The 55647-nt window shown below is 60.6% G+C and carries 55 protein-coding genes (2 of these 55 only partly in view); 23 read left to right on the top strand and 32 right to left on the bottom strand.

The annotated features are described in order from the left end of the window. Nucleotides 1–237 carry the 3' end of a biotin-dependent carboxyltransferase family protein gene (locus CAF74_RS18090; protein WP_085747197.1) on the top strand. It extends 681 nt beyond the left edge of the window, so the window shows 237 of its 918 coding nt (coding positions 682–918); its start codon lies off the left edge, out of view; the stop codon is at nucleotides 235–237. 78 nt (nucleotides 238–315) lie between these two features. On the opposite strand, the gene CAF74_RS18085 is transcribed toward CAF74_RS18090, so the two are convergent. The 3 genes from CAF74_RS18085 to CAF74_RS18075 all read right to left on the bottom strand — a co-directional run bounded on the left by CAF74_RS18085 (nucleotide 316) and on the right by CAF74_RS18075 (nucleotide 3605). Next, nucleotides 316–1494 carry a VWA domain-containing protein gene (locus CAF74_RS18085; protein WP_016771218.1) on the bottom strand — a complete coding sequence of 393 codons (1179 nt, stop codon included), beginning with the start codon at nucleotides 1492–1494 and terminating at the stop codon, nucleotides 316–318. A gap of 12 nt (nucleotides 1495–1506) precedes the next feature. Then, complete coding sequence (locus tag CAF74_RS18080) at nucleotides 1507–2352, bottom strand: MoxR family ATPase (protein ID WP_007911294.1); 846 nt, start codon at nucleotides 2350–2352, stop codon at nucleotides 1507–1509. 176 nt (nucleotides 2353–2528) lie between these two features. Continuing rightward, nucleotides 2529–3605: a DUF748 domain-containing protein gene (locus CAF74_RS18075; RefSeq protein ID WP_085747196.1), complete on the bottom strand. Its 1077-nt coding sequence runs from the start codon at nucleotides 3603–3605 to the stop codon at nucleotides 2529–2531. Nucleotides 3606–3733: 128 nt separating this feature from the next. Here CAF74_RS18075 and cysK point away from each other — a divergent pair, with 128 nt between their 5' ends. After that, nucleotides 3734–4708 (top strand): cysteine synthase A, encoded by a 975-nt coding sequence (gene cysK / locus CAF74_RS18070; protein ID WP_085747195.1) that lies wholly within the window; start codon nucleotides 3734–3736, stop codon nucleotides 4706–4708. A 186-nt stretch (nucleotides 4709–4894) separates the two neighbouring features. Further along, a complete protein-coding gene (locus tag CAF74_RS18065; RefSeq protein ID WP_085747194.1) occupies nucleotides 4895–5833 on the top strand; it encodes an aspartyl/asparaginyl beta-hydroxylase domain-containing protein in 939 nt (312 codons plus the stop codon). A gap of 56 nt (nucleotides 5834–5889) precedes the next feature. Here CAF74_RS18065 and CAF74_RS29425 read toward each other — a convergent pair whose 3' ends face one another. Continuing rightward, nucleotides 5890–6423 carry a hypothetical protein gene (locus CAF74_RS29425; protein WP_236189480.1) on the bottom strand — a complete coding sequence of 178 codons (534 nt, stop codon included), beginning with the start codon at nucleotides 6421–6423 and terminating at the stop codon, nucleotides 5890–5892. Nucleotides 6424–6972: 549 nt separating this feature from the next. On the opposite strand from CAF74_RS29425, the gene CAF74_RS18055 reads away from it, so the two are divergent. Next, nucleotides 6973–7836, top strand: a complete 864-nt coding sequence (locus tag CAF74_RS18055; protein WP_007956520.1) for a DMT family transporter — start codon at nucleotides 6973–6975, stop codon at nucleotides 7834–7836. A 57-nt stretch (nucleotides 7837–7893) separates the two neighbouring features. On the opposite strand, the gene CAF74_RS18050 is transcribed toward CAF74_RS18055, so the two are convergent. Then, nucleotides 7894–8802, bottom strand: coding sequence for a DMT family transporter (locus CAF74_RS18050; RefSeq protein ID WP_085747193.1), 909 nt, complete (start codon nucleotides 8800–8802; stop codon nucleotides 7894–7896). An 84-nt stretch (nucleotides 8803–8886) separates the two neighbouring features. Continuing rightward, entirely contained in the window at nucleotides 8887–10512 is a 1626-nt protein-coding gene (locus tag CAF74_RS18045) for a methyl-accepting chemotaxis protein (protein ID WP_085747192.1), read from the bottom strand. A 410-nt stretch (nucleotides 10513–10922) separates the two neighbouring features. Here CAF74_RS18045 and aceK point away from each other — a divergent pair, with 410 nt between their 5' ends. From aceK to CAF74_RS18020, 5 genes are all read left to right on the top strand, one after another. Then, entirely contained in the window at nucleotides 10923–12644 is a 1722-nt protein-coding gene (gene aceK / locus CAF74_RS18040) for a bifunctional isocitrate dehydrogenase kinase/phosphatase (RefSeq protein ID WP_085747191.1), read from the top strand. A 135-nt stretch (nucleotides 12645–12779) separates the two neighbouring features. Next, entirely contained in the window at nucleotides 12780–16691 is a 3912-nt protein-coding gene (hrpA, locus tag CAF74_RS18035) for an ATP-dependent RNA helicase HrpA (RefSeq protein ID WP_085747190.1), read from the top strand. Nucleotides 16692–17027: 336 nt separating this feature from the next. Next, the gene (locus CAF74_RS18030) at nucleotides 17028–18149 is read left to right on the top strand and encodes a beta-ketoacyl-ACP synthase III (protein ID WP_064594196.1); all 1122 of its coding nucleotides are present in this window, start codon (nucleotides 17028–17030) and stop codon (nucleotides 18147–18149) included. Nucleotides 18150–18284: 135 nt separating this feature from the next. Then, nucleotides 18285–18896 (top strand): RNA polymerase sigma factor, encoded by a 612-nt coding sequence (locus CAF74_RS18025; RefSeq protein ID WP_085747189.1) that lies wholly within the window; start codon nucleotides 18285–18287, stop codon nucleotides 18894–18896. Further along, entirely contained in the window at nucleotides 18890–19126 is a 237-nt protein-coding gene (locus CAF74_RS18020) for an anti-sigma factor (protein WP_085747188.1), read from the top strand. The genes CAF74_RS18025 and CAF74_RS18020 overlap by 7 nt, the downstream gene beginning before the upstream one ends. A gap of 128 nt (nucleotides 19127–19254) precedes the next feature. On the opposite strand, the gene CAF74_RS18015 is transcribed toward CAF74_RS18020, so the two are convergent. Then, a complete protein-coding gene (locus CAF74_RS18015) occupies nucleotides 19255–20577 on the bottom strand; it encodes a putative porin (RefSeq protein WP_011332954.1) in 1323 nt (440 codons plus the stop codon). A gap of 281 nt (nucleotides 20578–20858) precedes the next feature. Between CAF74_RS18015 and CAF74_RS18010 the strand changes: the two genes are divergently transcribed. Further along, nucleotides 20859–21983, top strand: a complete 1125-nt coding sequence (locus tag CAF74_RS18010; protein WP_085747187.1) for a GNAT family N-acetyltransferase — start codon at nucleotides 20859–20861, stop codon at nucleotides 21981–21983. 15 nt (nucleotides 21984–21998) lie between these two features. On the opposite strand, the gene aqpZ is transcribed toward CAF74_RS18010, so the two are convergent. From aqpZ to CAF74_RS17985, 5 genes are all read right to left on the bottom strand, one after another. Beyond that, a complete protein-coding gene (aqpZ, locus tag CAF74_RS18005) occupies nucleotides 21999–22694 on the bottom strand; it encodes an aquaporin Z (RefSeq protein WP_085747186.1) in 696 nt (231 codons plus the stop codon). A 238-nt stretch (nucleotides 22695–22932) separates the two neighbouring features. Further along, complete coding sequence (locus tag CAF74_RS18000; protein WP_085747185.1) at nucleotides 22933–24765, bottom strand: ABC transporter ATP-binding protein; 1833 nt, start codon at nucleotides 24763–24765, stop codon at nucleotides 22933–22935. An 88-nt stretch (nucleotides 24766–24853) separates the two neighbouring features. Beyond that, nucleotides 24854–25417, bottom strand: a complete 564-nt coding sequence (locus CAF74_RS17995; protein WP_007956541.1) for a peptidylprolyl isomerase A — start codon at nucleotides 25415–25417, stop codon at nucleotides 24854–24856. A 3-nt stretch (nucleotides 25418–25420) separates the two neighbouring features. Then, complete coding sequence (locus CAF74_RS17990; protein ID WP_085747184.1) at nucleotides 25421–26224, bottom strand: alpha/beta fold hydrolase; 804 nt, start codon at nucleotides 26222–26224, stop codon at nucleotides 25421–25423. Nucleotides 26225–26238: 14 nt separating this feature from the next. After that, nucleotides 26239–27162, bottom strand: a complete 924-nt coding sequence (locus tag CAF74_RS17985) for a LysR family transcriptional regulator (RefSeq protein WP_011332960.1) — start codon at nucleotides 27160–27162, stop codon at nucleotides 26239–26241. Between the two features lie 49 nt (nucleotides 27163–27211). Between CAF74_RS17985 and CAF74_RS17980 the strand changes: the two genes are divergently transcribed. From CAF74_RS17980 to CAF74_RS17970, 3 genes are all read left to right on the top strand, one after another. Further along, entirely contained in the window at nucleotides 27212–27526 is a 315-nt protein-coding gene (locus CAF74_RS17980; RefSeq protein ID WP_011332961.1) for a hypothetical protein, read from the top strand. 161 nt (nucleotides 27527–27687) lie between these two features. Next, entirely contained in the window at nucleotides 27688–28287 is a 600-nt protein-coding gene (locus tag CAF74_RS17975; RefSeq protein ID WP_085747183.1) for an FMN-dependent NADH-azoreductase, read from the top strand. A gap of 212 nt (nucleotides 28288–28499) precedes the next feature. After that, on the top strand, nucleotides 28500–29381 hold the full coding sequence (locus CAF74_RS17970; protein WP_085611579.1) for a carboxylate/amino acid/amine transporter: 882 nt from the start codon (nucleotides 28500–28502) through the stop codon (nucleotides 29379–29381). Here the strand turns inward: CAF74_RS17970 and CAF74_RS17965 are convergent. After that, nucleotides 29326–30231, bottom strand: coding sequence for a LysR family transcriptional regulator (locus CAF74_RS17965; RefSeq protein ID WP_007956547.1), 906 nt, complete (start codon nucleotides 30229–30231; stop codon nucleotides 29326–29328). The genes CAF74_RS17970 and CAF74_RS17965 overlap by 56 nt on opposite strands. Nucleotides 30232–30400: 169 nt before the next feature. On the opposite strand from CAF74_RS17965, the gene CAF74_RS17960 reads away from it, so the two are divergent. Further along, on the top strand, nucleotides 30401–31042 hold the full coding sequence (locus CAF74_RS17960) for a hydrolase (protein WP_007956548.1): 642 nt from the start codon (nucleotides 30401–30403) through the stop codon (nucleotides 31040–31042). Between the two features lie 65 nt (nucleotides 31043–31107). On the opposite strand, the gene CAF74_RS17955 is transcribed toward CAF74_RS17960, so the two are convergent. Continuing rightward, complete coding sequence (locus CAF74_RS17955) at nucleotides 31108–32406, bottom strand: mechanosensitive ion channel family protein (RefSeq protein WP_085747182.1); 1299 nt, start codon at nucleotides 32404–32406, stop codon at nucleotides 31108–31110. Nucleotides 32407–32597: 191 nt separating this feature from the next. On the opposite strand from CAF74_RS17955, the gene CAF74_RS17950 reads away from it, so the two are divergent. Continuing rightward, nucleotides 32598–33938: a DEAD/DEAH box helicase gene (locus CAF74_RS17950; protein WP_085747181.1), complete on the top strand. Its 1341-nt coding sequence runs from the start codon at nucleotides 32598–32600 to the stop codon at nucleotides 33936–33938. Between the two features lie 63 nt (nucleotides 33939–34001). Here CAF74_RS17950 and CAF74_RS17945 read toward each other — a convergent pair whose 3' ends face one another. The 6 genes from CAF74_RS17945 to CAF74_RS17920 form a co-directional block, all read right to left on the bottom strand. Then, complete coding sequence (locus CAF74_RS17945; protein WP_085747180.1) at nucleotides 34002–34601, bottom strand: hypothetical protein; 600 nt, start codon at nucleotides 34599–34601, stop codon at nucleotides 34002–34004. A 12-nt stretch (nucleotides 34602–34613) separates the two neighbouring features. Further along, entirely contained in the window at nucleotides 34614–35198 is a 585-nt protein-coding gene (locus CAF74_RS17940; RefSeq protein ID WP_085747179.1) for a papain-like cysteine protease family protein, read from the bottom strand. 248 nt (nucleotides 35199–35446) lie between these two features. Next, complete coding sequence (locus tag CAF74_RS17935) at nucleotides 35447–35722, bottom strand: hypothetical protein (protein ID WP_007956561.1); 276 nt, start codon at nucleotides 35720–35722, stop codon at nucleotides 35447–35449. Between the two features lie 96 nt (nucleotides 35723–35818). Next, complete coding sequence (locus CAF74_RS17930) at nucleotides 35819–36430, bottom strand: Fic family protein (protein ID WP_085747178.1); 612 nt, start codon at nucleotides 36428–36430, stop codon at nucleotides 35819–35821. Next, nucleotides 36427–36597: a YhfG family protein gene (locus tag CAF74_RS17925; protein WP_007956564.1), complete on the bottom strand. Its 171-nt coding sequence runs from the start codon at nucleotides 36595–36597 to the stop codon at nucleotides 36427–36429. The genes CAF74_RS17930 and CAF74_RS17925 overlap by 4 nt, the downstream gene beginning before the upstream one ends. 113 nt (nucleotides 36598–36710) lie before the next feature. After that, nucleotides 36711–37445, bottom strand: a complete 735-nt coding sequence (locus CAF74_RS17920) for a thioredoxin family protein (protein WP_085747177.1) — start codon at nucleotides 37443–37445, stop codon at nucleotides 36711–36713. Between the two features lie 177 nt (nucleotides 37446–37622). Between CAF74_RS17920 and CAF74_RS17915 the strand changes: the two genes are divergently transcribed. Continuing rightward, nucleotides 37623–38015 (top strand): hypothetical protein, encoded by a 393-nt coding sequence (locus tag CAF74_RS17915; protein WP_007956567.1) that lies wholly within the window; start codon nucleotides 37623–37625, stop codon nucleotides 38013–38015. A gap of 61 nt (nucleotides 38016–38076) precedes the next feature. Here CAF74_RS17915 and CAF74_RS17910 read toward each other — a convergent pair whose 3' ends face one another. From CAF74_RS17910 to CAF74_RS17900, 3 genes are all read right to left on the bottom strand, one after another. Next, nucleotides 38077–38946, bottom strand: a complete 870-nt coding sequence (locus CAF74_RS17910) for a DUF6279 family lipoprotein (RefSeq protein ID WP_085747176.1) — start codon at nucleotides 38944–38946, stop codon at nucleotides 38077–38079. A gap of 77 nt (nucleotides 38947–39023) precedes the next feature. After that, nucleotides 39024–39740, bottom strand: a complete 717-nt coding sequence (locus CAF74_RS17905) for a TorF family putative porin (RefSeq protein ID WP_085747175.1) — start codon at nucleotides 39738–39740, stop codon at nucleotides 39024–39026. A 216-nt stretch (nucleotides 39741–39956) separates the two neighbouring features. Then, nucleotides 39957–40145, bottom strand: coding sequence for a hypothetical protein (locus tag CAF74_RS17900; RefSeq protein WP_016985943.1), 189 nt, complete (start codon nucleotides 40143–40145; stop codon nucleotides 39957–39959). 351 nt (nucleotides 40146–40496) lie between these two features. Here CAF74_RS17900 and CAF74_RS17895 point away from each other — a divergent pair, with 351 nt between their 5' ends. The 3 genes from CAF74_RS17895 to CAF74_RS17885 all read left to right on the top strand — a co-directional run bounded on the left by CAF74_RS17895 (nucleotide 40497) and on the right by CAF74_RS17885 (nucleotide 42941). Continuing rightward, nucleotides 40497–41333, top strand: a complete 837-nt coding sequence (locus CAF74_RS17895; RefSeq protein WP_085747174.1) for a S1 RNA-binding domain-containing protein — start codon at nucleotides 40497–40499, stop codon at nucleotides 41331–41333. Between the two features lie 45 nt (nucleotides 41334–41378). After that, nucleotides 41379–41783: a DUF2177 family protein gene (locus CAF74_RS17890; protein ID WP_085747173.1), complete on the top strand. Its 405-nt coding sequence runs from the start codon at nucleotides 41379–41381 to the stop codon at nucleotides 41781–41783. A 225-nt stretch (nucleotides 41784–42008) separates the two neighbouring features. After that, nucleotides 42009–42941 carry a DMT family transporter gene (locus CAF74_RS17885; RefSeq protein WP_085747172.1) on the top strand — a complete coding sequence of 311 codons (933 nt, stop codon included), beginning with the start codon at nucleotides 42009–42011 and terminating at the stop codon, nucleotides 42939–42941. Here the strand turns inward: CAF74_RS17885 and CAF74_RS17880 are convergent. Further along, nucleotides 42886–44067, bottom strand: coding sequence for an MFS transporter (locus CAF74_RS17880; protein ID WP_085747171.1), 1182 nt, complete (start codon nucleotides 44065–44067; stop codon nucleotides 42886–42888). The two genes, CAF74_RS17885 and CAF74_RS17880, sit on opposite strands and share 56 nt — an antisense overlap. Nucleotides 44068–44171: 104 nt before the next feature. On the opposite strand from CAF74_RS17880, the gene CAF74_RS17875 reads away from it, so the two are divergent. Together CAF74_RS17875 and CAF74_RS29420 are read left to right on the top strand one after the other, a co-directional pair. Continuing rightward, the gene (locus CAF74_RS17875) at nucleotides 44172–45065 is read left to right on the top strand and encodes a LysR family transcriptional regulator (RefSeq protein ID WP_007956575.1); all 894 of its coding nucleotides are present in this window, start codon (nucleotides 44172–44174) and stop codon (nucleotides 45063–45065) included. 142 nt (nucleotides 45066–45207) lie between these two features. Beyond that, nucleotides 45208–45336, top strand: coding sequence for a PA1414 family protein (locus CAF74_RS29420; protein ID WP_003184145.1), 129 nt, complete (start codon nucleotides 45208–45210; stop codon nucleotides 45334–45336). A gap of 94 nt (nucleotides 45337–45430) precedes the next feature. Here CAF74_RS29420 and CAF74_RS17870 read toward each other — a convergent pair whose 3' ends face one another. The 6 genes from CAF74_RS17870 to speB form a co-directional block, all read right to left on the bottom strand. After that, entirely contained in the window at nucleotides 45431–45679 is a 249-nt protein-coding gene (locus tag CAF74_RS17870) for a hypothetical protein (protein WP_007956577.1), read from the bottom strand. 43 nt (nucleotides 45680–45722) lie between these two features. Continuing rightward, entirely contained in the window at nucleotides 45723–46448 is a 726-nt protein-coding gene (locus CAF74_RS17865; RefSeq protein WP_085747170.1) for an MBL fold metallo-hydrolase, read from the bottom strand. 84 nt (nucleotides 46449–46532) lie between these two features. After that, entirely contained in the window at nucleotides 46533–47912 is a 1380-nt protein-coding gene (locus tag CAF74_RS17860; RefSeq protein ID WP_085747169.1) for a sodium:solute symporter, read from the bottom strand. A gap of 79 nt (nucleotides 47913–47991) precedes the next feature. After that, complete coding sequence (locus tag CAF74_RS17855; protein WP_085747168.1) at nucleotides 47992–49503, bottom strand: cytosine permease; 1512 nt, start codon at nucleotides 49501–49503, stop codon at nucleotides 47992–47994. Nucleotides 49504–49558: 55 nt separating this feature from the next. Further along, nucleotides 49559–49981 carry a nuclear transport factor 2 family protein gene (locus tag CAF74_RS17850; protein ID WP_011332982.1) on the bottom strand — a complete coding sequence of 141 codons (423 nt, stop codon included), beginning with the start codon at nucleotides 49979–49981 and terminating at the stop codon, nucleotides 49559–49561. 10 nt (nucleotides 49982–49991) lie between these two features. Further along, entirely contained in the window at nucleotides 49992–50942 is a 951-nt protein-coding gene (gene speB, locus CAF74_RS17845) for an agmatinase (RefSeq protein WP_007956591.1), read from the bottom strand. A 294-nt stretch (nucleotides 50943–51236) separates the two neighbouring features. Between speB and CAF74_RS17840 the strand changes: the two genes are divergently transcribed. Both CAF74_RS17840 and CAF74_RS17835 read left to right on the top strand, forming a co-directional pair. Next, the gene (locus CAF74_RS17840; RefSeq protein ID WP_085747167.1) at nucleotides 51237–52130 is read left to right on the top strand and encodes a LysR family transcriptional regulator; all 894 of its coding nucleotides are present in this window, start codon (nucleotides 51237–51239) and stop codon (nucleotides 52128–52130) included. A gap of 4 nt (nucleotides 52131–52134) precedes the next feature. Continuing rightward, nucleotides 52135–52728, top strand: coding sequence for a tRNA-uridine aminocarboxypropyltransferase (locus CAF74_RS17835; RefSeq protein ID WP_085747166.1), 594 nt, complete (start codon nucleotides 52135–52137; stop codon nucleotides 52726–52728). Nucleotides 52729–52800: 72 nt separating this feature from the next. Here CAF74_RS17835 and CAF74_RS17830 read toward each other — a convergent pair whose 3' ends face one another. Together CAF74_RS17830 and CAF74_RS17825 are read right to left on the bottom strand one after the other, a co-directional pair. Next, nucleotides 52801–54162 carry an HlyD family type I secretion periplasmic adaptor subunit gene (locus tag CAF74_RS17830; protein WP_085747165.1) on the bottom strand — a complete coding sequence of 454 codons (1362 nt, stop codon included), beginning with the start codon at nucleotides 54160–54162 and terminating at the stop codon, nucleotides 52801–52803. A gap of 10 nt (nucleotides 54163–54172) precedes the next feature. Further along, a protein-coding gene (locus CAF74_RS17825; RefSeq protein ID WP_085747164.1) for a type I secretion system permease/ATPase crosses the window boundary here: on the bottom strand, nucleotides 54173–55647 show its 3' portion. 685 nt of this gene lie beyond the right edge of the window; the window shows 1475 of its 2160 coding nt (coding positions 686–2160); the start codon falls outside the window, past its right edge; its stop codon occupies nucleotides 54173–54175.

Here is a 55647-nt window from a genome sequence, read left to right as displayed (position 1 = left end):
CCGATGATTTCCGAGGGCATTCCGCTGGGCGCGGTGCAGGTGCCGCCGGACGGGCAGCCGATCGTTTTGCTCAATGATCGGCAGACCATTGGCGGTTATCCGCGATTGGGAGCGTTGACGCCGTTGGCGCTGGCCCGGTTGGCACAGTGTCTGCCGGGGGCGAAGGTCAGATTGCGCCCGGTGGTACAGGATGTGGCACACCGGGAACACGTCGAATATCTAAAGCGCTTTACTTGATCGTTCCCGCGTCGAACGCGTCTGCGTTTGATCGTTCCCACGCAGACGGTTCGACGCCTCGACATGGGAACCATCCGCTTACTTGGACAGAAACCGCATCCCTTCTTCCAGCCCGCGCAACGTCAACGGATACATCTGATCCTCGATCAGATCCCGCACGATATTGGTCGACGAGGTGTAGCCCCAAGTGTCCTTCGGGTACGGATTGATCCAGATAAGCTTCTTGTACTTCTCCATGAAACGCTGCATCCACACGTAACCCGGCTCTTCGTTCCAGTGCTCGACGCTGCCGCCGGCCTGGGTGATTTCATAGGGCGCCATCGCGGCGTCACCGATGAAGATCACTTTGTAGTCGGCGCCATACTTGTGCAGCAGGTCCTGGGTCGACGTGCGCTCGGAAGTGCGGCGCATGTTGTTCTTCCACACCGATTCATAAATGAAGTTGTGGAAGTAGAAGTACTCCAGATGCTTGAACTCGGTCTTGCAGGCCGAGAACAGTTCCTCGCAGATCTTCACGTGGGCGTCCATCGAGCCGCCGATGTCGAACAGCAGCAACAGTTTCACCGTGTTGCGCCGTTCCGGGCGCATCTGGATGTTCAGCAGCCCGGCATCCTTGGCGGTGTGGTCGATGGTGCCGTCGATGTCCAGCTCTTCCGCCGCGCCCTGACGCGCGAATTTGCGCAGGCGGCGCAGGGCGACCTTGATGTTGCGGGTGCCCAGTTCCACCGAGTCGTCGAGGTTCTTGTACTCGCGCTGATCCCAGACTTTCACCGCTTTGCCCTGGCGCTTGCCAGCATCGCCGACCCGGATGCCTTCCGGGTTGAAACCGCCGGAGCCGAACGGGCTGGTGCCGCCGGTGCCGATCCATTTGTTGCCGCCGGCGTGGCGTTCCTTCTGTTCTTCCAGGCGTTTCTTGAACTCTTCGATCAGCTTGTCCAGACCGCCGAGGGACTGGATCTGCGCACGTTCCTCGTCGCTCAGCGAGCGCTCGAACTCCTTGCGCAGCCAGTCTTCAGGGATCAGCGCCTGCAAGTGATCGTCGAGCTTTTCCAGGCCATTGAAGTAGGCGCCGAACGCACGGTCGAACTTGTCGAAATGCCGTTCGTCCTTCACCAGAATCGCCCGCGACAGGTAGTAGAACTCGTCCATGTCGGCGAAGGTCACACGCTGTTTCAGCGCGTTGATCAGGTCGAGCAGTTCGCGCACCGACACCGGCACCTTGGCTGCACGCATTTCATTGAACAGGTTGAGCAACATGGCATCAGCCTCTTAGCGGGTGCCGCGACGGCTCATGAACGCCAGGCGCTCAAGCAGTTGCACGTCCTGTTCGTTCTTCACCAGCGCACCGGCCAGCGGCGGGATGGCTTTGGTCGGATCGCGTTCGCGCAGTACCGCTTCGCCGATGTTGTCGGCCATCAGCAGTTTCAGCCAGTCGACCAGTTCCGAGGTTGAAGGCTTCTTCTTCAGGCCCGGTACCTTGCGCACGTCGAAGAACACGTCCAGCGCTTCGCTGACCAGATCCTTCTTGATGTCCGGGTAGTGCACATCGACGATTTTCTGCAGGGTGGTGCGGTCGGGGAAGGCGATGTAGTGGAAGAAGCAGCGGCGCAGGAACGCGTCCGGCAGCTCTTTCTCGTTGTTGGAGGTAATGATGATGATCGGACGCTTCTTGGCCTTGATGGTCTCGTCGATCTCGTAAACGTAGAACTCCATCTTGTCGAGTTCCTGCAGCAGGTCGTTGGGGAACTCGATGTCGGCCTTGTCGATTTCGTCGATCAGCAGGATGACGCGTTCTTCGGACTCGAACGCCTCCCAAAGCTTGCCCTTCTTCAGGTAGTTGCGCACGTCGTGGACTTTTTCATTGCCCAGTTGCGAGTCGCGCAGACGGCTGACCGCATCGTACTCGTACAGGCCCTGATGGGCCTTGGTGGTGGACTTGATGTGCCAGGTGATCAGCTTGGCGCCGAACGATTCGGCCAGTTGCTCGGCGAGCATGGTCTTGCCGGTGCCCGGTTCGCCCTTGACCAGCAGCGGCCGCTCCAGGGTGATGGCGGCGTTGACCGCCAGCTTCAGGTCATCGGTGGCGACGTAGGCCTGGGTGCCTTCGAACTTCATCTGCTAATCCTCGAACGGTAACGCCGACCTGAACGGGCAGGACGGGGGCGTAATAATCGGATGCCCGACTATAACGCGCGGCCCGGTCGACTGTGAACGCAGACGGCTTATTCAGTCTCTGAATGGGGCGTCACATGTTGACTCAGTTTCGGCCGAGAGCGAGTTGAGCAAGCGCGCTATCCGGCATCCGGCTTCGGCCGTTCATACCGGGCATTGAAGGCCTGAATGAATCCGTTGCGCAAAATCTGCAAAAACGCTTCGAACGCGTTGATATCTTGCTGGTGCACGCTGCCGCTGAGTTCGACCCGGGTGGCAAACTGGTTCTTGCCCTGGTTTTTCAGCACGGTTTCAGTGCCGCCGACCAGTGCTTCCCAGATCGAGCGGAAGATGCCCTTGTTCTTGTTCTCGACATCCTGCTGCCAGTTGAATACGTCGACGTCGCGCAGCAGCGGTTTGATGTAGCCCCTGAGCTGGCCCTTGTTGGCGGCGGATTCGATGACCACATCGCCGTGGCCGGCGTTGAAGTCGAATTTGCCGTAGGCCGAGGCGAAGTCGTTCATGCGCTTGAGTTCGATGTCGCGGGCCCGCAGGCGAAATTCGAAGTCTTCGAAATTGCTCAAGGGGTCGAAGGTGGCTGTGGTTTCCAGCGGCGCATGGCCCAGCAGAAGGGCTTTGCCCTCGAAGCGGGCGTCGCGTTTGCCCTTGGTGTCGACCACGTTGGTCAGGTTGAAGATGCTGGCGTCGACATTGGTCGCATTCATGTTCACCGGTGGTTTGGAGTTGAAGTTGCGAAAGCTGATGCGGCCATCGTTGATCTGCACTTCGTCGAGAGTGATCGGCAGCAGTTTGCCCAGTTGGGCGCGCCAGTCGGTGCCTTGACCGGTCTGGGAGTTCTGCTTGTTGGCTCCCCCATCGACAAAGTTCACTTGGGGTTTGAAGAACTTCACCTGCGCCACCACCGCGTGGTCGTACCAAAGCGAGTGCCAACTGACAGACAGGTCGATAACCGGCGCATCGACGAACGGCACCGGCACCTTGCCGTCGGCCTTGACAATTTTCAGGCCATTGATCTTGTAGGCCCCGCGCCAGAGCGCCAGGTCCACGTCGGTGATCTGGCCGCGGTAGTCGCCCATATTGGCAAGCTTGTCATTCAGATAGTCGCGCACGAGGTAGGGCAGGGCGATATGCAGGGTGACCAGCAATACCACGATGGTGGCGAAAATCCACAACGGCCAGCGGTAGCGACGCTTCATGGCAACAAATCCCGAACGGTGTAAAGCGATTGACTGCCGCCTGCCGCAGACGTTCGGCCCGACTGGACTGACACGGGCAACAGGCTTACCTTGGAAGGCTGAATTCAACGCTGCACAAGGACCCAGCCATGAGCCGTATTTTTGCTGACAACGCCCATTCCATCGGCAACACGCCGTTGGTGCAGATCAACCGCATCGCGCCCCGTGGCGTGACCATTCTGGCCAAGATCGAAGGTCGCAACCCGGGCTACTCGGTCAAGTGCCGGATTGGCGCCAACATGATCTGGGACGCCGAAAGCAGCGGCAAACTCAAGCCGGGCATGACCATCGTCGAGCCGACCTCCGGCAACACCGGCATCGGTCTGGCCTTCGTGGCGGCCGCTCGCGGTTACAAATTGCTGCTGACCATGCCGGCCTCGATGAGCATCGAGCGGCGCAAGGTGCTCAAGGCGCTGGGCGCCGAACTGGTGCTGACCGAGCCGGCGAAAGGCATGAAGGGCGCTATTGAAAAGGCCAACGAAATCGTAGCCAGTGACACGGGCAAATACTTCATGCCCGCTCAGTTCGATAACCCGGCCAACCCGGCTATCCACGAAAAAACCACCGGCCCGGAAATCTGGAATGACACCGATGGCGCCATCGATGTGCTGGTGGCGGGCGTCGGCACCGGCGGAACCATTACCGGCGTGTCGCGGTATATCAAGAATACGGCGGGCAAACCGATTCTGTCGGTGGCGGTGGAGCCGGTGTCTTCGCCGGTGATTACCCAAGCGCTGGCAGGTCAAGAAATCAAGCCGAGCCCGCACAAGATTCAGGGGATTGGCGCCGGTTTCGTGCCGAAGAACCTTGATCTGTCGATGGTTGACCGGGTCGAGCTGGTGACGGATGACGAATCCAAGGCCATGGCCCTGCGCCTGATGCAGGAGGAAGGGATCCTGTGCGGTATTTCCTGCGGTGCGGCCATGTCGGTGGCGGTGCGTCTGGCGGAGACGCCGGAAATGCAGGGCAAGACCATTGTGGTGGTGCTGCCCGACTCTGGTGAGCGTTATCTGTCGAGCATGCTGTTCAGTGATCTGTTCACCGATCAGGAGAACCAGCAGTAAGGGCGCGTTGATTCAGGTCAGCCAAGGTTCAGGATCGTTATGTTAAGAAGTGCTTTGTTGCGCAATTCTTAACACTGAATCTTGAGTCGGGCGGGTTTTTCCCGGAGCCGGTAGTGTTTATCATGGCCGGCCGCCATCTCGGGTGAATGACATGGCGTGGCGTTGTCTTATTTCAAGGAGTTGTTGATGACCTTTTCGTTAGCCGCCAAGGTGTCGGTGTTGCTGCTGTTTGTGGGCAGCATCCTCTACGTGCATTTGCGCGGCAAGGCGCGTTTGCCGGTGCTGCGTCAGTTCGTCAACCACTCGGCGCTGTTCGCTCCATATAACGCCTTGATGTACCTGTTCTCCGGCGTGCCGTCCAAGCCGTATCTGGACCGCAGCAAGTTTCCGGAACTGGACGTGTTGCGCGATAACTGGGAAACCATTCGCGACGAGGCGATGCACCTGTTCGACGAGGGTTATATTCGCGCCGCCGAGAAGAACAACGACGCCGGTTTCGGCTCGTTCTTCAAGAAGGGCTGGAAGCGTTTCTACCTCAAGTGGTACGACAAACCGCTGCCTTCGGCCGAAACCCTGTGCCCGAAAACCGTGGCGCTGGTCAGTGCCATCCCCAACGTCAAAGGCGCGATGTTCGCGTTGTTGCCGGGCGGCAGCCATTTGAACCCGCACCGCGATCCGTTCGCCGGTTCCCTGCGTTATCACCTCGGCCTGTCGACGCCGAACTCCGACGACTGCAGGATCTTCGTCGACGGTCAGGTCTACGCCTGGCGCGACGGTGAAGACGTGATGTTCGACGAAACCTACGTTCACTGGGTCAAGAACGAAACCGACAAGACCCGCGTCATCCTGTTCTGCGACATCGAGCGTCCCCTGAGCAATCGCCTCATGACCCGCATCAACCGCTTCATCAGCGCCTGGCTGGGCCGTGCCACGGCACCGCAGAACCTTGACGACGAGCGCGTCGGCGGGATCAACCAGGCTTACGCGTGGAGCAAGAACTTCAGCGACAAGTTCAGCGGTGGGGTCAAACAGTGGAAACGCCGCAATCCGAAGGCCTACCGCGTAATGCGGCCGGTGCTGGCGGTGGTGGTGTTGACGTTGCTGGGGTATTGGCTGTTTGGTTGAGGCTGGAATTAAAAGCATAAAAAACCGCTCGTTTGAGCGGTTTTTTGTTTTCGGAATCAGGGACGGCCAGCAAGTAAGCTTGGTTCATCGATAGCGGTGCCGGTTGCAATGATCTGTAAGAGCCGTCGTTGACTGGCTGTCAGAACCGCCGGATCAGATTCACCCCTTATTGCATGCGCTTTTTTCTTCCTGGGGGATTTTTTTATTTCTTTGCGCATATTCCCACCTTGGTTGATCAATATTTGAGCTTTTTTCACAATACTGCCAATGATGCGGGCGTATTGCTCAATTGCCAGAACGGATAGCGGTGCAACACGGTTTTTCAATGGATGTGTTTCTCTTGGCCGCCCCTCCAGTCGTACGATTCGGATGCGTTGTCGACTTTTATTCGGGTTGGCGAAGCAAAGTCCGCACAGTTCAGATTCAAACCAGATTGCGATGTCGAGAGCGAGAGGTTCGCGCGCTTTCCATCCAATGACTTCTTCCCATGAAAAATGTGGGCTCTCCCAACACTCAAAAGCACTCAGTGCCAACGAGTCGATGGGTTCGAAACGTACTTTCGAAAGGTCAAGCGTTGTGGGGCCAGCCATCTCCAGGTCAATCTGGAGTTGAGTCGTGGCAAGGCGGGCAAGCTTCCTGGCTTGCGATTTGTACAACTGATACCGCAGATGATTCCGTTCCCTTGGCATTTGATCTCGCGCATTCCATGTCCCCCATCAATGGTCGTTGCAATTGCAAACGAGCCTATGCGCCTGCCTCCTGCCTGTCGCTACTGGCCCTTTGTCCAAGTCGTTGCAATCCATGTCCCGCGCTGGTTATAGTCGGCGCTCGTGAGTCCCACGACTCACCTTTCAACCCTTCAAAAAAGATCAGCCCAGATGCCTGCATCCCTCATCAACGCGGTAGTCGATTCAGCGGTCAACGCTGGCGTCGTGCCGTGCGGGAATCAGCAGCCTGTGCAGATCAGTCATTACCCTCCACCTGTCAGCAGCACGCCGGTGTGCGCAGTCGTATCACCGCCGGGCGTTGGTGTTTCGGGCTGATCAGCGTTTTCTGCTGACCCCTGTGCCCGCCTGAACAAACCTACTGAATTTCGGCTTCGGCTGAGTTGGCTATTTGCCTGACTACAGGTGGTATTCATGTTTGTCCTTTCGAAAAAGTCCGCGCTCGCGGCGGCGTCCACGAGCCTGTTCGTTCTGCTGTGGAGCAGCGGGGCGATCTTCTCCAAGTGGGGGCTGGCCCACGCTTCGCCCTTTGCCTTTCTGCTGATCCGTTTTGTCATTGCCCTGTGCGGGCTGGTGCTGCTGGTGCCGTTGCTCAAGCTGAAACTGCCCAAGGGCGGCAAGCCGATGCTGTACGCGATGGCCACCGGCGTGGTGCTGTTGGGGGCTTATCAGATCTTCTATCTGCTGGCGCTGGATCTGAAAGTCACGCCCGGAGTGATGGCGACCATCATGGGCGTGCAGCCAATTCTCACGGTGGTGATCATGGAGCGGCAGCGCTCGGCGAGCCGGATGTTTGGGCTGGCGTTGGGATTGGCCGGGTTGATCATGGTGGTTTACCAGGGCATCGGTCTGGCCGGGATGTCGCTGGCGGGAATGTTGTTCGGGCTGCTGGCGCTGGCGAGCATGACCTTCGGTTCGATCATGCAGAAGCGCATCACCGACAACCCTCTCGGCACGCTACCGGTGCAGTATCTGGCGGGGCTGTTGCTGTGCGGGATCTTCGTGCCGTTTCAGCCGTTCCACTTCGAGCACAGCGCCGGTTTCATCGTGCCGGTGTTGTGGATGGGGCTGGTGGTTTCCGTGCTGGCGACGTTGCTGCTGTATCGACTGATCGCCCGGGGCAATCTGGTGAATGTCACCAGCCTGTTTTATCTGGTGCCGGCCGTGACGGCGGTGATGGACTATCTGATCTTCGGCAATCGCTTGGCCGCGTTGAGCGTGCTGGGGATGCTGTTGATCATCGTCGGTCTGGTGTTCGTGTTCCGTAAATCGGCGTAACCGCCGCGCATGAAAAAGGCCCGGTAGGAAACTCCCGGGCCTTTGTGCATCTGCGAATCAGCGGGCGGTGATTTCTGCCGGTTTCACCACGGCGGGTTTGAGCACCAGCCACAGCGCAATCGCGATCAAGACCCCGCCATACAAGTGGGCCATCGACAGCGGCTCATCGAGAAAAAGCGCCCCCCACAGCACGCCGAACGGCGGAATCATGAAGGTCACGGTCATCGACTTCACCGGCCCGATGGAACTCAGCAGGCGGAAGTAAATGATATAGGCAAACGCGGTGCAGCCCAGACCCAGGCCCAGCAGCGACAGCCAGACATTCCAGCCACCCCAGCTCACCGGCGGTTGAGTGATGACGCTGTATCCGAACAGCGGCAACAGGAACAGGGTCGCACCGAGCATGCTGCCCAGCGCCGACAGACGACTGTCGAGCCCGCCGGCCTGATCCAGCCAGCGTCGGGCGAGGAACCCGGCGAAGCCATAGCAGGTGGTCGCGAGCAGGCAGGCAACGGCGCCCATCAACAGTGGCAGATCGAACGCGACCGGGCCGGCGCGGGTCAGCACACCCACCCCGAGCAGGCCGAGGAACACCCCGGCGAGTTTGGCCAGCGTCAGTTTTTCACTGAAGAACAACCCGCCGATCAACACGCCCATCAACGGCGTGGTGGCGTTGAAGATCGCCGAATAACCGGCTGGCAGCACCTGGGCGGCGACTGAATACAAGGTGGCCGGCACGCCGGAGTTGATCACGCCCAGCATCATGACGGTCTTGAGTTTGCCTTTGAAATCCCAGTTGATGCGCATCAGCCCGAGGATTACCAGCAGGCCGACGGCGGCAATTGAAACGCGGAAGAAACCGGTCGGAACCGTCCCGATCGCGGGCGCGATGATGCGCATGAACAGGAAGCTCGCGCCCCAGATGGCAGCCAGCGACAACATGCGGAAAATATCGACAGGGCTCACGGGCCACTCCTTCCTTGATCGGGACGAGAGTGTTGCCGAGGGCCCCGGCGATGGCAACCGCTATTCGGGCATTTAATTGTCTGATCAGATCACGAAGCGCGTCACCAATCCGTTCAGGTCGACGGCCAGCCGTGACAGTTCCTGGCTGGCGGCAGACGTCTGGGTGGCGCCGGCAGCGGTCTGGGTCGATAGATCGCGGATGGTCACCAGGTTTTCGTCGACTTCCCGGGCCACCAACGCCTGTTGCTCGGCGGCGCTGGCGATCACCAGGTTGCGCTGGTTGATCTGCGAGATCGACGCGGTGATTTTCTCCAGAGCCTGGCCGGCGCTGTTGGCCCGGCGCAGGGTGTGGCTGGCCTGCTCGGCGCTGGTTTGCAAAGCGCCGACGGTGGCGCTGGTGCCTTGCTGAATGCTGCTGATCATCAGCTCGATTTCTTCGGTGGAGTTCTGCGTGCGCTGGGCCAGCGAGCGGACTTCATCGGCAACCACCGCAAAACCACGTCCAGCCTCGCCGGCCCGCGCGGCTTCAATGGCGGCGTTCAGGGCAAGCAGGTTGGTCTGCCCAGCGATGCCGCGAATCACTTCCAGAACCTTGCTGATGTCCTGGGCCTGGGTCGCAAGGCCCTCGGCCTGTTCGGATGCACCGAGCACGGCACTGACCAGTTCCTGAATCGAACTGATGGTCTCGCTGACCTGCACATGCCCGTGCTTGCTGTCCTCGTTCGAGGCTTCGGACGCTTCGGCACTGGACACCGCATTGGCGGCCACTTCATCGACCGCCGTGCTCATCTCGGTGACCGCCGTGGCCGCCTGTTCGATCTGGTCATTCTGCTGTTGCAGGCCGCGGGTGCTCTGTTCCATCACCGAACTCATTTCCTCGGCGGCGGAGGCCAGTTGTTGTGCCGACTCGCTTATTCCGCGAATGGTCGAACGCAGATTGTCCTGCATCTCCGCCAGCGCCGTAAGTAACTGCGTCGCTTCGTCCTTGCCGTCGCTGTCGATGCGACCGCTGAGGTCTCCCGAAGCAATCCGCCGTGCCACGTTCAGCGCCTGATTGATCGGCGTAGTGATGCTGCGGGTCAGCAACCAGGCCAGCAACAACGTGGCAATCAGGGCGATGACGATGATTGTGGCGACGATCCAAAGCGCCTGCTGATACATCGCCGCAGCAGACTTGGCGGCGGTATCCGCACCTTGCTGATTGAGGCTGATCATTTGCTCCAGCGTTTTGTCGAGTACCCTGCCTTGGGGCGCCAGTTCATTGTTGAGGCGCGTGTAGGCCAGTTCGCTTTGTCCGGCGTCGAGCTGTTTGATGATCTGGTCGAGGATGCTCAGGTACTTGGCCGTATCGGCGCTCAGGCTATCCAGCATTGCCCGTTCCTGATCGTTGGCGATCAGGGCTTTGTGGTCGTCGAGGCGCTTGAGCAATTCCTGGCGTTGCGCGGTGAGAAGGCCCTTGCTGCGTTCGCGAACGGCAGTCTGGGTGCTGGTGATCAGGCGCAGGGATTCGAGGCGGATGCTGGCGATGTTCGCCGCCGCGTCATGGATGCTTTCTATGCTGGGCATCCACGATTCTTCGATCACCGCCGCGCTTTCGCGCAGGGTTTTCATCTGGCCCAGACCGAACAGGCCAACCACCACCAGCAGACTGGCCAGAACGGCAAAACACAAACTGGCGCGCAAACCGATGCGCAGATTCCGGATAGTCATCAATGTGCTCCTTGGGCTTTGGGGGGAGAGAGGTCGTCCTCGTGGGCCGAGGATCTTGTTGTGAGGCGGGTGATGGCGGGCTGTATATCAAAGTGCCATTATCTTGGTAAGGCCAGTCGCTGACGGGAATGGACAGGCATGAACAACTCGGGCAAAAGCGCGGGCTAGAGATGTCGCCGCTGAATTGGATCCGAAACCCAGAGAAGACGCGGGCTGGCGCCCAGTGGTGGGGGGAACCGAAGTGGGTATTTATTGACCGAACGGTCGATTAAAAAAACTTTGATAAAAACTGTGTCGCTGTACAAGCCGCAAGAGGATTTGGCAGAAATTGCGCTTCTCCTGCGCCCGCTTCCGTGGCTAAGCTCAGGCCTTCGAGCACAGATTCTCCAATTCCCGCAGAGGTCTCATCTATGCCGCAGCAATGGCCAGCCACCGACATCGCCCGTCTGATCCTCGATGGCTTTGACGATTACCGCGAGCATTTCCGGCGGATCACCGACGGCGCCCGGGAGCGTTTCGAGCAGGCCCGCTGGCAGGACACGCAAACCGCGTCGGCGGCGCGGATCAACCTCTACGAAGAAAAGGTCGGTGAAACTGTCGCCCGCCTGCGCGAGTATTTCGAGCCGGACACCTTGATGGACGTCACCTGCTGGCCACTGGTGAAAAGTGCCTACATCAGCATCATCGACCTGCGCTTCGACGATGAACTGTCCGAGACCTGGTACAACTCGATTTTCTGCGGCCTGTTCAGCCACGACCTGATCAGCGACGGCTGCATGTTCATCCACACCACCCGACCGAGCCTGCGTCGGGCCCGGGCCGCGCAGACCCGCACCTATAAACCGCAAGGGCAGATATCGGGCATGCTCGCGAGCATCTTTGCCGATTACCGTTTCAGCGAGGCTTATGCCGATCTGCCAGGCGACTTGCTGCGTCTGGAAGCGCAACTGCGCGAGAATCTGCCGGACTGGGTGTGCAAGGATCCAGAGCTGAGCGTCGAGCTGTTTTCCTCGGTGCTGTACCGCAACAAGGGCGCGTACCTGGTCGGGCGCATCTACACCAACGACGATCAATGGCCGCTGGTGATTCCGCTGCTGCACCGCGAGGGGCGGGGGATTCAGATCGACGCTCTGATCACCGACGAAGCCGACGTGTCGATCATCTTCTCGTTCACCCGTTCGTATTTCATGGTGGATGTGCCGGTGCCCGCGGAGTTTATCGGTTTCCTCAAACGCATCCTGCCGGGCAAGCACATCGCCGAGCTGTACACCTCGATCGGCTTCTACAAGCACGGTAAATCCGAGTTCTACCGGGCCCTGATCAATCACCTGGCCAACACCGACGACCAGTTCATCATGGCGCCGGGCGTACGCGGCATGGTCATGAGCGTGTTCACGCTGCCGGGCTTCAACACCGTATTCAAGATCATCAAGGACCGGTTCTCGCCGTCGAAAAACGTCGACCGCGCCACAGTGATCGAGAAGTACCGACTGGTGAAAAGTGTCGACCGCGTTGGGCGCATGGCCGATACCCAGGAATTCGCCGACTTCCGGTTTCCCCTGAGCAAGTTCGAGCCGGCGTGCCTGGCGGAACTGCTGGAAGTCGCGCCGTCCACGGTGTCGCTGGAAGGCGAAACGGTGTTGATCCGCCACTGCTGGACCGAACGCCGGATGACTCCGCTCAACCTGTACCTGGACAACGCCAACGAAGCCCAGGTGCGCGAAGCGCTGGAGGACTACGGGCTGGCGATCAAGCAACTGGCGGCGGCCAACATCTTCCCCGGCGACATGCTGCTGAAGAACTTCGGCGTCACCCGCCATGGTCGGGTGGTGTTCTACGACTACGACGAGATCTGTTTTCTCACCGAAGCGAACTTCCGCCACATCCCGGCGCCGCGCACGCCGGAGGACGAAATGGCCTCCGAACCGTGGTATTCGATCGGGCCGCTGGATGTGTTCCCCGAGGAGTTTCCGCCGTTCCTGTTTGCCGATTCGGCGCAGCGCAAACTGTTCGATCAGTTGCATGGCGAGTTGTACAACGCTGATTACTGGAAGGGGCTACAGGAGGCGATCCGGGCGGGGAAAGTGATTGATGTCTTTCCATATCGGCGAAAGGGCCTTGATAACGAATAAAGCAGCCGCGAGCCGCAAGCTACAAGCCTCAAGTCAAACGCCGCTTTCAACTTGCGGCTTGTAGCTTGCCGCTTGTAGCTGCTTTTCTGCGACAATCGCGTCCTTGCGCCACTAGACGACCGAATTGCGTACCCGATGACCGACGAATCGCCCTCCATCGACAAACTGCTGAAAAACCTTGATCACGCCATGCTCGCCGACCGCCACCGGCTGCGGCGGCAGTTGCTTGAGCTGCGCAAGAAACCCGACGAGGCCAAGCTGGCCCAGTGGGTGGCGCGCATGCAGGCGTCCTGCGATCAGGTGCTGGCGCGCAAGGCCAGCCTGCCGGTGATCCGTTACGACGACAGCCTGCCGATCGCGGCCAAGCGTGACGAAATCAAGAAGGCCCTGGAAAAGCACCAGGTGCTGATCATCGCCGGCGAAACCGGCTCGGGTAAAACCACCCAGTTGCCGAAAATCTGTCTGGAAATCGGTCGCGGCCAGCATGGTCTGATTGGCCACACCCAGCCTCGGCGAATTGCGGCACGCAGTGTGGCCAGTCGGGTCGCCGAAGAACTCGGCACGCCGCTGGGCGCACTGGTCGGTTATCAGGTACGGTTCGAAGACCAAAGCGATTCGAACACCCTGATCAAACTGATGACCGACGGCATCCTGCTGGCCGAAACCCAGAACGATCGCTACCTCGAACGCTACGACACGATCATCGTCGACGAAGCCCACGAACGCAGCCTCAACATCGACTTCCTGCTTGGTTACCTGAAAACCCTGCTGCCGCGTCGTCCGGATCTGAAAATCATCATCACCTCGGCGACCATCGATCTGGAGCGTTTCTCCAGGCATTTCGACGATGCGCCGATTGTCGAAGTGTCCGGCCGCACCTTCCCGGTTGAAACCTGGTATCGCCCGCTGACGCTTGAGCAGGACGAAGAGGGCAACCGTGTCGAGGACGACCTGACCGTCGATCAGGCGATCCTCGCCACCCTCGACGAAATCGCCGCTTACGAGCGTAGCGAGCGCCGCAGTCCCGGTGACGTGCTGGTGTTCCTGCCCGGCGAGCGCGAGATCCGCGACGCCGCCGACATGCTGCGCAAGGCCCAGCTCAAACACACGGAAATCCTGCCGTTGTACGCGCGCCTGTCGCCGGCCGAGCAGCAGCGGATTTTCCAGTCGCACCCGGGTCGTCGCGTGGTGCTGGCGACCAACGTCGCCGAAACTTCGCTGACCGTGCCGGGCATCCGTTATGTGATCGACAGCGGCACCGCGCGCATCAGCCGCTACAGCTACCGCGCCAAGGTTCAGCGGCTGCCGATCGAAGCGATTTCCCAGGCCAGCGCCAACCAGCGTAAAGGTCGCTGCGGCCGGGTCGAGCCGGGCATTTGTGTGCGCTTGTACAGCGAAGAGGATTTCCTCGGTCGCCCGGAATTCACCGATCCGGAAATCCTGCGCACCAACCTCGCGGCGGTGATTCTGCAGATGCTCCATCTGCGCCTTGGCGAGATCACCGATTTCCCGTTTATCGAGCCGCCAGACGGCAAGGCGATCAGCGACGGTTTCAACCTGCTGCAAGAACTCTCGGCGGTAGATCGCAACAGTCAACTGACCCCGCTCGGCCGCCAATTGGCGCGCCTGCCGGTGGACCCGCGCATGGGCCGCATGCTGCTGGAAGCGGCAAAGCTCGGCAGCCTGCAGGAAGTGCTGATCGTCGCCAGCGCCATGTCGATTCAGGACCCGCGCGAGCGTCCGCCGGAGCGTCAGCAAGCTGCCGACCAGGCTCACGCCCAGTGGAAAGACGCCGACTCCGACTTCGCCGGGCTGGTCAATCTGTGGCGCGGTTTTGAAGAGCAGCGCCAGGCGCTGACGGCGAGCCCGCTGCGCAACTGGTGCCGCAAGAATTTCCTCAACTACCTGCGTCTGCGCGAGTGGCGTGATTCCCATCGGCAGTTGAGCCTGATCTGCCGCGATTTGCAGCTGAGCCTCAATAAAGAGCCGGCGGATTATCCGAAGCTGCACAAAGCGGTGCTGGTCGGCCTGCTCAGCCAGATCGGCCAGAAAACCGAGGACGGCGACTATCTTGGCGCCCGTCAACGGCGGTTCTGGATTCACCCGTCGTCGGGCATCGGCAAGAAGCGCCCGCAGTGGGTGATGACTGCCGAACTGGTGGAAACCACCAAGCTCTACGCGCGGATGGTGGCGAAGATCGACGCCGACTGGATCGAGCCGCTGGCCGGGCACCTGATCAAGAAGAACCACTTCGAACCGCACTGGGAGAAGAAGCGCGGCCAGGTCGTCGCGTTCGAACAGATCACCCTGTTCGGCCTGATCGTGGTCGGTCGTCGACCGGTGCATTACGGCCCGGTGGATCCGGTCGTTTCGCGCGAGCTGTTTATTCGTGAAGGCCTGGTGCGGGGCGAGATTCAGTCCCGGGCCAAGTGCCTGACCGCCAACAAGCAATTGCTCGAACAGCTCGACGAACTGGAGGCCAAGGCCCGTCGCCGGGACATTCTCGCCGACGAGGAAACCCTTTACGCGTTCTATGACGCGCGGCTGCCGGCGGAAATTCACCAGACCGCGACGTTCGACAGCTGGTATCGCGTCAACAGCCAAAAAGATCCGCAACTGCTGATCATGCGCGAGGAAGACGTGCTGGCTCGCGAAGCCAGTGAAGTCACCGCCCAGCATTACCCGGACACGCTGCACATCGGCGATCTGGAACTGGCCCTGAGTTACCACTTCGAACCCAATCACCCGCGTGACGGCGTGACCCTGCGTGTGCCGGCGCCGCTGTTGCCGATGCTGCCGCCGGAACGTCTGGAGTGGCTGGTGCCGGGTTTGATCGAGGCCAAGTGCATCGCGCTGGTGCGCAACCTGCCCAAGGCGTTGCGCAAGAATTTCGTGCCGGTGCCGGACTTCATCAAGGCCGCGCTGCAACGCATGACGTTTGCCGAAGGTTCGTTGCCGCAAGCGCTGGGTCGCGAACTGCTGCGCATGACCGGCGCGCGGGTCAGCGATGAGGCCTGGGCGGAAGCGGCGCAGCAGGTCGAAAGCCACCTGCGGATGAACCTGGAAATCGTCGACGGGCAAGGCAAGTTCCTTGGCGAAGGCCGGGATCTGGCCGAACTGACCGCACGTTTCGCCGAAGCCAGCCAGGCCGCACTGGCGGTGCCGCAAAGTGCGAAAAGCCAGCAACCGGTGGAGGCCAAGGTCTTTGCGCCGGTGGCGGAAAAGACCCAACAGAAGATCGCCGGACTGTCGATGACGGTGTATCCGGCGCTGGTGGAAGAGAGCGGCACGGTCAAGGAAGGGCGCTTCTCGACCCCGGCCGAAGCCGAGTTCCAGCACCGCCGCGCCTTGCAACGTCTGTTGATGCAGCAGCTGGCGGAACCGGCCAAGTTCCTGCGCGGCAAGTTGCCGGGCCTGACCGAACTGGGCCTGCTCTACCGCGAACTGGGTCGGGTCGATGCACTGGTCGAAGACATTCTGCTGGCCAGCCTCGACAGCTGCATTCTCGACGGCGAAGACCCGTTGCCGCGTGACGGCGCAGGACTGGCGGCACTGGCCGAGCGCAAGCGTGGCAGCTGGACCGAGCACGCCGAGCGCGTGGCACGTCTGACCCTGGAAATCCTCAAGCTTTGGCACGGCCTGCAAAAACGCTTCAAGGGCAAGATCGACCTGGCTCAGGCGGTGGCGCTCAACGACATCAAACAGCAGCTCAGTCATCTGGTGTATCCGGGGTTCGTGCGGGAAACGCCGATGCTCTGGCTCAAGGAGTTGCCGCGCTACCTGAAAGCGGTCGAGCAGCGTTTCGAGAAACTGGGCGCGCAGGTGCAGAAGGATCGGGTGTGGAGCGGCGAGCTCGCCGGGCTCTGGACGCAATACCAGACCCGCGCCGCCAAGCATGCGCAGGAAGGCAAACGCGATCCGCAACTCGAGCTGTATCGCTGGTGGCTGGAGGAGTATCGGGTTTCGCTGTTCGCCCAACAGTTGGGGACGAAAGTGCCGATCTCCGACAAACGGCTGAACAAGCAGTGGAGCCAGGTCGAACAGTGACACTGATCGTTCCCACGTCGAGGCGTCGAACCGTCTGCGTGGGAATGCCTTCGGGGACGCTCCGCGTCCAGTGACGCGGAGCGTCACGGGCTGCATTCCCACGCAGGAGCGTGGGAACGATCATTGCGCGTCGATCTTGAGAAAGACGCCAAATGGCCACGGTTATGGCAAACTTCGCCACCATAAATGCCGTTTTCGCGTCCCAGAGCCTTCGCCGGGCCGCGCAACGGAATAAAGCGATGCCAGGTTTTTGCGTCCCTTATACGGGAATGGACCCTTTGCGTGTTGGCACGTCGGTGCCAGCACTTTCTGCCTGAACAGATTAGAGAAACGACCATGCATAACGTCGTCATCAGCGGCACCGGCCTGTACACCCCGGCCAACAGCATCTCCAACGAAGAGCTGGTGCAGTCTTTCAATACCTACGTCGCCCAGTTCAACGCGGACAACGCCGACGCCATCGCCAGCGGCGAAGTCCAGGCCCTGACCGAGTCCAGCGCCGCGTTCATCGAAAAAGCTTCCGGCATCAAGAGCCGCTTTGTCATGGACAAGGATGGCATCCTCGACCCTGCGCGCATGGCGCCACGTCTGCCGGAACGTTCCAACGACGAATGGTCGGTGCTTTGCCAGATGGCCATCGGCGCTGCCGAGCAAGCCCTGCAGCGTGCCGGCAAGACCGCCGCTGACATCGACGGCGTAATCGTCGCCTGCTCCAACCTGCAGCGCGCCTACCCGGCCATCGCCATCGAAGTCCAGGAAGCGCTGGGCATCCAGGGTTTCGGTTTCGACATGAACGTTGCCTGCTCGTCGGCGACTTTCGGCATCCAGCAAGCCGCCAATACCGTGCAACTTGGCCAGGCTCGGGCGATCCTGATGGTCAACCCGGAAGTCTGCACCGGTCACCTGAACTTCCGTGACCGCGACAGCCATTTCATCTTCGGTGACGCCGCCACTGCCGTGATCATCGAGCGCGCCGATCTGGCAACGTCGAAACACCAGTTCGACGTGGTCAGCACCAAACTGCTGACCAAGTTCTCCAACAACATCCGCAACAACTTCGGCTTCCTCAACCGCGCAGCGGAAGAGGGCATCGGCGCCCGCGACAAACTGTTCGTGCAGGAAGGCCGCAAGGTGTTCAAGGACGTATGCCCGATGGTCGCCGAGCTGATCGGCGAACATCTGGAAGAGAACAAGCTCAACGTCGGTGACGTGAAGCGCTTCTGGCTGCACCAGGCCAACCTGAGCATGAACCACCTGATCGTGCGCAAGTTGCTGGGTCGCGAAGCCACCGAAGAAGAAGCCCCGGTGATTCTCGACACCTACGCCAACACCAGCTCCGCCGGTTCCGTGATTGCGTTCCACAAATATCAGGACGATCTGGCGGCCGGCTCGCTGGCGGTGCTGAGTTCGTTCGGTGCCGGTTACTCGATTGGTAGTGTGATTCTGCGTAAACGCTAAAATCGGGTTCATTTCCTCTTAATCGCGCTGACGTTTCCTACATCCGAATCGGCGCGAACGCTGTAATTTTCGAAAGTGGCGGCAGGCGAAGTCCTGCCGCTATCATTTTCGAAGTCAGGAACAGGGGATTGATGGATGGCAGTTGACGACACCCGATTGCTTGAGCGGCTGCTCGCCGGTGAGCAGAAGGCTTTCAAGGAGCTGGTCAGCACCTATCAAAGCCCCATGCGCGCGGTGGCCTACGCGATTGTCGGCCAGCGCCATGTCGAAGAAGTGGTACAGGACGCCTGGCTGTCGGTGGTGCGTAATATCGGCCGTTTCGAGGGGCGCTCCAGTCTCAAGACCTGGCTGCTGACCATCACCGCCAACTCGGCCAAGAGCCGCTACAAACTCAATCGTCGCGAAGTGTTGCTGGATGATCTGCCGTCACCCCACGGCACCATCGACGATGATCGTTTTTCTCCCGGCGACGGCCACTGGCTGGTTGCACCGTTTGCCTGGCACCAGGACACGCCTGAAGCGTTGCTGACAGAAGGCGAGCTGCGTGAATGCCTCGAGCACACGTTGTTGAGCCTGTCGGAACTGCAAAGCAGCGTGCTGTTGCTGCGCGAACGCCAGGGCCTGGAGCTGGAGGAGATCTGTAATCTTCTGGAGATCTCGCTCTCCAATGTCCGCGTGCTGCTGCATCGGGCACGTTTGAAGGTCTTTGCGACCGTGGAGCATTTTGAGGAGACGGGAGAATGTTGACCTGCAAGGAGCAAGTGGCGCGATCCAGCGATTATCTCGATGGCCAGTTGAGCTTTCGCGAGAAACTGATGGTGCGTCATCACCTGATGTTCTGCCGCAATTGCCGGCGTTTCATTCGCCAGATGCGTTTGATGCAGGCCACGTTGCGGGCAATGCCGCAAAAGCCTGAAGAGGGCGTGGACGCGTTGGCCGAACAGTTGGCACAACTGCGGCGCGAGGATAGTCCCTGAAACACAGACTGGCGCGGCCGCAGCGAACGGATGATGGGGATCGCTGAGGTCGCGCCAGTCTGTTGAAGCCTCTTCAAACGATGGAACCGGATGTCCAACCCATCGTTTGAAGTCTGTTGCCGGGTTGCTTAGAACTTCGCTTCCGCATCCAGCTGCAGGGTGTTGGTGTCTGCATCGCGCTGGGTACGGCTGGAGAAGTCGGCCTTGGTCAGGAAGTAAGTCGCACCGATGGCGAAGTTCTTGTCGATGTCGTAACCGACCTTGAACTTGTGGCCACGGGAACCGGTGGTGCCGTTGGCGAAGTCCGAATCGGTGAAGGCGCCGACCACAGCGTTGCGCTGCACGTCACGATAGTTGTAGTCGAGGTTCAGGCCGAAGACTTTCGACTTGGCACCTACCAGCCACGCGGTGTCCTGATCGGTCACGGCATCGTTGTTCTTCACGTACTGCCCGTAGAACGACAGCGGCATTGGCAGGCCGCCGATGTCGACCTGGCTGAAGCCTTCGTACAGACGGAATTCGTTGTTCGCCGAGTTGCCGTTGACGGCCAGGGCGCACGGCGTGGAGGTGCCGGTGCAACGGCTGTCTTCATCGTTCTGGTAGGCGTAGACGCTGCCGCCCAGGGTCAGTTTCAGGTTGTCAGTGATCGCGAAGCGGCTGCCCAGCTGGCCGGCGGTCAGGCGCAGGTCGTGACGGAACTGAACGCCGTCGCCGTCGACGTTGTCCTTGAGGTTGTAGTTACCCAGGCTGCCGAACAGTTCGACGCTGCTGCCCAATGGATACTTGTAGGTAACGGCCAGACCTTCCGGGTTGATGTCGCTGTCCCAGATCACGTCGCCCATGCTCACCCACGGTTGCAGCATTTTGCCGCCGATGATGTGCAGGTTCTTGATCTGGTCCGGGTGGTAGTCGATGTAGCCCAGGTCGAGCCAGATCTGCTTCTTGTCGAAGTAGTTGTCCTGGTCCTGGTTGGTCGAACGGGCGTCGTCGCCGCCGCCGGTGGCGATACGAATGCCGGTGTCGACTTGCGGGTTGATCTCGGTGTAGGCACCCAGACGGGCACGGATGCGCTGACGATCCTTGTCGCGGCCGCCGTTGTTCGGCTCGCCATCGATCTTGATGGTTTCCTGACGGATACGCACATCGCCCTTGAACTGGGTCTTGGCGGCCCAGGCCAGTTTCTGGTCGAAACTGCTGAGCTCGTTGGTTTTCTTCGCGGTCGCCGCGATTTGCTCGTTGGTCTCTTGCTGCGCCTGCTGCGCGATTTGCTGGGCCTTCTGATCCTTGGCCAGTTCAGTTTGCAGTTCAACGTACTGCGCCTGGGAAATCGAACCGTTAGCCTTGAGCATGTCGAGCAGTTTGGCGTCGACTGCGGCACTGGCCGGTACACTCATGGCCAGCAACAGGCCACCGCACAGGGCCGCCGCAGTTTTCGTGGAAGCAAGACGCATAGCAATCTCCGAAGATGAAGGGGATGGCTGAACCATCCTGGGCACAACCGACGGTTTGACGGTCGGAAAACAGTGTCCGGGGTAGAACCCGGCGCTCTAAAAACAGGCGCCAGTATCGCGATGGTTTATGACAGAGCAGTGGCACGATGATGGCAGGTTGATGACGGTACAAAACTGCCGTGAACTATTGATCTAGAGCGCTGTCGTGCAATCGAACGTGGGCAACGCCCGGCCAATCAGCGATACTCGCCGGGCGTTCACGCCCGAAAGTGGAGAGGAAAATGCCGCTGCAACGTCTGCACAAACTGTCGGAAATTCCAGCGTCCGACTGGGATGTTCTGGTCCCGCAAAACCAGCCGTTTCTGCGCCATGCCTTTCTGGCTTCGCTGGAGGACAGCGGCAGCGTCGGCCCGCATACGGGATGGCAAGCGGAGCATTTGCTGCACGTCGAAGCGGGGCGTGTAATTGCCGCATTGCCCGGTTATCGCAAGTGGCATTCCTACGGCGAATACGTGTTCGATCACGGCTGGGCCGATGCCTGCGCCCGGGCCGGCATCGATTACTACCCCAAGTTTCTGAGCGCGGTGCCGTTCAGCCCGGTCAGCGGCCCACGGTTGCTGGCAGCGAATGTCGAAGACGGATTCGAACTGCTCAAGAGCCTGCCGGGGTATCTGGAAATCGAAGAGCTCTCCAGCGCCCACATCAACTTCACCGACGCGTTCACCGATGCCGCCATGGCCGAGCAGCCGGGCTGGCTGCAACGCATCGGCTGTCAGTACCACTGGCAGAATCGCGGCTACCGCGACTTTCAGGATTTCCTCGACGTGCTTGCCTCGCGCAAGCGCAAGCAGATGCGTAAAGAGCGCGAGCAAGTGGCGGGGCAGGGCTTCGAGTTCGAATGGCTGGAAGGCCGCGAGCTGGACGAGGCGCAGTGGGATTTCGTCTATGCCTGTTATGCCAACACCTACGCGGTGCGTCGGCAGGCACCATATCTGACCCGCGAATTCTTCAGCCTGCTGGCCGAGCGCATGCCGGAATCGATCCGCGTGGTGCTGGCCCGGCAGGGCTCACGGCCGGTGGCGATGGCGTTCAGTCTGGTGGGCGGCGACAGTTTTTACGGGCGCTACTGGGGATGCCTGGCCGAGTTCGACCGGCTGCACTTCGAGACCTGTTTCTATCAGGGCATGGACTATGCGATTGCCAATGGATTTCAACGTTTCGATGCCGGTGCCCAAGGCGAGCACAAACTGATTCGCGGCTTCGAACCGGTGATCACCCATTCCTGGCATTACCTGCGCCATCCCGGTCTAAAAGCCGCGGTCAAAGACTTCCTGCACCAGGAGCGCGCCGGTGTACTGGCCTATGCCGAAGAGGCGAGGAGCGCCTTGCCGTATCGGCAAGCCTGATCCTCGCCGACACCTTCAGCTGTCTTCCTTGCCCAGCCAGCGATAGAGCACGCCGCCAACCACCGCACCGAGTAGTGGCGCGACCCAGAACATCCACAACTGGGCGATGGCCCAGCCGCCAACCATCAGCGCCGGGCCGGTGCTGCGGGCCGGGTTGACCGAGGTGTTGGTGACCGGGATGGAGATCAGATGGATCAGCGTCAGGGCCAGGCCGATGGCGATCGGTGCCAGTCCTCCCGGGGCGCGTTTGTCGGTAGCGCCGAGGATGATCACCACGAACATGGCGGTCATCACCAACTCGGTGACGAAGCCGGATGCCATCGAGTATTTGCCCGGCGAGTGCTCGCCGTAACCGTTTGAGGCCAGGCCGGCAGCGATGTCGAATCCTTCCTTGCCACTGGCGATGTGGTAGAGCAGGGCCGCTGCCAGAATCCCGCCGATCACCTGGGCGATGACGTAGGCGGGCAGTTCCTTGACCGGGAACCGACCGCCGACGACCAGACCGACCGACACGGCCGGGTTGAGGTGACAGCCGCTGATGTGGCCGATGGCAAATGCCATGGTCAGCACCGTCAGACCAAACGCCAGGGCCACCCCCAGCACGCCGATTCCCAAAGGCGAAGACGCGGCGATGACCGCACTGCCGCAACCGCCCAACACCAACCAGAACGTACCCAACAACTCAGTGACTGAACGTTTGAAAAGAGACATGACAGAGTCCTTGATAGGCTTGCTATCGAGACTGCATCGAGTGGTGCGTCCCTGCAGACTTACGACAGGTTCCGTTCCGGAGCCTTGGCTCAGTACAGCAGGGTTTGTGCGGATTTCCAGCAGGCGATAAAAAACCGCCAGAGCCCGTGGTTGAAGGGCTCTGGCGGTTTTATCTCACGTTGATCGTTCCCACGTCGAGGCGTCGAACCGTCCGCGTGGGAACGATCAGAAGCGCGGTTCAGTCGATGCCGACAAACCCTCCCGTCTGGTGCGCCCACAGCCGCGCATACAATCCTCCGTGGGCCAGCAGTTCGGCATGGTTGCCGCTTTCGGCGACCTTGCCGTTCTCCAGCACCACCAGCCGGTCCATGCGGGCAATGGTCGAGAGGCGGTGAGCGATGGCGATCACGGTCTTGCCCTGCATCAGGGTTTCCAGGCTTTCCTGAATCGCCGCTTCGACTTCCGAGTCCAGGGCCGAAGTCGCTTCGTCCATGATCAGGATCGGCGCGTCCTTGAGCAGCACCCGCGCAATCGCGATCCGCTGACGCTGGCCACCGGACAGCTTCACCCCGCGTTCGCCGACATGCGCGTCGAATCCGGTGCGTCCTTCGGCGTCCGACAACAACGGGATGAACTCATCGGCGCGGGCCTTGCGCACCGCTTCCCAGAGTTCGGCGTCGGTGGCGTCGGGCTTGCCGTACAGCAAGTTGTCGCGGATCGAGCGGTGCAGCAACGAGGTGTCCTGAGTGATCATGCCGATCCGCGCGCGCAGACTTTCCTGGCCGACTTCGGCGATGTTCTGGCCGTCGATCAGGATCCGCCCGCCCTCGACATCGTAGAGGCGCAGCAGCAGGTTGACCAGGGTCGACTTGCCGGCGCCGGACGGCCCGATCAGACCGATTTTTTCGCCCGGTTTGATGGTCAGGTTGAGGTCGCCGATGATGCCTTTCTTCTTGCCGTAGTGAAAATCCACGTGCTCGAAACGCACTTCGCCACGGGCCACGGCCAACGGTTTGGCCTGCTCCCGGTCGGTGACGCTGACCGGTTGCGAGATGGTCTGCAGACCGTCCTGGACCATGCCGATGTTTTCGAAAATGCCGGTGACCACCCACATGATCCAGCCGGACATGTTGACGATGCGGATCACCAGGCCGGTGGCCAGGGCGATCGCGCCGACGCTGATTAGCGACTGCGTCCACAGCCACAGGGCCAGCGCCGTGGTGCCGACGATCAGCAGACCGTTCATGGTGGTGATGGCCACGTCCATGCTGGTGACCACGCGACCGGCCAGCTGGGCTTTTTCGGTCTGTTCCTGGATCGCCTCGCGGGCGTAGTGCTGTTCGAAGTTGGTGTGGGCGAACAGCTTCAGGGTGGCGATGTTGGTGTAGCCGTCGACGATCCGGCCCATCAGTTTCGAGCGCGCGTCTGAGGCTTCCACCGAGCGGTCCTTGACCCGTGGTACGAAGTAATAGAGTGCGCCGACGTAGGCCGCGATCCATGTCAGCAGCGGGATCATCAGGCGCCAGTCAGCCTCGGCGAACAGCACCAGCGAACTGATCGCGTAGATCAGCACATGCCACAACGCATCCACCGCCTGCACGGCGGAATCGCGCAGCGAGTTGCCGGTCTGCATGATGCGCTGGGCAATGCGCCCGGCGAAGTCGTTCTGGAAGAAATTCAGGCTCTGCTTGAGCACGTAACTGTGGTTCTGCCAGCGAATCATGCTGGTCATGCTCGGGCTCAGGGTCTGGTGCACCAGCATGTCGTGCAGGGCCAGGAAGAGGGGGCGCAGCAGCAATGCCACGACGGCCATCCACGCCAGTTCGGCGCCGTGCACTTTGAAGAAGTCTGCGTTCGGCGTGCCCTGGGCGAGGTCGATGATGCGGCTCAGGTAACTGAACAGCGCCACTTCGATCAAGGCACCGAACAGGCCGACGATCAGCAGGGCGGCGAAACTCGGCCAGACCTGCTTCAGGTAATAGGTATAGAAGGGCAGAACGCGGTCCGGCGGGGATGCCGTCGGGGCATCGCGGAATATGTCGATCAGTTGTTCGAAACGGCGATAGAGCATCAGATAACCGCCCGGAGCACGGGCTCTCCTTTTATCAGTGTGAGCGGCGTGACGTCAGGTCAGCGCCGCTCGATATGCCCTGTAAAGCTTAGTCGATGCGCTTGGCCGACTTGATGATCACAGGGTCGACCGGCACGTTTTGCATGCCCTGTTTGGTGGTGGTCTGGGAGTTGACGATGATGTCGACCACGTCCATGCCCTTGACCACTTTGGCGAACACCGCGTAACCGGCGTCACGGCCCGGATCGAGGAAGGCATTGTCGGCGACGTTGATGAAGAACTGGCTGGTGGCCGAATCCGGGTTGGAAGTACGAGCCATCGACAGGGTGCCACGAACGTTATGCAGACCGTTGCTGGCTTCGTTCTTGATCGGCGCCTTGGTTTCTTTTTGCTGCATCTGCTGGGTGAAGCCGCCGCCCTGGGCCATGAAGCCCGGGATCACGCGGTGGAAAATGGTGTTGGTGTAGAAACCGCTGTCGACATACTCGAGGAAATTCTTGGTACTGATCGGCGCCTTGACCGGGTCCAGCTCGATTTCGATCTGGCCGTTGGTGGTGTCTAGCAGCACGTGCGGCGCTTTTGCCGGTGTGGCAGCCATCAGGTTGGCAGCGAACAGCACGGTGCCGGCGGCGAGGGCGAGTTTTTTCAGCATGGGTCAGTGATCCTGAGGGTGATTATCGGCTGTGGCGAGGAACTCCAGCAGCGTTTGATTGAAGCGTTCGGGCTGATCGAGCGGGGTGGCGTGGCGCGAATCGGCGATCACCACCAGCCGCGCATGGGGCAGCAGTCTGACATAGGTTTCTTTCAGCGAAACCGGGGTGTAGTCCCGGTCGGCGCTGACGACGAGGGTTGGACAGGTGACCCGGGAAAGTCGTTCCTGAACCCCCCAGCCAACAATCGCATCGAAGCTGGCGAGATAAGCACGTTTGTCGTTTTTTGCCCAGCGCTCTGCCATCTTCTGACGCAAACCGGCCTGCTCCGGTTTGGGGAACAGCTTGGCGCCAAGGGCTTTGCCGATGGTGGCGAGGCTGAGCACACGCATCAGACTCCAGCGCTTGAACCACTGCCAGTAATCGTCGCGGGTACGCACCTTGACCTCGGGCGCGCTGTTGACGATGGTCAGGCTCTTGAGCATCCACGGCTGATCGACCGCAAACTGAAAGCCGATCATGCCGCCCATGGACAGCCCGGCGTAGTGCACCGGGCCGAGCTTCAGGTGCTCGATCAGGGCGACGATGTCGGCGCTGAAGCCGGCGATGCTGTAGCGCTCGTGGGGCTTGTCGGAGCGGCCGTGACCGCGCACGTCCGGGACGATCACCCGGTAATGTGCGGCCAGTGCGGGAATCTGCATTTCCCAGTCCAGGGTGCTGGAGCCCAGACCGTGAACCAGCAGCAACGGATCGCCGTGGCCATATTCCTCGTAGTGCAGGTTGCAACCTTCATGCTCGAAATACGCCATCGGTGAACTCCGTGTCAGGCTTGTTCGGGGGCGGCGAACGGTGCGTCCAGCGGCAGGGTGTCGAAGGTGCGCAGCAGTTCGATGAGGATTTGCGTCGCTGGGCCCAAGGGTTTGTCCTTGTTCGAATACAGATAGAAACTGGAGTTGCGATTGCCGCCTCTGTCCAACGGTAGCAGCTTGAGCGAGCCGTCTTTCAGTTCCCGCTCGATCATGTGGCGTGGCAGCCAGGCGAATCCCAGGCCACTGCTGACGAACGTCGCAGCCGTGGCGAGACTGCCGACGGTCCAGCGCTGTTCGGCGCCGAGCCAGCCAACGTCCCGGGGTTGCTGGCGGCCGGAGTCGCGGATCACCACTTGCATCTGGGTTTCCAGGTCCTGAAAGCTCAGTTCGCGGTTGAGCCGGTGCAGCGCATGATCAGGATGGGCGACGGCGACAAATTCGACATCGCTCAATTCCGCGCCAAGGTAACCGGGAATGCTCAGCCCGGTGATGGCCAGGTCGGCCACGCCTTCGAGCAGCACTTCTTCGACGCCCGACAACACTTCCTCACGCAGCCGCACCCGGCAGCCGCGACTCTGCGGCATGAAAGCGGTCAACGCGCGCACGATACGGGCGCTCGGGTAGGCGGCGTCGACCACCAGCCGCACTTCGGCTTCCCAACCCTGCTCCATGTGATGGGCGAGGTCTTCCAGCTGGCTGGCCTGTTTCACCAGTTGGCGCGAGCGGCGCAGCAACACGCCGCCGGCTTCGGTCAGCACAGCCTTGCGTCCATCGATGCGCAACAGCGGCACGCCGAGCTGATCCTGCATGCGGGCGACGGTGTAACTCACCGACGATTGCGAGCGATGCAGGGCCTCGGCGGCCTGGGCGAATCCGCCGTGGTCGACCACGGCCTGCAACGTTCGCCATTGATCAAGGGTCACGCGGGGCGCTTTCATCAATAGCTCCTCTTGTCCTAAGCTGGCGGTCCCTCATGGAGACTGCCGAATGAAAAAATTCTGTTGTGTGTTGCTGGCGCTGCTTCCGCTGACTGCGTTTGCGTACCCGATCGATGTGGAAAAGGACCTCAACGGCCTGAAGATCGACTACAACGCGTTCGACACCGATAACGACATCGGCTCCATCCAGGTCAACAACTACGGCGACGTCGACGCAACCTGCAAGGTGGTGTTCACCAACGGCCCGGAAGCGCCGCGCACCCGCAACATCGAAGTGGCCGCGGGCAAGCATAAAAACGCCACGGCCAAGTTCACCCGGACCATCATCAAGCTGCGCATCAAACTGAGCTGCACCCCGAAATAGCGTCACGGCCCTGTGGGGGGGCGGGCTCCCACAGGGTATGGCTTGCATCTAAACGAATTTTTCGATGCTTTGCAGCAATTATTTGCGCTTTTTCATCGATACGACACTGTTTAACCTTCACTCCATCGACTTACAACATTCTCGGATGGAGGCTACACAACATGTCCCGCGTTCTGATCATCGAAAGCAGCGCCCGCCAGCAAGACTCGGTTTCCCGTCAACTGACCCAGACCTTCATCAGCCAGTGGAAAGCGGCGCATCCGGCCGATCAGATCACCGTACGTGACCTCGCCGTGAACCCGGTGCCGCACCTGGACATCAACCTGCTGGGCGGCTGGATGAAATCCGCCGAGCAGCGCAACGACAGCGAACAGGCCTCGCTGGACCGTTCCAACGAATTGACCGATGAATTGCTGGCAGCCGACGTGCTGGTGATGGCGGCGCCGATGTACAACTTCGCCATCCCGAGCACCCTGAAAGCCTGGCTCGACCACGTACTGCGTGCCGGCGTGACCTTCAAGTACACCGAAACCGGCCCGCAAGGTCTGCTGAGCGGCAAGCGTGCCTACGTGCTGACCGCTCGCGGCGGGATCTATGCCGGCGGCCCGGCGGATCATCAGGAACCGTACCTGCGTCAGGTGATGGGTTTCATCGGCATCCACGACGTGACCTTCATCCACGCCGAAGGCATGAACCTGGGCGGCGACTTCCAGGAGAAAGGCCTCAACCAGGCCAACGCCAAACTGTCCCAGGTCGCTTGATATGTTAATCGCCAGATAATCGCCGATTGTTCTAGTGACTTGGCGCAACCCCTTCAAGGCTCTACGCGCATCGAACCTCCCTTTGCACTTGTTGCTCCTGAGTGCTGTAGCCCGATTGAACGCTTTAGCGAGATCGGGCTTTTTTTTGCCCGGGATTTAGCGATGGCCGGCAAAAACCGCTATCGTCGCCGCCATTCGAAATCGAGGCGAGCATGGGCTATCTACTTTTTGTCACGCTGATCCAGGCGTTTTCCTTCAGTCTGATCGGCGAATACCTGGCCGGTCATGTCGACAGCTACTTCGCGGTGCTGGTGCGGGTGGTGCTGGCCGGGCTGGTGTTTATCCCGCTGACCCGCTGGCGCTCGGTCGAACCGGCGTTCATGCGCGGCATGTTGCTGATCGGCGCGTTGCAGTTCGGCGTGACCTACGTCTGCCTGTATCTGAGCTTCCGCGTGCTGACGGTGCCGGAAGTGCTGCTGTTCACCATCCTCACGCCATTGCATGTGACGCTGATCGAAGACGCGCTCAACCGACGCTTCAACCCGTGGGCGCTGATCGCGGCACTGGTGGCGGTCGCCGGCGCGGCGGTGATTCGCTACGACCGGATCAACCCGGACTTCTTCATGGGCTTTTTGCTGCTGCAACTGGCCAACTTCACCTACGCCGCCGGGCAGGTGCTGTACAAACATCTGGTGGCGAAACACCCGAGCGATCTGCCGCACTACCGACGTTTCGGTTTCTTCTACCTCGGCGCACTGGCGGTGGCGCTGCCGGCGTTCCTGCTGTTCGGTAAATCCAACTTCCTGCCCGAAGCACCGCTGCAATGGGGCGTGCTGGTGTTCCTTGGTCTGGTCTCCACCGCACTCGGTTTGTATTGGTGGAACAAGGGCGCGTGCCTGGTCAACGGCGGCACCCTGGCGGTGATGAACAACCTGCACGTGCCGGTTGGGTTGCTGCTGAACCTGCTGATCTGGAATCAGCATGAAGAACTCGGGCGGTTGTTCCTCGGTGGCAGCGTGATTCTGGCGGCGGTGTGGATCAGCCGGTTGGGGATTCGCAAGCCGGCGCCAGTTGCCCCACCAGAAACTCGATAAACGCCCGGGTCTTCTGCGGCACCCGCCGGGCTGACGAATACACCGCGTTGATGGTGATTGCCGGGGCTTGCCATTCGCACAGCACCGGCACCAGCCGCCCGGCCGCCAGTGCCTCTTCGACGATGAAGTCCGGCAGCAGCGCAATGCCCATCCCGGCCTCGGCCGCTTGCGCCAGCAGGTCTCCGTTGTTGGCGTGCAACGGCCCGGTGACGTTGACCCGCTGGGTTTCCTTGCCGTTGCACAGTTGCAGGCTGACCCCGCTCTGCAGATAGCCGTAGTTCAAGCATTGATGTGAGCGCAGATCCTGCGGCGACTGCGGCGTGCCCGCACGCTCGAGGTAAGCGGGGGAGGCGACCATGATTCGCGGAGCAGGCGCCAGTTGCCGGGCGATCATGGTCGAGTCGGGCAGGCTGGCGATGCGGATGGTCACGTCGAACCCGCCGCGCACCGGGTCGACCTGCTGGTCGCTGAGCACCAGTTGCAGCTCGATGTTCGGGTGCTGCTCGTGGAACAGCGGAATCAGCTTGCCCAAGCGCCGCAAGCCGAACGACATTGGTGCGTTGACCCGCAACACACCGCGCAATTCACCCACCCCGTCTCGCGCCCGCTGCTCGGCCTCGTCCAGCGCCGCAATCACTTCCCGCGCCGCTTCGAAATACTCCGCTCCGGCCTCGGTCAGGTGCAGGCTGCGGGTGGTGCGTTGCAGCAGTTGCACGCCGATGGCTTCTTCCAGCGCCTGAATCTGTTTGCTGACTTTCGAGCGGGGCACGTCCATGGCCCGGGCGGCGGCTGCAAAGCCGTTTTCGCCGACCGTCACCACGAAGGCGCGCATGCATTCGATGCGATCCATGATTGTCCCCATTTTAGAATCAATGATTCTCAATTTTAGGTAATTGTCCCTTTATCGGCTAGCCCCTAAAGTGACATCCAAGCCGAGACAACAACGCCGAAGACGGCCAGCCACTCGACTCACTCATTACCCAATCGAAACGCTGAATCGACATCAAAAGGAACGCGCCATGTCTATCCGTGAACTGCTGAACCCAACCAACTCCGCCCTGATCCTGATCGACCACCAGCCGCAAATGGCTTTCGGCGTACAGTCGATCGACCGCCAGACCCTGAAGAACAACACCGTCGGCCTGGCCAAGGCTGCCAAGATCTTCAACGTGCCGACCATCTACACCTCGGTCGAAACCGAAAGCTTCAGCGGCTACATCTGGCCGGAGCTGCTGGCGGTACACCCTGAGCAGAAGCCGATCGAACGCACCTCGATGAACTCCTGGGAAGACAAGGCGCTGGTTGACGCAGTGAAGGCCACCGGGCGCAAGAAGCTGATCATCGCCGCGCTGTGGACCGAGGTCTGCCTGACCTTTCCGGCCCTGGAAGCCCTGGCTGAAGGCTACGAGGTGTACATCGTCACCGACGCGTCCGGCGGCACGACTAAAGAAGCCCACGACATGTCGGTACAGCGGATGATTCAGGCCGGCGCAGTACCGGTGACCTGGCAGCAAGTGCTGCTCGAATACCAGCGTGACTGGGCGCACAAAGACACGTATCAGGCGGTAATGGATCTGGTGCTGGAACACAGCGGCGCGTATGGCATGGGCGTCGATTACGCCTACACCATGGTGCACAAGGCACCGCAGCGGCAGGCCTGATAAATAGGAAAGACAAAAAAAGACGCAACCCGGGTTGCGTCTTTTTTTTGCGTTTGAAGAAAGCGTTACATCAGATGTTTTTCGGCTTCCGGAATATGGCTCGCACCAAGAACTGCCGGCAATATTCCGGAACGCAAATCCCCACCGCTCGGCTGCTGATACAGGCTCAGCCCGAACTCCGGCAGCACCGCCAGCAGGTAATCGAAAATATCCCCCTGGATCCGCTCGTAATCGGCCCACACCGTGGTGGTGGTAAAGCAGTAGATTTCCAGCGGAATGCCCTGGGCCGTGGTCTGCATCTGGCGGACCATGCAGGTCATGTTCGGCTGGATCTCCGGGTGGCTCTTCAGATAGGCCAGCGCGTAAGCGCGGAAGGTGCCGATGTTGGTCATGCGCCGGCGGTTGGCCGACATCGCCGCGACGTTGCCCTGCGCCTCATTCCAGGCTTTGAGCTCGGCTTTCTTGCGGCCCATGTAGGCGGTCAGCAGGTGCACCTGGGAGAGTTTTTCTTCTTCATCGTCGCGGATGAACCGCACACCGCTGGCGTCGATGAACAGGCTGCGCTTGATCCGCCGTCCGCCGGACTGCTGCATGCCGCGCCAGTTTCTGAACGACTCGGACATCAGGCGCCAGGTCGGGATCGAGACGATGGTCTTGTCGAAGTTCTGCACCTTGACCGTGTGCAGGGTGATGTCGACCACATCGCCATCGGCGCCGACCTGCGGCATTTCGATCCAGTCGCCGACCCGCAGCATGTCGTTGCTGGTCAGTTGCACGCTGGCAACGAACGACAGCAGGGTGTCCTTATAGACCAACAGGATCACCGCCGACATCGCACCCAGACCCGACAGCAGCAACAGCGGCGAACGGTCGATCAGGGTGGCGACGATGATGATCGCGCCGAACACGTACAGAACCATTTTTGCCAGTTGCACGTAACCCTTGATCGAGCGGGTGCGGGCGTGTTCGGTGCGGGCGTAGATGTCCAGCAGTGCATTGAGCAGGGCGCTGACCGACAGCAGCAGGAAAAGAATGGTGAACGCCAGCGCGACGTTGCCGAGAAACACCATGGCGGTCTTGCTCAGTTCCGGCACCAGATGCAGGCCGAACTGGATCACCAGCGACGGCGTCATCTGCGCCAGGCGCTGAAACACCTTGTTATGCCGAAAGTCATTGATCCAGTGCAGTGCGGGCTGGCGACCGAGCATGCGACTGGCATGCAGGATCAGGTAGCGCGCCACTCGTCCGAGGACCAGCGCGATCACCAGCAGCAGGAGCAAAGCCAGGCCGGCGTGCAGGAGCGGGTGCTGTTCGAGGGTACCCCAGAGGTCTTGGGCGTTGAGCCAGAGCTGTTTGAAATCCATGAGCGAGACGATTCTTCTGTAAGACGCGACGGGCGATTAGAGCATTTAAGACGCTGTGTATTACCGTTGGAGACAAATCGAGCAACAAAAAAGCCACTGATTACGGCGTATTTCATAAAGAAACTCGGCCTGAGCGCTCGAAACCGGTAACCTATGCAGCTGATTTTTTGCATATCTTCGAGGTAGCACCCGTGTTTTCCCAATTCGCCCTGCACGAACGCCTGCTCAAAGCCGTGGCCGAGCTGAAATTTGTCGAGCCAACGCCTGTGCAAGCCGCGGCCATTCCGCTGGCGCTTCAGGGGCGTGACCTGCGGGTGACGGCGCAAACCGGTAGCGGCAAGACCGCCGCTTTCGTCCTGCCGATCCTCAACCGCCTGATCGGCCCGGCCAAGATTCGCGTCAGCATCAAGACCCTGATCCTGCTGCCGACCCGCGAGCTGGCCCAGCAGACCCTGAAGGAAGTCGAGCGCTTTTCGCAGTTCACTTTCATCAAGTCCGGCCTGATCACCGGCGGTGAAGACTTCAAGGTCCAGGCTGCCATGCTGCGCAAGGTGCCGGACATCCTGATCGGCACCCCGGGCCGGATAATCGAGCAACTGAACGCCGGCAACCTCGACCTCAAAGAAGTCGAAGTGCTGGTGCTCGACGAAGCCGACCGCATGCTCGACATGGGTTTTGCCGAAGACGTGCAGCGTCTGGTCGACGAATGCCCGAACCGTCAGCAGACCATGCTGTTCTCCGCCACCACCGGCGGTTCCGGCCTGCGCGAGATGATCGCCAAGGTGCTGAACAACCCTGAGCACCTGCAGCTCAACGCGGTCAGCCAGCTGAACGACACCACCCGTCAGCAGATCATCACCGCCGACCACAACCAGCACAAAGAACAGATTGTGAACTGGCTGCTGGCCAACGAGACCTACCAGAAGGCCATCGTCTTCACCAACACCCGGGCCATGGCCGACCGCATCTACGGTCGCCTCGTCGCCCAGGAATACAAGGCGTTCGTGCTGCACGGCGAGAAAGACCAGAAGGATCGCAAGCTGGCGATCGACCGTCTGAAGCAGGGCGGCGTGAAGATCCTGGTGGCTACCGACGTGGCGGCCCGTGGTCTGGACGTTGACGGCCTGGATCTGGTGATCAACTTCGACATGCCACGCAGCGGCGACGAATACGTGCACCGCATCGGTCGTACCGGCCGTGCCGGCAACGACGGTCTGGCGATCTCGCTGATCTGCCACGGCGACTGGAACCTGATGTCGAGCATCGAGCGCTATCTGAAGCAGAGCTTCGAGCGCCGTACCATCAAGGAAGTCAAGGGCACCTACGGCGGACCGAAAAAGGTCAAGGCCTCGGGCAAGGCCGTCGGCGTGAAGAAGAAAAAGACCGACGCCAAGGGCGACAAGAAGAAAACCGCCGCCAAGACCCCGACCAAGCGCAAGAGCGCCAACCGTCCGAAACCAGACTCTCTGGTGAGCAGCGATGGCATGGCTCCGCTCAAGCGCCGCAAGCCGGCAGAGCCAGCGGCTGAGTAAGTCGTTTCAGGCAGGCAAAGAAAAACCCGGACATGGTCCGGGTTTTTTTATCGCCAGGGTTTATCAACTGCCCAGCAGGCCAGTGGTGTCGGCATCAAAGCGCCGCTTGGCCTGATCGGCTATCGGTTTGAGCTGCGCGAGCAGAGCTGCCTCGCTGTACAGCCCGGGCAGCGCCGACTCCTTGGGCGTCGGCTCGATCGGGATCAGCACATCTTCACCCGCCGCGTGCAGCCAGATCGCTACAACGTGCAGCGCCGAAACGAACAACACTCGCAGCTCAACGGTTTTGCCCTGCAACTGTGGCGATTGCTCGGCCAGTTTCAGCGCATCGACCGTAGCGGCCGCCAGGTTGCCGTGGTTCAACGAGGCGAACTCGACGTGACCGCGGACTTCGGCCAATTGCGCATCGGCAATCGACACACCGTCGGCAAACACCAGGTAATGCCAGTCACCGAGCCGGGCGTCTTTCAGGCCTTTGCCATCGCTCAGATCTTCCAGGCTGAGCGAGTAGCCGCGATAGGCCTCGCTCAGGCTGATTTTCGCAGGCGCCGCACTGGCGAACTGGTGATTGATGCCAAAGCCCTGGGTTTGCAGCGCGGCTTGCAGCACCGGACGCAAGGTCTGTACGCCGTTGGAAGGCGCCTTTGGATAAGTCAGTTGCATGATGTCGCCCTCCTAGTTTTTCGCCGTGAAGTAAGTGTGAGTCCAGTTGCCGCCACCGTTGTAGGAGCCGGGGAACGCGTTCAGTGCGCGGGTCGAATAGCCGTAGATCGAATCCGCGATCAGCACATAGTTGCCGTTGGTGCCATAGATCGCCAGAAAGTGCGCACCGCCGCCATACCAGGCGCAACGCAGGCCGACAGGGCGGCCCATGTTGATCTGGTTCTGGATGGCCGACATCTGCAACGAACCCTGATTCATCCCGTTGTAGCTGCGGGTGGTTTGCAGGGCCGAATCCAGATAGCCGTAGACGTTGCACGGCCCCGGCTGGCTGCAGCAATTGCGGTCCAGTTGGGTGCTGGCCACGCCGCACTGCGTCCAGGACCCGGTGCCGTAGTAATTGCCGACCGAAGCGGAAACCGCCGCCCAGCACCAATTGGTCTGGGTCTGCTGCTGCATCGTAAAGTTGAGACTCGAGGCAGCCAGGGCCCTGGCCTGTGGGGCCGCTTCGACCTCGACCAGTTGCGGGTCGAGCAGATGGCCGATCAGACATTCGGGCAGGGTGTTGCCAGTGAATGCCGTTGTTTCAGTGGTTAACATTTTTCAATCCTCCATGAATGAAAACAAACGTTCCGCGTTTGCGGGATAACGGTATTGCCGAGCGATCGGTGTTCAAGGGTTGCCATCTCCGATGGCCGGTTCCGATCAGGCTCGGGGTAACCCTAGGTCTGAATATGCATTTGTGCAAATAACAAAATGCACTAATGCAAATATCCGGACAGAAGAATGCAGGCTTTTGTATCGATCCAGCCTGATCGATGCAAAGCCTGCCGTTGCCTGAGCCGGTGTTATCCCTCGGTTTTTTTCTCCGCCGAACCCAGCTCTTTCAAGCGCTGATCGATCAACTGGCATTTGTCCGGCAGATCGGCGGAGGCAGTGCCCAGGTCCATTTTCTGCAACTCGGCGTTGATCTCCTTCGCCTTGGTCGGGTTTTGCTCGGTGAGCTTCGCGACTTCCTTGGCCAGTTGCTCGCGTTTTGCGGTGGCTTCCTCCGGCGTACAGGCCCAAACGGGCAGGGCGCAGGCGAGCGTGGCAGCGAGGGTGAGCTTGAGCAGGGTTTTCATGGGGGCAGGCCTCAGTTCCGGTTAAGGCGGGTTAACCGGTTGAGGGTTCTGGCTAGCGAAAAGTTCACTGCGACTGGCGTTGGGGGGATGCCTTGTTCAAAAGTCGACCTCGGCAATTGAAATGCCTATGCATCGGTTGAATACATCGACAAGAAGATCGTCATCACCGTGGTAGGAGTGAATACATGCCTTGATCCATTCGTCTTGATCGACCATCCCCCAGTCGATGAGATAACCGGCGTTGAAAATGATGTATTCAAACAGGATGCGCTGGGTTCGGCCATTTCCTTCCCTGAACGGGTGAGCCACATTGAGAGTGCCATACGAAGCGGCGACTGCTGAAACCAGTTGTTGACGGGAAAACCCTTCAAACCACCCAGCGTCCGCCATTTTCGAAAGTTCTCTTGCGACTTCACGCTCAATGTATTCCGGGCTGCAAAATCGCGTACTGCCTTTACTGATCGCCAGTGTCCGGATTTCGCCAGCCCATGGATAGATCGCTTCAAACAAGGTGCGGTGCACCCGTTTTAACGTTGCAAGGCTGTAGGGAGGAGGAATGAATTCCAAACGCGCAGAGGCGACTTCATTGATGTAGCGTTCTGCTTCATCCAGGTCTTCGGCGTTGCGTAAGTCGAGCAAATTGACAAGAACGTCAGTGCCCGGATAACAATCCGGGGCTTGGTCAGAACCGTATTTATCGTTGCTCAAGCTTTCAAGAGCTGGACCGCTCTCAAGGCAGCGGCCCTGGTGGGAAGTTTGATATCGCCATCAGTCGGAGATGGAACAAAGCCTTCCAGGCGCAGACTGGCCGCGAAATTGGCTCTGCGTTGCTTCGCGAACCAGGCTTTCTTGGTTTGCAGACTCAGCTTTTCCATATCGGCCTCTTGATGCGGGAATGCGCCAATTATAGTCGAACGAAGCCGTGACGGCTCGTTCGACCTAGCATCGCACATCCTGCGGCACCATTGAACCCGTTCACGCAGACGGGCTACCCATCATGGCAGCAACTGGATTTTGCGGCGCCGTCATAGCGGTCATGGTGCCGCACCCATTCCATGATCTCGTCCTCGTTCCGGCCCTTGGGCGTGAGGTCGAGGTAGTTGTAGGCACCGACCAGCAAGTCCAGGCCTCGCGCGTAGGTTGAGTAAGTGTGGAAAATCTCGCCGTTGTCAGCGCGATAAAACACGCTGAGCCCGGGCATTTCTTCCTCGGCGCTGTCGGTCTTTTCGTAGTTGTACGTAGCTTTGCCAGCGTCGACATCCTCAGCACGGGCGCACACGCCAAAGTCGTAGTTGAAATCGCAGCCGTCCGACGACACCCAGTCGAATGTCCAGCCCATCCGCCGCTTGAACGCCTGGAATTCGGCGAACGGTGCGTGGGACACCGCCACCAGCGCAATGTCGTGATGGGCCAGGTGCAGGTTGGCGCCGTCGATGTGGTCGCTGAGGAATGAACAGCCCGGGCAGCCTTCCTCCCAGCCCTTGGCGAACATGAAGTGGTAAACGACGAGTTGGCTGTGTTTGCCGAACAGATCGGCAAGTTTCAACTCGCCGTTCGGGCCCATGAAGCGGTAATCCTTGTCGATCTTTACCCAGGGCAGGGCGCGGCGTTTGGCGCTGAGGCGGTCGCGTTCTTTGGTGAAGGCCTTTTCATCGGCCAGATGCTGCTTGCGGGCGGCGAGCCATTCTTCGCGCGACACCACCGGATGATTCTCAACGTTCATGATGATTTCTCCTGCGGGGGTTGAAACCGTCTGTCTCAGACTAGTCGTTCAACCACCCGGGAAATCGACAGACCGCCGGTCGGTCGGGGCGCCGAATAATCCTGAACGGTGGCGCAACGCTCCGGTCACAACCTGTGAACGCGCCAAAAAATCACGCGCACCGGAGGTTGAATCAGGATGACGACTTATAACTGGGATTTGATTGAACGCCTGCTGCATGAAGTGCAGAACGGCGCGGGCCACAGCTTTGCGCCACGGTCTTTCGCCGAAGACTATGCGGCGGAAAAAGCGGCGGCGGGCGAGCCGATCGAGAATCTGGATCACCTGAAAACGCTCGCCTGCGACTATGAGCAATTGTTGCTGTTGCGCGGTTACATCCAGCCCCGTGGCGAAGACGAGGGCAGCACCGGCAACAACTTCAGCCTGACCCCGCGCGGTTCCAGTCTGTTGAGCCTGATCGACAGCAGCATTCCCGGCAATGATCATCCGCGCGAAGTGCTGGATGATCAGGAAGACGCGCTGGATGAGCTGACGTTCGATGAGGTAGCTTCCAAAGCGCAGATCGCCTGAGGTTTGCACAAAAAAATGTGGGAGCGAACGTGCTCGCTCCCACATGGGTTTCGCAGTGGTCTCAGCTTTTTTGTGCGGCCTTCAGGCACTTCAAATCATTGAAGTCCTTGCGCACTCCCTCGATCTTTTTCAACAGGCGCTGGCGCTGCTGCGGCGTACTGTCGGCCATCAGATCGACGAACAGCGAACGGGCCTGCGCCTCCGTATTGGCGTAGGCCTTTTGGTAATCCGCTGTCCATAACCGCTCGCGATTGACCAGAAGCGTCTCGATCCGTTGTGGGAATTCGGGACTGTTGCGTTGCGCCACCGCCGCGCTGAACTGCTTTTGCCAGTGGGCGCGGTTGGCGATCCACTGGGTGTTCTGATCACCCAGGGCGGTCGACCAGGCCATCACCCGCTGTTCCTGCTTGGCGCTCAACGGGCCGAGCCAGTCGTTGAGACGCTTGTCCATGCGCGCGCCACGTTCGGCAATCTGCTGTGACAGCGGAGGCTTGAGGTATTCCTGCTGACGCTTTTGCAAATCCTTGGCAAAGGCGTCGTTCATTTCAGCAACCTGCCGATCATCCAGCCCTTGCAGCAATTCAATCGCCGACGGAGTGATCTCCCGAGCGGTTTCGGCGATCGCCTGCTTGGCTTCTGCGGTGCGGGCCTGGAGCGCGGCGTCGGTGACCTGATTGGTCTCCACCATGGTTTGCAGGCGATCGAGCCAGTCGAGATAACCCGGCAGTTGCGTGGTGCAGTGCCAGCTCAGGTGTTCCCTGAGGCGTTCGTTGAACCAGCCTTTCTGCTCGCCGTTCATGTCCAGGTAGTCGCTGAGCGTCCACGGAATGATCACGTCGAGATTGCGATAGGCCAGGCCGACACGGCTGCAGGCGCCGAGGGCGAGGGTCAGGATCAGTAGAACGGCGAGGCGTTGGAACCAGCTAGACATGGGCGAGTCCTTGCGAAAGCCAGCCTTGAGGGTCTGATGCTCATGTGAACGCAGGATGGCCCCGGCAGTTCAGCCAATCAATAGAACGCGCGTTCGGCCTTGAGCGTGACCAGCCCGTCGCACTGACTGTTATGCCCGGAATAGGCTGAGCAATCGCTGCCGCTGAGGCTCGAATTGCTGTAGATCAGGTCGAGGTCGATGCCCATGAACGGCCGGGAAAATTTCACCGACCAATCGGTAAAACTGCTGACATAACCCCCGTCCACCGAGACCGGCGTATTGAGCTGATGGGTGGTGTATTTCATGCTGATCCCGATGCCGAACGGCTGATTGCCGCCCAGGTCGGCAAACAGGGTGTTGTTCTGTTTATCCGGGTCGTTGCTCAGGGCGATGCCGATCCGGCTGCCGAGCAAGGTCAGGCCACCGAACAGTTCCTGGCTGTCGAGGGTGTCGACCTTGGGATAGCTGTAATGGATCATCCCGACTTCGTAGCCGAGGGTCTGATCGAAAGGTTGTTTAAAGCCGACGTAGGAATCGATTTCGAGATTCTTCCCCGGCGTGAGGCCCATGCTCGGTGCGTACTGACCGACATACAGGCCGCTGTCGTGGCTCAGGTCCAGGCCGCCGTGGAACGAGCCGACCGCCGAAGGCTTGACCAGCCCCTGGGCCATGCTGCGGCTGGGCGTGGTGCCGAGCTTGAGGTCGAAGTCACCGAGCTCACGCTGGAAAATCTGCGCGTGCGCCACCGGGCTCGCCAGCAGGCCTACAAGCAATAAACAGGAAGATTTGAGCATGCGTCACTCCTTGAGCAGCGAGCGCAGGTGCGACAAACCTGCTGAAACGCTTGATCCAGACGCGTGCAAGGATACCGGCGAATGATCGGCATCGAGGGCCGTTCGTCGATTTTTGCAGTTTTGAATGTTTGATTAAACGTAAGAGAGGTCTTGCGAGGGATCCGGTCCAGACGCTTCGAAGCTCAAAGCGCCTTTGGACAGGTGTGCTGCGGGGTGTTACTTCTTGCCCAGGCTGATCTGCTTGGACGGGCCGAACGTCTGGCCGCTGACGCCCTTGGCAATTTGCTGGATCTCGCCGCCGGACTTGAGGAATGCCGCGATCTGATCGTTGATCGATTCGCTGGTTTCAACGGCTGGAGCTGGCTTTGCTTTGCTGGTGGATGCTTTTACACGCATGGCGGCCATTAACCTGTAGAAAAGTAACTCGGCCAGGCATCGTACAGGAATAACTTGACAATTGCTTGGTAAATATCCCTCGGAATAACCCAGCGTGCAGGTGGATTATTCTCGATTAATTATTCGAAATATCCCGCTAACCTGCTGTTTTAAATAACAACATTTATTCGATTTGAGGATGCTGGCCGGCCTCGGGATCGGGCAAAAGCCGTCACGCTGGCCTGACGAGTGGCGCGCGTGCGGCGCGAAATCCAGGAAAATCAAGGCCTCCCGCAGATTTTCACTCGGCCGTCCGATCTGGCGACCGACGAACCCGGCAAAACCGGGTAGAATGCCGCCCACGCAATGAGGGTATTGGAAATGGCTTTAGTCGGGCGTTACAACAGTTTGCAAGTGGTTAAACACACTAACTTCGGTTTATATCTGGACGGCGGTGCCGACGGCGAAATTCTTTTGCCCAACCGTTATATTCCTAAAGATATTCCCAGCGAAGATGAAGACTGGCTCAATGTTTTCATTTATCTGGACAGTGACGACAAACTTATTGCCACCACTGAAAAACCAAAAGTTCAGGTCGGTGAATTTGCCAGTTTGAAAGTTGTTGAAGTCAACAGCATCGGCGTGTTCCTCGACTGGGGCCTGCCGAAGGATCTGCTGCTGCCTTACTCCGAAGAAAAACGCCAGATGACCGCCGGCGAGTACTGCGTGGTGCATGTCTACCTCGACAAGCACACCCGCCGCATCACCGCGACCGCGCGCCTGGATCGTTATCTGGACAAGACCCCGGCCAACTACAGCGTGGGCCAGGAAGTTGATCTGCTGGTGGCCGAATCCACCGACATGGGTTTCAAGGCCGTCATCAACAACAAGCACTGGGGTCTGATTCACAAGAATGAAATCTTCAAGTTCATGCGTTCCGGCATGCGCGAGAAAGGCTTCATCAAGGAAGTGCGCGCCGACGGCAAGATCAGCCTGAGCCTGCAACCGGTGGGGCAGGAAGCAGCCAGCAGCCTGAACTCGAAGATCCTCTCCAAGTTGCGCGAAAACGATGGCACCCTGGCCGTCAGCGACAAGAGCGACCCGGCGCTGATCAGCAGCCTGTTCGGTGTCAGCAAGGGCAACTTCAAGAAGGCCATCGGTTCGTTGTACAAGGAAGGCAAGATCGTCATTCACGCCGATCGCATTGAACTAACCTGAGCCTGACGTGGCCCATGTTGCATGGGCTTACTTGAGGTCGGGCAGATGAAAAAACCACTGATTGCCTACGTCGCCACGCTGCTGACGTTTCTTCTGCTCGACGGCGTCTGGCTTGGCGTGCTGATGGCGCCGACCTATCGCGAACTGCTCGGTTCGCTGATGCTCGAAAAACCGTTGCTGGTGCCAGCAGCGGTTTTTTATTGCCTGTATGTTTTCGGCTGTGTGGTGTTCGTGGTGTTGCCGTCGCTGACCTGGCAACGCGCCGCCCGGATGGGAGCGCTGCTCGGGCTGGTCGCTTATGGCACCTATGACCTGACCAACTGGGCGACATTGCGCGGCTGGTCGGCGCAGGTGTCGCTGATGGATTGGGCTTGGGGGACGTTCGCCACGGCGCTGGCCTGTACGGTCGGATTTGTTGTGGCCAGCCGGTTTGGCAGATCAGCTCGTTGATCTTGGTCGCCTGACCTGACGCCATCGCTGGCTTGCCAGCGATTGACGGCGCAGTCGTCAGCCATTCTCCGCTGACGTTGCAGGAGCATGAAATGTCTTTTCCAGACGGCTTTTTCTGGCTGACTGGTTAATAATCCACTCACTACTTTTCGCCCCGGACAAAGAGCCGGGGCTTTGTTTGACCATTGGAAAAGCTGCCATGTTGTGTGTGTTAGAGGTGTCGAGGTGAGCGTCAGTCGGCGCAGTGCCGACGGGTTTGCCCTGCAAGTGATGATCGGCCTGTGCCTGATCTGGGGCGTGCAGCAGGTGATGATCAAATGGGCGGCGACCGACATTGCGCCGGTGATGCAGGCGGCGGGGCGGTCGGGGATTTCGGCGCTGCTGGTAGGACTGCTGATTTGCTGGAAGGGTGGTTGGGATCAGGTTGGCAACACTTGGCGCGGCGGCTTGCTGGCCGGTGCCTTGTTCGGGCTCGAATTCCTGTTCATCTCCGAAGGCTTGCAGTTGACCACGGCGGCGCACATGTCGGTGTTCCTCTACACCGCGCCGATCTTCACCGCGCTGGGCGCGCATTTTCTGTTGCCGAGCGAGCGCCTACGACCGGTGCAATGGGTTGGGATCTTCCTCGCATTTGTCGGGATTGCCATTGCGTTTGCCGGCGGCGTGTCGTGGGACAACCTCGACCGCCGGATGTTGATGGGCGATGCCCTCGGCGTGCTGGCCGGTGCCAGTTGGGGCGCGACCACCGTGGTGGTGCGCGCCTCGCGCCTGTCCGAGGCGCCGGTGACCCTGACCCTGTTCTATCAACTGATCGTCGGTTTCATCGGCCTGTTGCTGATCGCGCTGCTCAGCGGCCAGATCACCCACGTCAGCCTGACCGTCGTGGCCGTGGGCAGTGTGCTGTTCCAGGGACTGGTGGTGTCGTTCTTCAGTTACCTGACCTGGTTCTGGCTGCTGCGCCGTTATCTGGCGGCCAACCTCGCGGTGTTTTCCTTCATGACACCGTTGTTCGGCGTCACGTTCGGCGTGGTGCTGCTCGGCGAAGAACTGAGCCTGAACTTCATCATCGGCGCCGTGCTGGTGTTGCTCGGCATCACCTTCGTCAGCGCGGAACAGTGGGTGCGTCGGCGTTTGCGCAAAGCCCTCGGTCAGCCGTAACCGATTTGCAGGCCAGACCGCCGGCAATCAGCAGACCGCTGCCGGCAATCACCAGCGCCGGTTGCAGGCCGCCGCTAAAGTGGCTGCTGACCGCCGCCAGCAACGGCCCGCTGAGCTGACCGACGGCGAAGCACGCGGTGAGCAGGCCGGCGTTGCGCTGAGTGGCGTGGGGCGCCAGTTCCCGGGAGCGTTGCATCACCAGCTGCATGCAGGCCAGGAACGGCGTGCCGCACAGGATCACACCGAGTGCCAGGCCGAGGCCGCTGCCCAGCAGGCAAGCGAACACACCGGCGGCTTGCAGCCATAACGTCGCCATCAGCCAGTGCCGGGTGGTATCCGGATCGTGCCGACGCAAACTCACCAGAAACACGCCAATGGCGGCGCCGAGGCCGAAGCACGGCCAGAACAGATCGGCCTGCCACTGCCCGTGAAACTGCGCGTTGGCCATCTGTGACAGAAACGTGGCCGGGATGATGTAGCCCACGCCATACAAGGCATACACCGCCGCCAAGCGCCCAATGCCACGATTCGATGAACTCACGGCAGCCGGCACGACCGGCACACCGACGCCCGGTTGCGGCAGGATCCGCACGATTCCCAGCAACATCACCAGCGCCACGGCGGCATAGATCAGCCACAGAGTCGCGGAAGTCTGCTGCGCCAGATGTGAGAACAGCGCCAGCAATCCCGTCAGAAAAATCCCCAGCCCCGGCCCGGCAAACACCAGCGCGCCCAATCGCGGACGACCCGCCGCCGCAGCCAGCGGCTGACTCAACGCAGTAATCATCACCAGCACCCAGGCACTCGCCACACCGGTACCGAAGCGCAGCAACAAATGCGACCAGAAACCGTTGGCCCAGAACGACGCCAGCGTCAGCAGCACACACAACCACAGGCCGCCGTGCAGGCGCCGCTGCACCTGATCAGGCCGGCGGGAAAACATCGCATCCACGGCGCCGAGCAGGTAACCAAGGTAGTTGGCCGCCGCAATCAGACCGGCGGCGGTCAGGTCGATCTGGCCTTCGCTGAGCAGGTGCGGCAGTTGCGGGGTGAGGGCGAAACGCCCGATGCCCATGGCCATCATCAGGGCAATGAAACAGGCGGATAAGCGAATCAGCGGTGACATGGTCTGAATTCCGTTGCAGGTTCAATGACCGTCAGGCTAGGACTGATTGACTTTCTTTAAAATTGAATAATAGTGAGTAACTTGTTCTGTTCAGGAGAAAGGTTGTGGAGTTCAGCCAATTGCGGATCTTCCAGGCCGTGGCAGAGGAGGGCTCGATCACCCGCGCCGCCGAACGTTTGCACCGCGTGCCGTCGAACCTGTCGACCCGGCTCAAACAGCTGGAGGAGCAACTGGGTGTCGAACTGTTCGTCCGTGAGCGTCAGCGTTTGCAGTTGTCGCCTGCGGGAAAAGTCCTGCTGGACTACACCGGCAAACTGTTCGCCCTTCGCGATCAGGCGAGTGCAGCGGTGATGGGCGGGCAACCGGCGGGGGATTTCGTGCTCGGCACGCTGTACAGCACCGCCGCGATCCATTTGCCGGCACTGCTGGCGCGGTATCACAAGCAATATCCAGCGGTGAATCTTCAGGTGCAGTCCGGGCCCAGTGGTGAACTGCTTGAAGGCCTGCTCACCGGTCGCCTCGATGCGGCGCTGGTGGACGGCCCGCCGCAACTGGCCGGGATCGACGGTGTGCCGCTGTGCAACGAACGGCTGGTGCTGATCAGCGAGGCCGATCACCCGCCGATACGCAGCGCCAGGGATGTCGAAGGTCGGGCGGTATTCACCTTTCGCCATGGCTGCGCCTATCGTGCGCGGCTGGAAGCGTGGTTTGCCCACTATCAGGCGGCGATGGGGAGGGCGATGGAGATCGAGTCCTATCAGGGCATGCTTGCCTGCGTGATTGCCGGCAGTGGTGTGGCGCTGATGTCGGAGTCGATGCTCGCCAGCCTGCCGGGGCGCGAAAGCGTGGCGGTGCACCCGCTGGCCGAGCCTTTTGCCAGTGCGACAACATGGCTCATGTGGCGCCGGGGCATGGTCGGTGCCAACCTCAACGCGTGGATTGAACAGCAGCAGGCGCTCTATCCCGTGGCTGGCGAGGACGTGCGGGAAACGGCTTGAACGAACGGTCAGGGATTTGGATCAATTCAGTAACAGATCATTGCGGATTTGGCCGAGCATTGCGTAGGACTTCGGACTATTATCAGTGCGAAGCGGCCTCAGAATTCCGGACGCTCAGCACCACCCTGAAGGGGGCATGACGATGAAAGAGAAAATTCAAAACTGGCTGCACGATTTGGGTGTTGCCCTCGGCTTGATCGAACCGCCTCTGCAACCGGTCCCGATTCGCACCGATGACGAACAGCGTCGGCGTCAGCCACGTCGGCGGTAATGCCCCGCTTTGAAGGATCAAAGGATTTAAACGACAAAAGATCGCACCCGGCTGTCGCTCCATTGGAGTGGCGGGCGGGTGCGATCTTTTGTTTTCAGTGACGCCCGATTTCCATCAGAAACCGGCTCAGGTCATTCGCGGTCTTCGCGGTCTTGAGCATCCGGTCCTCTTCGGCGGTGAAGGCCGTCAGGCCGAATTCATCTTCCAGATGGAAGATCAGATCCTCGATATCCGCTTTTTCCAGCCCCAGCTGCGCGAGGCTGGTGTTGTCGTCGAATTCACGATTTTCCAGCAGGCGCAGGATGAACCGGTGCACGGCAGCACGCACGGCAGCTCTTCTCATGGCAGATCTTTGTGTTGTTAGTCTGACTGAAGTACAGCAGGCCTCAGGCGTGGCGGCGCAACCATTCGTCAATCATCCCGTGCAGATGCTCTGCGGAAAAACTGCCGAAGTGACCGCCATGCACGGTGCGAATCTTCAGAGCCTGTAAGCGGCGCAGGCTGGCGGCGTAGTCGTCGAGGTTGGAATGGTAGGCGTCTTCGATCAACGGCCCGTCGTAAATGATGTCGCCGCTGAACAGGGTTTCGCTGGCCGCTTCGTAGAGGCTGATCCCGCCCGGTGAATGGCCCGGCGTGTGCAGCACCTGCAACGCGCGGTTGCCCAGGTCCAGCACATCGCCGTCCTCGACAAACCCGGTGGCGGGCGCTGCCTTGACCCGGTATTCGGCGTAGCACAGCGGGCAATCCGGGTGCGCTTCGAACATGTCGTCGCCGACGAAGGCCCGGCTCAGATCGTTCTCGCCATCCGGCGCCGCCAGAATGTCCGCTTCGGCCGGATGCACCAGCCGTTCGGCAAATTCGTGGTGCCCGGCGATGTGGTCGAAATGGCAATGACTGGCCACCGCCACTAGCGGCCGTTCGGTCAGCCACGGCAGCTGTTCGCGCAGGCTGACCAGCCCGGAACCGCTGTCGAGCAGCAGATCCTTGTCCCGCCCCTGAACGTGCCACAGGTTGCAGCGATAGAACGGGCGGATGAACGGCTCGTGAATCAGCCGAATGCCGTCGCTCAGGGTTTGCACTTCGAACCACTGATCGCGAGAAACAATCTTCATCAAGCATTTTCTCCAGACGAAAAAAACGGGTGTGGCAACCGACGCCACACCCGCCGAAGAAAGCATCAAGTCGTTATAGCGAGCTTAGACCGCGCTGGCCACCGGGGCAGGGCGACGGGAAAACAGGCTGACCACCACAAAACTCACCAGACCCACAGCCAGGCTGTAGTAGATCGGCGTGTTGGCATCCAGACCATCCTTGAACATGAACAGCAGGGCGGTGGCGAAACCCAGGCCCATGCTGGCGATGGCGCCGGCAGTGGTCGCGCGTTTCCAGAAGATCGCACCGATCAGCGGGATCAGCATGCCGCCTACCAACAGGTTGTACGCGAGGGTCAGGGCGCTGATCACGTCGTTCACAACCAGAGCAATACCCAGCACCACGACACCGGTCAGCAGGGTGAACAGACGGTTCACACCCAGGCTCGACTGTTTGCCGCCACGCAGTTTCGGCAGCAGGTCTTCGGTCAGGGTGGTGGCAGCGGCGAGCAGGCCGGCGCTGGCGGTGGACATCATCGCGGCCAGGGCTGCGGCGATCACCAGACCCCGGATGCCGTCCGGCAGCGACAGTTTGACGATCGCGGCAAAGGCGTTGTTGACGTTGTCCAGATTCGGGATCAGCACATGTGCAGCCATGCCGATCAAGGCACAGGCCAGACCGTAGAGGATGCAGTAGATGCCCGCGAAGCTACCGGCGTACTGAGCGACTTTTTCGTTCTTGACGGTGAACACCCGTTGCCAGATGTCCTGACCGATCAGGATGCCGAAGAAGTAGATCATGAAGTAGGTGATGATCGTGTCCCAGCCGATGGTGGTGAAGCTGAAGGCAGTGGCCGGCAGTTTCAGCACCAGTTCATCCCAGCCGCCGACGCGGTACAGGCAGATTGGCAGGAGGATGAACATCAGGCCGACGGTTTTGATGATGAACTGGACGATGTCGGTCAGGGTCAGCGACCACATGCCGCCGATGGCCGAGTAGATCACCACCACGCCACCGCCGAGCAGTACCGAGATCCAGAACGGCAGGCCGAACAGCACTTGCAGCACGGTGCCGATGGCGAGGATCGAGGTCACGCCGATCATCAGCGCGTAGGCCAGCATGATTGCCGCGCTGGCCGAGCGGGCCATCGGGTTGTAGCGTTTTTCCAGGACCTGGGTAACGGTGTAGATCTTCAGTTTCAGCAGCGGCTTGGCCAGGAACAGGTTCAGCGCCACGATGCCGCAACCCAGTGCCGCGCACAGCCAGAAACCGGAAATGCCGTGCACGTAGCCCAGGCGGACGGTACCGACGGTGGACGCGCCACCGAGAACGGTCGCGGCCATGGTGCCCATGTACAGGCTCGGGCCGAGGTTACGCCCGGCGACCAGGAAGTCCTCGTTGGTCTTGGCCTTGCGCATGCCGAAGTAGCCGAGCAAGAGCATGCCGGCGGCGTAGATGAGGACGACGAATAAATCCAAAGCCATGATGGCGTGTCTCCGATTGTCTTTTTTATGGGGTGGAACACTGTGGGAGAAGGCTGACCCCCACAGGCGATTCGTTTATTCAGGCAGCCTGACGCAGCGCCGCTTCAGCCGGCGCATGCGCGCCTTTGCTGCGGGGATCCTTCGGGCCGTAGACCAGCGCCGGTTCCGGGAACAGGCTCAGCAGCATCAGGTACATCACCGACGCCAGACCGAGGGTCACCAGCAGGCTGATGTCGATGCCGCCGGCCAGTTCACCCAGCGGGCCGACGAACTGCCCCGGCAGGTTGACGAAGCACAGGCCGACCGCCGCGCTCGGGATCCACGCGCCCAGGCCACGCCAGTTCCAGCCGTGGCTGAACCAGTAGCGTCCGCCTTGCTCGCCGCGCGTGAACACTTGCAGGTCGTCCGGGCAGTAGAAGCCGCGACGTACCACCAGGCCGATGATCATGATCACCATCCAAGGGGTGGTGCAGGTGATGATCAGCACGGCGAAGGTCGACACGCTCTGCACCAGGTTCGCCGCAAAGCGCCCGATGAAGATGAAGGCAATCGACAGCACACCGATCAGGAGCGTCGCCTTGACCCGCGACAGCAGGCGCGGGAACACGCTGGACATGTCCAGCCCGGTGCCATACAGCGATGTGGTGCCGGTGGACATGCCGCCGATCACCGCAATCAGGCACACCGGCAGGAAGAACCAGCTCGGCGACACCGCGAGCAGACCGCCTACGTAATTGTTGGCCGCGATGTAGTCCGGCGCCTGGATCGCGACGATGGTCGCGGTGGTCAGGCCGAACAGGAACGGGATGAAGGTGGCGATCTGCGAGAGCACCACCGCCGCCATGATCCGCTTGCGCGAGGTCTCACGCGGGATGTAGCGGGCCCAGTCGCCGAGGAACGCGCCGAAGGAAATCGGGTTGCTCATGGCCACCAGCGCGGCGCCGATGAACGCGGCCCAGAAGCCCGGCTGGCCGAGGCTGACGGTGCCGGCGTAGTGCGAATCGAAGGGACCGGCGAAGGCAAAGATGCCCAGCAGGAACAGCAGGCTCGCGCTCCACACCGCGACCTTGTTCACCCACAGCAGGAAGCGGAAGCCGTAGATGCACACGGTCAACACCAGAATCGCGAACAGACCGTAGGCCAGGCCCAGGGTCAGGTCGGTTTCCGGCAGGCCGATCAGGCGTTTCGCACCACCGATCAGCGCATCTCCGGAACTCCACACCGAGAGCGAGAAGAAGGCGATGGCGGTCAGCAGCGACAGGAACGAACCGACGATGCGCCCGTGCACGCCGAAGTGCGCACCGGACGACACGGCATTGTTGGTGCCGTTGAGCGGACCGAACAGGCCCATCGGTGCGAGGATCAGCGAGCCAAGCAGCACGCCCGAGACAATCGCCCAGACGCCCGCCTGGAAGGACAGGCCGAACAGCACCGGGAAACTGCCGAGCACGGCGGTGGCAAAGGTATTCGCGCCGCCAAAGATCATGCGGAACAAGTCCACGGGACCGGCGGTGCGTTCGTTGTCCGGGATCTGTTCGACCCCGTGGGTTTCAATCTGCGTAAGGCTTTGGTCTTTGTTGTTGTTATTCATGATCTGCTCCGATCATAAAGGCGCGCTCATCGTGCGTGAGCGTCACCTGTCTTGGCTAAGGGGATGGCAGCCCTTCCGGCATTGCGGACAAATGTTCGTGGCAGGCCAGCCAATGGCCTTGTTGTTCTAGGCTTGACGCTTGTTTCTTGAAAACAATCGTCTCGCGCTCCTGGCTGAAATGTTGCTCCCCTTGCATGCGCAGCTCGGTGGCCACGTCATGGATGAAAATCGCCACGTCACCCTGCAGGCTGACGAAGGCGTTGCTCGAGGTGCAGGACAACACCTCGAAGCCATCCTCGGCGCGCCAGCTGTCCCACAACGCCTGATAGGCATCGCGCGACAGCAGGGGCTGTTCGAGGGTGTAGAACACGAAGCTGGCATCGGCGCTGAACGCGCCGAAGTAGGCTTCGCGATCGTTGCGGGCGAAGGCGGACACCAGATCGGCGGCCGCTTTCAGAACCTGATCACGTTCGTTCATGACCCGACCCTCAGCGGTGGACGACGCCCGGCAGTACGCAGAGCATTTCGTACAGCAGGTTGGCGGCCAGCAGCGAGGTGTTGCCGGTGGTGTCATAAGCGGGCGAGACTTCTACCAGATCGCAGCCGATCAGGTCGAGGCCCTGGCAGCCGCGAACGATTTCAATCGCCTGAATGGTCGTCAGACCACCGATTTCCGGGGTGCCGGTGCCAGGCGCCCACGCCGGGTCGATGCCGTCGATGTCGAAGCTCAGGTACACCGGGCCGCCACCGACTTTCTCGCGCACTTCGGCCATCAGCGGTTCCAGCGACTTGTGCCAGCACTCTTCGGCCTGCACCACGCGGAAGCCCTGATCGCGGCTCCAGTTGAAGTCGTCAGCGGTGTAACCCTGCGCACGCAGACCAATCTGCACCACGCGGTCGCAGTCCAGAAGGCCTTCTTCGACGGCGCGACGGAAGGTCGTACCGTGGGCGATCTTCTCGCCGAACATGTGATCGTTGACGTCAGCGTGGGCATCGATGTGTACCAGACCGACCTTGCCGTGCTTTTTGTGGATCGCACGCAGGATCGGCAGGGTGATGGTGTGGTCGCCACCCAGGGTCATCGGGATCACGTTGTGCTCGAGGATGTTGTCGTAGGCTTCTTCGATGATGCGCACGGCGTCGAGCAGGTTGAAGGTGTTGATCGCCACGTCACCGATGTCGGCAACCGACAGCGAGTCGAACGGCGCAGCGCCGGTGGCCATGTTGTACGGGCGGATCATCACCGATTCGGTGCGGATGTCGCGCGGCCCGAAGCGGGTGCCGGGGCGCAGCGAAGTACCGATGTCCAGTGGCACGCCAACGAAGGCAGCGTCCAGGCCGGCAGCGGTCGGTACATGGGGGAGTCGGAGCATGGTGGCGATGCCGCCGAAGCGCGGCATTTCGTTGCCGCCCAGTGGTTGGTGAAGAATCTTGTCCACGGGTAGGGCCTCATCGTCTTTGTTTTATTTATGTCGGCGCACCGTATTCGCAAGGGGCACGGGCACCGCTGTGGGCCGATTCTGCGAAATGTAGTGGGGCGGAAGAATCGCTACGGGCAAATACTTAGTTCAGAAATTTCTAAACTAATGCCAGACTTCCCCTACGTGCTCGTTCCCACGCTCTGCGTGGGAATGCATCCACGGACGCTCCGCGTCCAGCCGTAATCGCAGGTGACGCAGAGCGTCACGGGCGGCATTCCCACGCAGAGCGTGGGAACGATCCTTGGAGTAGACATGGCCAACGCTTTACCCGACCTGAAACTGTTGCGCATCTTCGTCAGCGTCGTGCGCCATCAGGGGTTTGCCAACGCGCAGCAGGAACTCAACCTGTCGACCTCGGCGATCAGCACCTACATGAGTCAGCTCGAAGCCGCGCTCGGTCTGGTGCTGTGCCATCGCGGGCGCGGTGGTTTCAGCCTGACCAGCAAGGGCGAACTGTTCCACCAGGAAACCCTGCGTCTGCTGGCCGAACTCGAAGGTTTCGAGCAATACGCAGCAGCGCTCAAGGGCGAATTGCGCGGCACGCTCAACCTCGGGGTGATCGACTCGACGGTCAGCGACAAGGCCCTGCCGTTCGCCGAAGCCATCGGCGCCTACAGCCAGGAACACCCGGCGGTGCATTTGCATCTGTCGGTGATGAGCCCTTACGAACTGCAACTCGGCGTGCAGGACAACCGCCTCGATCTGGCCATCGGCGCATTCTCAACGCGCATGAGCGGTCTGGTGTACATGCCGCTGTACCGCGAGCAGCACTGGTTGTACTGCAGCAACCGTCACCCGCTGTTCAACGAACGGCGGATTCCCGAGCGGGTCATCACCCAGCAACGCATGGTCGGACGCGGTTACTGGAGCCAGGCCGAACTGGCGCGCCACGGTTTCAAACACAGCGCCGCGACCGTGGAAAGTATGGAGGCGCAGCTGATTCTGGTGCTGTCCGGCGCCTACATCGGTTATCTGCCGGAGCACTACGCCCAGGCCTGGGCCGACAAAGGTGACCTGCGGGTGCTGCTGCCGGCGACCTTCGGTTATCAGGCACCGTTTTCCATGATCATGCGCCGGGGCCGCAGCCGCGAGCCGCTGATCCAGACTTTCCGCGATCTGCTCAAAGCGCAGCTCAATCAGGCATAAGACAATGTCCAGACCCCAATGCCCGCGCTGCCTGCGCCCACAAACCCATTGCCTTTGCCCGCTGATCCCCAGCCTCGACAGCCGCACCCGGGTGTTGCTGTTGCAGCACCCGAGCGAGGTCAATCACGCGCTCAACACGGCTCGGCTGGCGGCGCTCGGTTTGAACAATGCCGAGCTGATTGTCGGTGAAGTGTTCGAGGATTTGCCCGCGCTGTTGAACCGGCCGGGGTATCGGGCGCGGTTGTTGTTCCCGGCGGACGATGCGCAACCGATGCAGGCTTACGCCGCGTCCGATGAACCGCTGTTGCTGGTGGTGCCGGATGGCACGTGGCGCAAGGCGCGCAAGATGCTGCACCTCAATCCGCTGCTGGCGGCGTTGCCACGGGTGACTTTGGCGGAGGGTGGGGTGTCGCGGTATCGGCTGCGCAAGGCACCGGGGCCGGGGGCGTTGTCGACGATCGAAGCGATTGTTCAGGCGTTGCAGACGCTGGAAGCGCCGGTCTCTTTCGAGCCGTTGCTCAAGCCGTTCGAGGCGTTGATCGAGGGGCAGATTGCGGCGATGGGGGAGGCGACTTTCCAGAAGAATCACGGAGGCTGATCGGACGGGTACTGATCGCCTGATCGTTCCTACGCAGAGCGTGGGAACGATCAACGTGAGAGCGATCAATCACTAGCGTTCGCGCATCGCCTCGGTCCGCGCTTTGAGCACCGGTTTGAGCAGGTAATCCAGCACGCTTTTTTCTCCGGTGATGATGTCCACCGTCGCCACCATCCCCGGAATGATCAGCAGCGGTTTCACATCCCCGCCCAGATGATTTTTGTCGGTACGCACCTGGATCAGGTAGAAGCTGTTGCCTTTGTCGTCGGTGATGGTATCGGCGCCGATCAGCTCAAGTTTGGCGCTGAGCCCGCCGTAGATCGTGTAGTCGTAGGCGCTGAACTTGACCATGGCTTTCTGGCCCGGATGCAGAAACGCCACGTCCTGCGGCCGGACCTTGGCTTCGATCAACAGGTTGTCTTCCAGCGGCACGATTTCCACCATGTCGCTGCCCGGCTGCACCACGCCGCCGATGGTGTTGACCTTCATCTGCTTGATAACCCCGCGTACCGGCGAAGTCACGGTGGTGCGGCTGACGCGGTCGTCGATGGCGATGCTCGACGCGGTGATTTTCGACAGGTCCGTGCGTTTCTCGTTGAGCTCCTTGGCCGCTTCGGAGCGGAAGGTCTGTTCCGATTCGTCGATCTTGCTCTTGATCTCGTTGATCGCCGATTCGGCCCGGGGAATGGCGAGCGTCGTGGCATTCAACGAACCGCGAATTTCCACTGCGCTACGACGCAGGCGGAGAATCTCCACGGGCGAAACCGCGCCGGTTTTCACCAGCGGTTCCGACATGTTCATTTCCTGTTGCAGCAGCGTCAGGCTCGAACTGTATTGCCCCTGTTTCGACCGAAATTCCGCCAGCTCCTGTGCCTTCTGCCGCAGCTGTTCGCTGAGGGTCCGTTGCTCGCTGGCCAGCCGGCGTTGCCGTTGTTCGTACAGCGAGCGCTCGTCCTCGGCGACTTGCGGGGCCTTAGCGATCACCTCGTCCGAGAGCTTGAACGGCCGGCCTTCGGCTTCGGCGGACAAGCGTTCGACCTGCGCGGTCAGGGCATAACGGTCGGCCTCGCTCTCACCCTTGTTCGACAGAAACCGCGTGTCATCCAGCCGCAGCAAGGTGTCGCCCTTGCTGACCATTTGCCCTTCACGGACGAAGATCTCGGTGACGATCCCGCCCTCGAGGTTCTGGATCACCTGGACCTTGCTCGACGGAATCGCCTTGCCTTCGCCCATGGTCACTTCCTGGAGCACCGCGAACTTGGCCCAGACCAGCGCACTGATCAGCAGCGCCGCCGCCAGCCACACGGTGATGCGCGACCAGCGTGGCGAATCCTGCAACGAGGCGCCGGCGGTTTCCGGCATGAATTCGGCTTCGGCGCTTTTACCGAAGCTGTCGAAATAACCGCGGGGTTTTGAAGAGGAAGAAGCAGACATGGGGCAACTCCTAGACCGCTGCCGAGCCGACCCGGCCCTTGCGCAGTGCATCGATGACCGCTTCTTTCGGACCGTCGGCGACGATCCGGCCGTTGTCCAGCACCAGCAACCGGTCCACCAGGCTCAGCATCGAGGTGCGGTGGGTGACCAGCAACAAGGTTTTGCCCTGCACCCAGCCGTGCAGCTTCTGGCGCAGGACGTCTTCGCTGCTGTTGTCCATGGCACTGGTGGGTTCGTCGAGCAGCATGATCGGCGGATCGAGCAACAGCGCCCGCGCCAGCAGCACCGCCTGGCGCTGGCCACCGGAAAGCAGTTGCCCGCGCTCGCCCACCGGCCGGTCGAAGCCTTGCGGATGCTGCCGTGCAAGCTCGGTGACGCCGGTCAGTTCGGCCACTTCAAGCATCCGCGAATCGCTGATATAGCGGGCGCCGAGGGTCAGGTTGTCACGCAGGCTGCCGGCCAGCAGCGGCAAGTCATGGGCGACGTAACCGATCTGCTGGCGCAGGTCGGCGACATCCAGTTGCCGCAGGTCGAGGCCGTCGAGCAGCAACTGGCCTTCTTCCGGTTCGTAGAAGCCCATCACCAGCCGCGCCAGGGTGCTTTTGCCGGAGCCGCTGCGGCCGATGATACCGATCCGCTCGCCGGGTTTGACGCTGAAGCTGACGTTATTCAGGGCCGGCGCGTTCTGGCCGTTGTAGTGGAAGGTCACCGCGTTGGCGTCCAGCGCGCCTTGCAGTTGCGTGCGCTCCAGTGGCCGTTGTTTGCCGTCGCGCTCCTGAGGCAGGGACATCAGCGCGTCGGTGCTTTTCATGGTCAGTTGCGCTTGCTGGTAGCGGGTGATCAGCCCGGCGATCTGGCCCAGCGGCGCGAGCACGCGGCTGCCGAGCATGTAAGTGGCCACCAGTGCGCCGACGCTGAGGTTGCCGGCGATGATGCTGTAGACCCCGGCCACAATCGTTGCCATCCCTGAAAACTGCTGGATGAACAGCGTGCCATTGGTGGCCAGCGCCGAGAGGTTGCGCGCGTGGCTGTCGAGGCGGGTGAGGGCGCCGTGGGTACTTTCCCATTTGTGCTGGCGCTCGCTTTCGGCGCTGCACGCCTTGAGGGTTTCCAGGCCGCCGAGGGTTTCGATCAGCAACGCCTGACGCTCGGCGCCGAGGCTCAGGCTTTTCTGCACGGTGTCGCGCAGACGGGCCTGAATGATCATCGCGAAGACGATCGTGATTGGAAACGCCAGCAGCGGAATCACCACCAGCCAGCCACCGAGCAGGCCGATCACCACCAGCATCAACACCACGAAAGGCAGGTCGATCAAGCTGGTCAGGGTCACGGCGGTGAGAAATTCGCGCAGGCCCTGAAAGTCGTGAATGCTCTGGGCGAATCCGCCGATGGTCGCCGGCCGGGCCTTCATCGACATGCCGGTGATGCGCTCGAATAAAGTCGCGGAAAGGATCACGTCGGTCTTCTTGCCGGCGGTGTCCAGCA

This window comes from Pseudomonas sp. R45(2017), from assembly GCF_002112305.1.
GTDB classification, from domain to species: Bacteria; Pseudomonadota; Gammaproteobacteria; order Pseudomonadales; family Pseudomonadaceae; genus Aquipseudomonas; species Aquipseudomonas paraglycinae.
This window is presented reverse-complemented; position numbering and strand designations above follow the sequence as displayed.

What these genes read in the sequence shown, in the direction of transcription:
- CAF74_RS18085 (WP_016771218.1), bottom strand. Translation starts at nt 1,494, where the DNA reads ATGTTGCTCAACCTGTTCAATGAAATGCGTGCAGCCAAGGTGCCGGTG.
- CAF74_RS18080 (WP_007911294.1), bottom strand. Translation starts at nt 2,352, where the DNA reads ATGAAGTTCGAAGGCACCCAGGCCTACGTCGCCACCGATGACCTGAAG.
- CAF74_RS18075 (WP_085747196.1), bottom strand. Translation starts at nt 3,605, where the DNA reads ATGAAGCGTCGCTACCGCTGGCCGTTGTGGATTTTCGCCACCATCGTG.
- cysK (WP_085747195.1), top strand. Translation starts at nt 3,734, where the DNA reads ATGAGCCGTATTTTTGCTGACAACGCCCATTCCATCGGCAACACGCCG.
- CAF74_RS18065 (WP_085747194.1), top strand. Translation starts at nt 4,895, where the DNA reads ATGACCTTTTCGTTAGCCGCCAAGGTGTCGGTGTTGCTGCTGTTTGTG.
- CAF74_RS29425 (WP_236189480.1), bottom strand. Translation starts at nt 6,423, where the DNA reads ATGGCTGGCCCCACAACGCTTGACCTTTCGAAAGTACGTTTCGAACCC.
- CAF74_RS18055 (WP_007956520.1), top strand. Translation starts at nt 6,973, where the DNA reads ATGTTTGTCCTTTCGAAAAAGTCCGCGCTCGCGGCGGCGTCCACGAGC.
- CAF74_RS18045 (WP_085747192.1), bottom strand. Translation starts at nt 10,512, where the DNA reads ATGACTATCCGGAATCTGCGCATCGGTTTGCGCGCCAGTTTGTGTTTT.
- aceK (WP_085747191.1), top strand. Translation starts at nt 10,923, where the DNA reads ATGCCGCAGCAATGGCCAGCCACCGACATCGCCCGTCTGATCCTCGAT.
- hrpA (WP_085747190.1), top strand. Translation starts at nt 12,780, where the DNA reads ATGACCGACGAATCGCCCTCCATCGACAAACTGCTGAAAAACCTTGAT.
- CAF74_RS18030 (WP_064594196.1), top strand. Translation starts at nt 17,028, where the DNA reads ATGCATAACGTCGTCATCAGCGGCACCGGCCTGTACACCCCGGCCAAC.
- CAF74_RS18025 (WP_085747189.1), top strand. Translation starts at nt 18,285, where the DNA reads ATGGCAGTTGACGACACCCGATTGCTTGAGCGGCTGCTCGCCGGTGAG.
- CAF74_RS18020 (WP_085747188.1), top strand. Translation starts at nt 18,890, where the DNA reads ATGTTGACCTGCAAGGAGCAAGTGGCGCGATCCAGCGATTATCTCGAT.
- CAF74_RS18015 (WP_011332954.1), bottom strand. Translation starts at nt 20,577, where the DNA reads ATGCGTCTTGCTTCCACGAAAACTGCGGCGGCCCTGTGCGGTGGCCTG.
- CAF74_RS18010 (WP_085747187.1), top strand. Translation starts at nt 20,859, where the DNA reads ATGCCGCTGCAACGTCTGCACAAACTGTCGGAAATTCCAGCGTCCGAC.
- aqpZ (WP_085747186.1), bottom strand. Translation starts at nt 22,694, where the DNA reads ATGTCTCTTTTCAAACGTTCAGTCACTGAGTTGTTGGGTACGTTCTGG.
- CAF74_RS18000 (WP_085747185.1), bottom strand. Translation starts at nt 24,765, where the DNA reads ATGCTCTATCGCCGTTTCGAACAACTGATCGACATATTCCGCGATGCC.
- CAF74_RS17995 (WP_007956541.1), bottom strand. Translation starts at nt 25,417, where the DNA reads ATGCTGAAAAAACTCGCCCTCGCCGCCGGCACCGTGCTGTTCGCTGCC.
- CAF74_RS17990 (WP_085747184.1), bottom strand. Translation starts at nt 26,224, where the DNA reads ATGGCGTATTTCGAGCATGAAGGTTGCAACCTGCACTACGAGGAATAT.
- CAF74_RS17985 (WP_011332960.1), bottom strand. Translation starts at nt 27,162, where the DNA reads ATGAAAGCGCCCCGCGTGACCCTTGATCAATGGCGAACGTTGCAGGCC.
- CAF74_RS17980 (WP_011332961.1), top strand. Translation starts at nt 27,212, where the DNA reads ATGAAAAAATTCTGTTGTGTGTTGCTGGCGCTGCTTCCGCTGACTGCG.
- CAF74_RS17975 (WP_085747183.1), top strand. Translation starts at nt 27,688, where the DNA reads ATGTCCCGCGTTCTGATCATCGAAAGCAGCGCCCGCCAGCAAGACTCG.
- CAF74_RS17970 (WP_085611579.1), top strand. Translation starts at nt 28,500, where the DNA reads ATGGGCTATCTACTTTTTGTCACGCTGATCCAGGCGTTTTCCTTCAGT.
- CAF74_RS17965 (WP_007956547.1), bottom strand. Translation starts at nt 30,231, where the DNA reads ATGGATCGCATCGAATGCATGCGCGCCTTCGTGGTGACGGTCGGCGAA.
- CAF74_RS17960 (WP_007956548.1), top strand. Translation starts at nt 30,401, where the DNA reads ATGTCTATCCGTGAACTGCTGAACCCAACCAACTCCGCCCTGATCCTG.
- CAF74_RS17955 (WP_085747182.1), bottom strand. Translation starts at nt 32,406, where the DNA reads ATGGATTTCAAACAGCTCTGGCTCAACGCCCAAGACCTCTGGGGTACC.
- CAF74_RS17945 (WP_085747180.1), bottom strand. Translation starts at nt 34,601, where the DNA reads ATGCAACTGACTTATCCAAAGGCGCCTTCCAACGGCGTACAGACCTTG.
- CAF74_RS17940 (WP_085747179.1), bottom strand. Translation starts at nt 35,198, where the DNA reads ATGTTAACCACTGAAACAACGGCATTCACTGGCAACACCCTGCCCGAA.
- CAF74_RS17935 (WP_007956561.1), bottom strand. Translation starts at nt 35,722, where the DNA reads ATGAAAACCCTGCTCAAGCTCACCCTCGCTGCCACGCTCGCCTGCGCC.
- CAF74_RS17925 (WP_007956564.1), bottom strand. Translation starts at nt 36,597, where the DNA reads ATGGAAAAGCTGAGTCTGCAAACCAAGAAAGCCTGGTTCGCGAAGCAA.
- CAF74_RS17920 (WP_085747177.1), bottom strand. Translation starts at nt 37,445, where the DNA reads ATGAACGTTGAGAATCATCCGGTGGTGTCGCGCGAAGAATGGCTCGCC.
- CAF74_RS17915 (WP_007956567.1), top strand. Translation starts at nt 37,623, where the DNA reads ATGACGACTTATAACTGGGATTTGATTGAACGCCTGCTGCATGAAGTG.
- CAF74_RS17910 (WP_085747176.1), bottom strand. Translation starts at nt 38,946, where the DNA reads ATGTCTAGCTGGTTCCAACGCCTCGCCGTTCTACTGATCCTGACCCTC.
- CAF74_RS17905 (WP_085747175.1), bottom strand. Translation starts at nt 39,740, where the DNA reads ATGCTCAAATCTTCCTGTTTATTGCTTGTAGGCCTGCTGGCGAGCCCG.
- CAF74_RS17900 (WP_016985943.1), bottom strand. Translation starts at nt 40,145, where the DNA reads ATGGCCGCCATGCGTGTAAAAGCATCCACCAGCAAAGCAAAGCCAGCT.
- CAF74_RS17895 (WP_085747174.1), top strand. Translation starts at nt 40,497, where the DNA reads ATGGCTTTAGTCGGGCGTTACAACAGTTTGCAAGTGGTTAAACACACT.
- CAF74_RS17890 (WP_085747173.1), top strand. Translation starts at nt 41,379, where the DNA reads ATGAAAAAACCACTGATTGCCTACGTCGCCACGCTGCTGACGTTTCTT.
- CAF74_RS17880 (WP_085747171.1), bottom strand. Translation starts at nt 44,067, where the DNA reads ATGTCACCGCTGATTCGCTTATCCGCCTGTTTCATTGCCCTGATGATG.
- CAF74_RS29420 (WP_003184145.1), top strand. Translation starts at nt 45,208, where the DNA reads ATGAAAGAGAAAATTCAAAACTGGCTGCACGATTTGGGTGTTGCCCTC.
- CAF74_RS17870 (WP_007956577.1), bottom strand. Translation starts at nt 45,679, where the DNA reads ATGAGAAGAGCTGCCGTGCGTGCTGCCGTGCACCGGTTCATCCTGCGC.
- CAF74_RS17865 (WP_085747170.1), bottom strand. Translation starts at nt 46,448, where the DNA reads ATGAAGATTGTTTCTCGCGATCAGTGGTTCGAAGTGCAAACCCTGAGC.
- CAF74_RS17860 (WP_085747169.1), bottom strand. Translation starts at nt 47,912, where the DNA reads ATGGCTTTGGATTTATTCGTCGTCCTCATCTACGCCGCCGGCATGCTC.
- CAF74_RS17855 (WP_085747168.1), bottom strand. Translation starts at nt 49,503, where the DNA reads ATGAATAACAACAACAAAGACCAAAGCCTTACGCAGATTGAAACCCAC.
- CAF74_RS17850 (WP_011332982.1), bottom strand. Translation starts at nt 49,981, where the DNA reads ATGAACGAACGTGATCAGGTTCTGAAAGCGGCCGCCGATCTGGTGTCC.
- CAF74_RS17840 (WP_085747167.1), top strand. Translation starts at nt 51,237, where the DNA reads ATGGCCAACGCTTTACCCGACCTGAAACTGTTGCGCATCTTCGTCAGC.
- CAF74_RS17835 (WP_085747166.1), top strand. Translation starts at nt 52,135, where the DNA reads ATGTCCAGACCCCAATGCCCGCGCTGCCTGCGCCCACAAACCCATTGC.
- CAF74_RS17830 (WP_085747165.1), bottom strand. Translation starts at nt 54,162, where the DNA reads ATGTCTGCTTCTTCCTCTTCAAAACCCCGCGGTTATTTCGACAGCTTC.